Origin of the sequence: Sporosarcina sp. BI001-red, from assembly GCF_003384035.1 — a bacterium.
Lineage (GTDB): Bacteria > Bacillota > Bacilli > Bacillales_A > Planococcaceae > Sporosarcina.
The window spans coordinates 517,306-574,976 of record NZ_QQAK01000009.1; the positions used below are offsets into that span (position 1 = coordinate 517,306).

Annotated in this window: 54 protein-coding genes and 1 pseudogene (2 of these 55 only partly in view); 46 read left to right on the forward strand and 9 right to left on the reverse strand. The window is 40.5% G+C overall.

Annotation, left to right across the window (positions count from 1 at the left end; genetic code table 11):
- The 8 genes from dxs to DVB69_RS04500 all read left to right on the forward strand — a co-directional run.
- Positions 1–230, forward strand: partial view of a 1-deoxy-D-xylulose-5-phosphate synthase gene (dxs, locus tag DVB69_RS04465; RefSeq protein WP_116016947.1) — the final stretch only. 1,669 nt of this gene lie to the left of the window's left edge; 230 of the gene's 1,899 nt are visible here — the last part of the coding sequence; its start codon lies beyond the left edge, outside the window; its stop codon occupies positions 228–230.
- A complete protein-coding gene (locus DVB69_RS04470; protein WP_116016949.1) occupies positions 227–1,048 on the forward strand; it encodes a TlyA family RNA methyltransferase in 822 nt (273 codons plus the stop codon). Before dxs ends, DVB69_RS04470 begins: the two co-directional genes overlap by 4 nt.
- A gap of 79 nt (positions 1,049–1,127) precedes the next feature.
- The gene (gene ahrC, locus DVB69_RS04475) at positions 1,128–1,577 is read left to right on the forward strand and encodes a transcriptional regulator AhrC/ArgR (RefSeq protein ID WP_116016951.1); all 450 of its coding nucleotides are present in this window, start codon (positions 1,128–1,130) and stop codon (positions 1,575–1,577) included.
- A gap of 17 nt (positions 1,578–1,594) precedes the next feature.
- A complete protein-coding gene (gene recN / locus DVB69_RS04480) occupies positions 1,595–3,289 on the forward strand; it encodes a DNA repair protein RecN (RefSeq protein ID WP_116016953.1) in 1,695 nt (564 codons plus the stop codon).
- Between the two features lie 132 nt (positions 3,290–3,421).
- Positions 3,422–4,396, forward strand: a complete 975-nt coding sequence (locus DVB69_RS04485) for a SpoIVB peptidase S55 domain-containing protein (RefSeq protein ID WP_116016955.1) — start codon at positions 3,422–3,424, stop codon at positions 4,394–4,396.
- A 225-nt stretch (positions 4,397–4,621) separates the two neighbouring features.
- Positions 4,622–5,416: a sporulation transcription factor Spo0A gene (gene spo0A, locus DVB69_RS04490; protein WP_116016957.1), complete on the forward strand. Its 795-nt coding sequence runs from the start codon at positions 4,622–4,624 to the stop codon at positions 5,414–5,416.
- Between the two features lie 331 nt (positions 5,417–5,747).
- The gene (locus tag DVB69_RS04495; RefSeq protein WP_116016959.1) at positions 5,748–7,310 is read left to right on the forward strand and encodes a flagellar assembly protein A; all 1,563 of its coding nucleotides are present in this window, start codon (positions 5,748–5,750) and stop codon (positions 7,308–7,310) included.
- A gap of 29 nt (positions 7,311–7,339) precedes the next feature.
- Positions 7,340–8,068, forward strand: coding sequence for a glycerophosphodiester phosphodiesterase (locus DVB69_RS04500; RefSeq protein ID WP_116016961.1), 729 nt, complete (start codon positions 7,340–7,342; stop codon positions 8,066–8,068).
- A gap of 155 nt (positions 8,069–8,223) precedes the next feature.
- On the opposite strand, the gene DVB69_RS04505 is transcribed toward DVB69_RS04500, so the two are convergent.
- Positions 8,224–8,454 carry a DUF2627 domain-containing protein gene (locus DVB69_RS04505; RefSeq protein WP_116016963.1) on the reverse strand — a complete coding sequence of 77 codons (231 nt, stop codon included), beginning with the start codon at positions 8,452–8,454 and terminating at the stop codon, positions 8,224–8,226.
- Positions 8,455–8,579: 125 nt separating this feature from the next.
- Here DVB69_RS04505 and DVB69_RS04510 point away from each other — a divergent pair, with 125 nt between their 5' ends.
- From DVB69_RS04510 to DVB69_RS04565, 12 genes are all read left to right on the forward strand, one after another.
- Positions 8,580–10,568, forward strand: coding sequence for a sigma-54 interaction domain-containing protein (locus DVB69_RS04510; RefSeq protein WP_116016965.1), 1,989 nt, complete (start codon positions 8,580–8,582; stop codon positions 10,566–10,568).
- Positions 10,569–10,585: 17 nt separating this feature from the next.
- A complete protein-coding gene (locus DVB69_RS04515; RefSeq protein ID WP_116016967.1) occupies positions 10,586–11,497 on the forward strand; it encodes a bifunctional enoyl-CoA hydratase/phosphate acetyltransferase in 912 nt (303 codons plus the stop codon).
- A gap of 23 nt (positions 11,498–11,520) precedes the next feature.
- Positions 11,521–12,618: a Leu/Phe/Val dehydrogenase gene (locus DVB69_RS04520; RefSeq protein WP_116016969.1), complete on the forward strand. Its 1,098-nt coding sequence runs from the start codon at positions 11,521–11,523 to the stop codon at positions 12,616–12,618.
- A 38-nt stretch (positions 12,619–12,656) separates the two neighbouring features.
- Positions 12,657–13,787: a butyrate kinase gene (gene buk, locus DVB69_RS04525; protein ID WP_116016971.1), complete on the forward strand. Its 1,131-nt coding sequence runs from the start codon at positions 12,657–12,659 to the stop codon at positions 13,785–13,787.
- On the forward strand, positions 13,771–15,198 hold the full coding sequence (lpdA, locus tag DVB69_RS04530; protein ID WP_116016973.1) for a dihydrolipoyl dehydrogenase: 1,428 nt from the start codon (positions 13,771–13,773) through the stop codon (positions 15,196–15,198). The genes buk and lpdA overlap by 17 nt, the downstream gene beginning before the upstream one ends.
- A 16-nt stretch (positions 15,199–15,214) precedes the next feature.
- Positions 15,215–16,222, forward strand: coding sequence for a thiamine pyrophosphate-dependent dehydrogenase E1 component subunit alpha (locus DVB69_RS04535; RefSeq protein ID WP_116016975.1), 1,008 nt, complete (start codon positions 15,215–15,217; stop codon positions 16,220–16,222).
- Positions 16,222–17,205: an alpha-ketoacid dehydrogenase subunit beta gene (locus DVB69_RS04540; RefSeq protein ID WP_116016977.1), complete on the forward strand. Its 984-nt coding sequence runs from the start codon at positions 16,222–16,224 to the stop codon at positions 17,203–17,205. The genes DVB69_RS04535 and DVB69_RS04540 overlap by 1 nt, the downstream gene beginning before the upstream one ends.
- 21 nt (positions 17,206–17,226) lie before the next feature.
- Positions 17,227–18,540, forward strand: a complete 1,314-nt coding sequence (locus DVB69_RS04545) for a dihydrolipoamide acetyltransferase family protein (protein WP_116016979.1) — start codon at positions 17,227–17,229, stop codon at positions 18,538–18,540.
- A gap of 124 nt (positions 18,541–18,664) precedes the next feature.
- Positions 18,665–20,335 (forward strand): methylmalonyl-CoA mutase family protein, encoded by a 1,671-nt coding sequence (locus DVB69_RS04550; protein WP_116016981.1) that lies wholly within the window; start codon positions 18,665–18,667, stop codon positions 20,333–20,335.
- Positions 20,332–22,491, forward strand: a complete 2,160-nt coding sequence (gene scpA / locus DVB69_RS04555; RefSeq protein WP_116016983.1) for a methylmalonyl-CoA mutase — start codon at positions 20,332–20,334, stop codon at positions 22,489–22,491. Before DVB69_RS04550 ends, scpA begins: the two co-directional genes overlap by 4 nt.
- A gap of 44 nt (positions 22,492–22,535) precedes the next feature.
- On the forward strand, positions 22,536–23,573 hold the full coding sequence (gene meaB, locus DVB69_RS04560; RefSeq protein WP_116017200.1) for a methylmalonyl Co-A mutase-associated GTPase MeaB: 1,038 nt from the start codon (positions 22,536–22,538) through the stop codon (positions 23,571–23,573).
- Between the two features lie 118 nt (positions 23,574–23,691).
- Entirely contained in the window at positions 23,692–24,132 is a 441-nt protein-coding gene (locus DVB69_RS04565; RefSeq protein ID WP_116016985.1) for a BrxA/BrxB family bacilliredoxin, read from the forward strand.
- A gap of 54 nt (positions 24,133–24,186) precedes the next feature.
- On the opposite strand, the gene prli42 is transcribed toward DVB69_RS04565, so the two are convergent.
- Entirely contained in the window at positions 24,187–24,282 is a 96-nt protein-coding gene (gene prli42 / locus DVB69_RS17500; protein ID WP_158541020.1) for a stressosome-associated protein Prli42, read from the reverse strand.
- Positions 24,283–24,393: 111 nt separating this feature from the next.
- On the opposite strand from prli42, the gene mce reads away from it, so the two are divergent.
- The 7 genes from mce to DVB69_RS04600 all read left to right on the forward strand — a co-directional run bounded on the left by mce (position 24,394) and on the right by DVB69_RS04600 (position 30,603).
- On the forward strand, positions 24,394–24,807 hold the full coding sequence (mce, locus tag DVB69_RS04570; RefSeq protein WP_116016987.1) for a methylmalonyl-CoA epimerase: 414 nt from the start codon (positions 24,394–24,396) through the stop codon (positions 24,805–24,807).
- A 1-nt stretch (position 24,808) separates the two neighbouring features.
- A complete protein-coding gene (locus DVB69_RS04575; protein ID WP_116016989.1) occupies positions 24,809–26,356 on the forward strand; it encodes an acyl-CoA carboxylase subunit beta in 1,548 nt (515 codons plus the stop codon).
- Between the two features lie 13 nt (positions 26,357–26,369).
- A complete protein-coding gene (locus tag DVB69_RS04580; RefSeq protein WP_116016991.1) occupies positions 26,370–27,506 on the forward strand; it encodes a M20/M25/M40 family metallo-hydrolase in 1,137 nt (378 codons plus the stop codon).
- Between the two features lies 1 nt (position 27,507).
- On the forward strand, positions 27,508–27,984 hold the full coding sequence (locus DVB69_RS04585; protein ID WP_116016993.1) for a chemotaxis protein CheW: 477 nt from the start codon (positions 27,508–27,510) through the stop codon (positions 27,982–27,984).
- A gap of 57 nt (positions 27,985–28,041) precedes the next feature.
- Positions 28,042–29,226 (forward strand): DNA polymerase IV, encoded by a 1,185-nt coding sequence (locus DVB69_RS04590; RefSeq protein ID WP_116016995.1) that lies wholly within the window; start codon positions 28,042–28,044, stop codon positions 29,224–29,226.
- Positions 29,227–29,242: 16 nt separating this feature from the next.
- Positions 29,243–30,193 carry a ribonuclease Z gene (rnz, locus tag DVB69_RS04595; RefSeq protein ID WP_116016997.1) on the forward strand — a complete coding sequence of 317 codons (951 nt, stop codon included), beginning with the start codon at positions 29,243–29,245 and terminating at the stop codon, positions 30,191–30,193.
- Positions 30,194–30,378: 185 nt separating this feature from the next.
- Positions 30,379–30,603, forward strand: a complete 225-nt coding sequence (locus DVB69_RS04600) for a hypothetical protein (RefSeq protein WP_116016999.1) — start codon at positions 30,379–30,381, stop codon at positions 30,601–30,603.
- Between the two features lie 311 nt (positions 30,604–30,914).
- Here the strand turns inward: DVB69_RS04600 and DVB69_RS17505 are convergent, their stop codons facing one another.
- Entirely contained in the window at positions 30,915–31,076 is a 162-nt protein-coding gene (locus DVB69_RS17505) for a hypothetical protein (protein ID WP_158541021.1), read from the reverse strand.
- Between the two features lie 20 nt (positions 31,077–31,096).
- On the opposite strand from DVB69_RS17505, the pseudogene DVB69_RS04610 reads away from it, so the two are divergent.
- From DVB69_RS04610 to DVB69_RS04630, 5 genes and pseudogenes are all read left to right on the forward strand, one after another.
- Positions 31,097–32,552 (forward strand): annotated as a pseudogene (locus DVB69_RS04610) (IS1182 family transposase).
- A 244-nt stretch (positions 32,553–32,796) separates the two neighbouring features.
- Positions 32,797–33,072: a hypothetical protein gene (locus tag DVB69_RS04615; RefSeq protein WP_116017003.1), complete on the forward strand. Its 276-nt coding sequence runs from the start codon at positions 32,797–32,799 to the stop codon at positions 33,070–33,072.
- A gap of 117 nt (positions 33,073–33,189) precedes the next feature.
- Positions 33,190–33,516 carry a hypothetical protein gene (locus DVB69_RS04620; protein ID WP_116017005.1) on the forward strand — a complete coding sequence of 109 codons (327 nt, stop codon included), beginning with the start codon at positions 33,190–33,192 and terminating at the stop codon, positions 33,514–33,516.
- Between the two features lie 117 nt (positions 33,517–33,633).
- The gene (locus tag DVB69_RS04625; RefSeq protein WP_116017007.1) at positions 33,634–33,861 is read left to right on the forward strand and encodes a hypothetical protein; all 228 of its coding nucleotides are present in this window, start codon (positions 33,634–33,636) and stop codon (positions 33,859–33,861) included.
- 718 nt (positions 33,862–34,579) lie between these two features.
- Positions 34,580–34,849, forward strand: a complete 270-nt coding sequence (locus DVB69_RS04630; protein ID WP_116017009.1) for a hypothetical protein — start codon at positions 34,580–34,582, stop codon at positions 34,847–34,849.
- 358 nt (positions 34,850–35,207) lie between these two features.
- Here the strand turns inward: DVB69_RS04630 and DVB69_RS04640 are convergent, their stop codons facing one another.
- From DVB69_RS04640 to DVB69_RS04655, 4 genes are read right to left on the reverse strand one after another with little or no spacing between them, the layout of a single operon-like run.
- A complete protein-coding gene (locus DVB69_RS04640) occupies positions 35,208–36,245 on the reverse strand; it encodes an aldose epimerase family protein (protein WP_116017013.1) in 1,038 nt (345 codons plus the stop codon).
- Entirely contained in the window at positions 36,246–37,736 is a 1,491-nt protein-coding gene (galT, locus tag DVB69_RS04645) for a UDP-glucose--hexose-1-phosphate uridylyltransferase (protein WP_116017015.1), read from the reverse strand.
- Positions 37,733–38,737, reverse strand: a complete 1,005-nt coding sequence (gene galE, locus DVB69_RS04650; RefSeq protein WP_116017017.1) for a UDP-glucose 4-epimerase GalE — start codon at positions 38,735–38,737, stop codon at positions 37,733–37,735. Before galE ends, galT begins: the two co-directional genes overlap by 4 nt.
- Complete coding sequence (locus tag DVB69_RS04655) at positions 38,738–39,916, reverse strand: galactokinase (RefSeq protein ID WP_116017019.1); 1,179 nt, start codon at positions 39,914–39,916, stop codon at positions 38,738–38,740.
- A gap of 445 nt (positions 39,917–40,361) precedes the next feature.
- Between DVB69_RS04655 and DVB69_RS04660 the strand changes: the two genes are divergently transcribed.
- The 14 genes from DVB69_RS04660 (at position 40,362) to DVB69_RS04725 (ending at position 56,248) form a co-directional block, all read left to right on the forward strand.
- Positions 40,362–41,729, forward strand: coding sequence for a carbohydrate ABC transporter substrate-binding protein (locus DVB69_RS04660; RefSeq protein WP_233505315.1), 1,368 nt, complete (start codon positions 40,362–40,364; stop codon positions 41,727–41,729).
- Between the two features lie 109 nt (positions 41,730–41,838).
- The gene (locus tag DVB69_RS04665; protein ID WP_199562799.1) at positions 41,839–42,720 is read left to right on the forward strand and encodes a carbohydrate ABC transporter permease; all 882 of its coding nucleotides are present in this window, start codon (positions 41,839–41,841) and stop codon (positions 42,718–42,720) included.
- A gap of 15 nt (positions 42,721–42,735) precedes the next feature.
- Positions 42,736–43,584: a carbohydrate ABC transporter permease gene (locus tag DVB69_RS04670; protein ID WP_116017023.1), complete on the forward strand. Its 849-nt coding sequence runs from the start codon at positions 42,736–42,738 to the stop codon at positions 43,582–43,584.
- Between the two features lie 23 nt (positions 43,585–43,607).
- Positions 43,608–45,350 carry a glycoside hydrolase family 35 protein gene (locus DVB69_RS04675; protein ID WP_116017025.1) on the forward strand — a complete coding sequence of 581 codons (1,743 nt, stop codon included), beginning with the start codon at positions 43,608–43,610 and terminating at the stop codon, positions 45,348–45,350.
- 90 nt (positions 45,351–45,440) lie between these two features.
- Positions 45,441–46,433, forward strand: a complete 993-nt coding sequence (locus DVB69_RS04680) for a LacI family DNA-binding transcriptional regulator (protein ID WP_116017027.1) — start codon at positions 45,441–45,443, stop codon at positions 46,431–46,433.
- The gene (locus DVB69_RS04685; protein WP_158541022.1) at positions 46,376–47,338 is read left to right on the forward strand and encodes an ROK family protein; all 963 of its coding nucleotides are present in this window, start codon (positions 46,376–46,378) and stop codon (positions 47,336–47,338) included. Before DVB69_RS04680 ends, DVB69_RS04685 begins: the two co-directional genes overlap by 58 nt.
- Before the next feature lie 103 nt (positions 47,339–47,441).
- Entirely contained in the window at positions 47,442–48,158 is a 717-nt protein-coding gene (locus DVB69_RS04690; protein WP_233505316.1) for a GntR family transcriptional regulator, read from the forward strand.
- A gap of 93 nt (positions 48,159–48,251) precedes the next feature.
- Positions 48,252–49,421: an SIS domain-containing protein gene (locus DVB69_RS04695; protein ID WP_116017031.1), complete on the forward strand. Its 1,170-nt coding sequence runs from the start codon at positions 48,252–48,254 to the stop codon at positions 49,419–49,421.
- An 80-nt stretch (positions 49,422–49,501) separates the two neighbouring features.
- Positions 49,502–50,359: a tagatose-bisphosphate aldolase subunit GatY gene (gene gatY, locus DVB69_RS04700; protein ID WP_116017033.1), complete on the forward strand. Its 858-nt coding sequence runs from the start codon at positions 49,502–49,504 to the stop codon at positions 50,357–50,359.
- A 65-nt stretch (positions 50,360–50,424) separates the two neighbouring features.
- Positions 50,425–51,357: a hexose kinase gene (locus DVB69_RS04705; RefSeq protein WP_116017035.1), complete on the forward strand. Its 933-nt coding sequence runs from the start codon at positions 50,425–50,427 to the stop codon at positions 51,355–51,357.
- A gap of 12 nt (positions 51,358–51,369) precedes the next feature.
- Complete coding sequence (gene nagA / locus DVB69_RS04710) at positions 51,370–52,554, forward strand: N-acetylglucosamine-6-phosphate deacetylase (protein WP_116017037.1); 1,185 nt, start codon at positions 51,370–51,372, stop codon at positions 52,552–52,554.
- A gap of 196 nt (positions 52,555–52,750) precedes the next feature.
- Positions 52,751–53,926, forward strand: a complete 1,176-nt coding sequence (locus tag DVB69_RS04715) for an ROK family transcriptional regulator (RefSeq protein WP_116017039.1) — start codon at positions 52,751–52,753, stop codon at positions 53,924–53,926.
- 197 nt (positions 53,927–54,123) lie between these two features.
- Entirely contained in the window at positions 54,124–55,014 is an 891-nt protein-coding gene (locus tag DVB69_RS04720) for a PucR family transcriptional regulator (protein ID WP_116017041.1), read from the forward strand.
- Between the two features lie 136 nt (positions 55,015–55,150).
- The gene (locus DVB69_RS04725) at positions 55,151–56,248 is read left to right on the forward strand and encodes an ABC transporter ATP-binding protein (RefSeq protein ID WP_116017043.1); all 1,098 of its coding nucleotides are present in this window, start codon (positions 55,151–55,153) and stop codon (positions 56,246–56,248) included.
- 262 nt (positions 56,249–56,510) lie between these two features.
- On the opposite strand, the gene namA is transcribed toward DVB69_RS04725, so the two are convergent.
- Both namA and proC read right to left on the reverse strand, forming a co-directional pair.
- Positions 56,511–57,530, reverse strand: a complete 1,020-nt coding sequence (gene namA / locus DVB69_RS04730; protein WP_116017045.1) for an NADPH dehydrogenase NamA — start codon at positions 57,528–57,530, stop codon at positions 56,511–56,513.
- Positions 57,531–57,588: 58 nt separating this feature from the next.
- Positions 57,589–57,671, reverse strand: the final stretch of a protein-coding gene (gene proC / locus DVB69_RS04735) for a pyrroline-5-carboxylate reductase (RefSeq protein ID WP_116017047.1). Its footprint extends 751 nt past the window's final position; only the last 83 of its 834 coding nucleotides appear in the window; its start codon lies off the right edge, out of view — the gene reads right to left on this strand; it ends in the stop codon at positions 57,589–57,591.

Below are 57,671 nucleotides of genomic sequence, written 5' to 3' on the forward strand. Positions count from 1 at the left end.
TTACTGTCGAAGAAGCGATTCTCGCGGGAGGTTTCGGTAGCGCAGTTCTGGAATACGCTCACGACTCTGGTGTCAGTGCACCGATTTACAGAATGGGTATTCCTGACCAATTCATAGAGCATGGAGATGTCGATGCATTGCTTGCAGAAATTGGGATGACGCCTGGTGCACTTGCGGATTTGACGGCGGATGCAATTTCCTCACGGGAACGTAAGAAGGAAATACAATGACGAATTCCGATCCTAAAGAGCGAGTTGACGTCTTGCTAGTTCAACGTGGGCTACTTGAAACGAGAGAACAGGCAAAACGCTCAATTATGGCAGGTATCGTGTATTCAAACGAGACACGAATGGATAAGCCAGGAGAGAAAATTAAAACCTCCTTGCCGTTACAAGTAAAGGGCTCTTCGTTGAAATACGTGAGCCGTGGTGGATTGAAATTAGAAAAAGCGTTAGAGGAATTCGATGTAGCGGTGGATGAAAGAATTATGCTGGACATCGGTTCTTCAACAGGTGGTTTTACAGACTGTGCTCTTCAGAATGGTGCAAAACATTGCTATGCGTTAGATGTGGGTACTAACCAGCTTGCGTGGAAGATCCGTTCAGACGAGCGGGTTACCGTAATGGAGAAATGCAACTTCCGTTATGCAACCCCAGACATGTTTACTGAAGGGTTACCTAACTTCGCGACGATTGACGTATCCTTCATTTCTCTAGGACTGATCTTACCTCCCTTAAAACAAATACTGATCCCTGGTGGAGATGTGTTGGCATTAGTTAAACCGCAGTTTGAAGCAGGTAAAGAGAATGTAGGTAAAAAAGGTATTGTACGCGATGTTGCAGTGCATAAAGAAGTGTTGCGGAAAGTAGCGGAGTTTGCTTCTCGCGAAGGATTTAGTTTGAGGGATATGACGTACTCGCCAGTCACAGGTGGAGAAGGGAATATTGAATTTCTTTTCCATTTGATTGCTGAAGATCAACCTACAACGGAGTTTACCGATAAAGATTTCTCGGAATTGGTAAAGCGAGCTCATTCAGAATTAACGTAACAGGAAAAGGGATTCATCTGTATAACACGATGGGATCCCTTTCTGTTTTCATACAAATGATGTGCAGGGAGTGATTGATTTGAACAAAGGGCAGCGCCACCTTCGCATCCGTGAGATTGTTACATCTCAAGCGATTGAAACGCAAGATCAGCTCGTAGACACATTGAAAAACTCAGGTGTGGATGTGACGCAAGCAACCGTTTCTCGGGATATTAAAGAATTACACTTATTCAAAACGCCTATGCCTGATGGACGTTACAAATATAGTTTGCCTGCAAATCCACAATTCAATATTGAGGATAAATTGCACCGGATGTTGACAGATGCTTTTGTAAGTATCGATGGTGCAAGTCATTTTCTCATATTGAAAACGCTACCGGGTAACGCACATGCAGTCGGATCACTTATCGATCATCTGGAATGGATTGAAATGCTAGGCACCATTTGTGGAGATGATACGTGTATGATTATTTGTCGTGATGAAGTGGGTGCAGGTTCTGTAAGAGATCGATTGCTTACAATGCTGTAAGGAAGGGGGAGAATCCCTTGTTAAGTGAACTATCCATTAAGAATTTCGCAATTATAGAAGACCTTGATGTTTCGTTTGAAGAGGGCCTAACCGTTCTGACAGGTGAAACCGGAGCAGGAAAGTCCATCATTATTGATGCCGTGCAGCTCGTAGCTGGCGGGAGAGGTTCTATTGAGTTCATCCGACATGGAACCAAAAAGGCTGAGCTTGAAGCCATGTTTACAGTTGGCGTCCACAACCATCCTGTTTTTCAAAAACTGGAAGAGTTCGGTATAGAAGCAGAAGATGGCACCATTATATTGCGCAGAGAGTTAAACCAAAGTGGTAAAACGACTTGCCGCGTTAATGGGAAATTGGTTACGATAGCAATTCTACGTGAATTGGGAAGTCAATTGATCGATATCCATGGTCAGCATGAGAATCAGGAATTGATGCACCAAAAGCGGCACATCCATTTGTTGGATTCGTTTGCTGGACCTCCATTTAAAATTGCGATGAAGAGTTATACTGACTTGTATGAGGACTACGTAAAGTTGCATAAAAAATTAAGTCTGGCTTCAGAAAATGAGCAGCAAATCGCTCAACGTATTGACTTGTATACGTTTCAGTTAACCGAAATCGATGAAGCGGCTCTCCAAGTCGGGGAAGAAGAAACGCTGGAATCTGAACGAGTGAAGCTTCAGCATTTTCATCGTCTTTTTGACCGTTTAAATAGTGCCTATGAAGCCATTCAAGGTGATTCCCATGCATTGGATTTTCTCGGAACAGCGATGAGCGACCTTGAAGATGCTGCCTCAGTGGATGGCGACTTGAAAACACTTGCTGAAACAACTGGAGAAAGCTTTTATTCACTGCAGGATGTCGCGCATGACATCAAAGGCATGCTTGATGAAATGGAATACGATCCTAATCGTTTGGAAGTTGTGGAAGATCGATTAGCTTTGTTTACAACTCTTAAGCGGAAGTATGGTACTTCCATTGAAGATATATTACTGTACCGAGAAAAAATTGCTGATCGGTTAGATGAGTTAATTAATCGGGATGATCGTCTTGAAAAAGAGCAAGAGAAATTACAGCATTTACGGGCAGACTTGGAAATCGAAGCAGGGGAACTTTCCGCCATTCGAAAAAAGTCTTCAACGATGTTGGAAGAAGCGATCATGGAGCAACTACGTCAATTACATATGGGAAAAGCCGAATTCCAAGTGAAAATAGAGCGGAAAGAAGCAGGTTCTTTTGACTATAATGGATTCGATGATGTCGCATTTTACATATCGACCAATGTCGGTGAACCGATGAAACCGCTTGTCAAAGTTGCTTCTGGTGGTGAGCTATCACGTGTCATGCTCGCGTTAAAAACAATCTTTTCTAAACATCAGGGAATCACATCGATTATTTTTGATGAAGTCGATACAGGCGTCAGTGGACGTGTCGCACAAGCGATTGCAGAAAAAATTGCAATGGTAGCAATGAATTCCCAAGTATTATGTATTTCCCACCTGCCTCAAGTCGCGGCAATGGCAGATCATCACTACCTCATTCGTAAAGAGGTGATGGATGATCGTACACGAACGTCGATTCAAGATGTGTTAGATGAAGACCGCACAAGAGAATTGTCAAGAATGTTATCGGGTGCTGAAGTGACACCGCTAACATTGCGTCATGCTGATGAACTACTTCAGCTTGCTGAAGCGCGTAAAACTACATTATAAAAAGAAAAGAATGTCGGTGTTCCATGCCGACATTCTTTTCTTTTTCAATTCCACCTTTGCATGTTTTACCCTTTCATAACAACCTCCAGAACGCACACTCTATAGGTAATCTAAAATTGAAGGAGGTGACTTATGGAATGGAGTAGACAGCTGAAATTTTTCATGGCGTCTGTTGTGATGATTGTAGTCATGTCCTGTAGTTCCATTGCTGCGCTCGCTACAAGTGGTTCCTTGATTCCTATGGGGAATTCAATTGGCATCCAACTGGAGCTTGCGGGTGTTTTCGTCTCAAGCGATGTACCGCTCAGTAAGAAAAAAAGTTCACTCAAAGCGGGCGATCGCTTAGTGAGCATTGATGGGACGTCCGTGGATACGCTGCAAATTCTCCATGATAAAGTGGCAACGATGGGTGATGAAGCGTCGGTCAAACTAATTCTCCACCGTGAAGAAAGTGACGTTGCGGTGGAAGCGGATGGATTGTCGTTTAAACGAGCGTTACCTTTCTTAAAAGACACGACAGAAGGAACCGGGACGCTAACGTACGTCGATTTGAATGATGGAACGTACGGAGCACTCGGGCACCAAATCATCGATAGTTCACTGAAGAGCGCACCTGATTTCGATAGTGGCTCCATTTACTTGTCGGAAATCGAACAGATTAAGAAAAGTTCTCCAGGAAACCCCGGTTATAAGATTTCTTCAATCATCGATCAGGAAGAAACACTCGGTTCAATTTTAACCAATAGTGTTTATGGAATCTTTGGCGATTGGAATACTTCTTATAAGCAAGTCTTGACGGAACCATTGGAAGTTATGCAACCAACAGAGTTATCTGTTGGAAAAGCAGAAATTTTAACGACGATTCAAGGAACAAAAGTAGAATCGTTTGAGATTGAAATCTCAAAGATGTCCAACGATTCTTTTCAATTTAAGCTGACAGATCAACGTCTCCTGGAAAAAACAGGAGGGATTTTGCAAGGGATGAGTGGCAGTCCTGTCATCCAAAAAGGAAAGTTTGTCGGTGCAGTCACCCATATGTTTGTGGACGAGCCTGAAAAAGGAGCCGGTCTATTCCTTGGGAAAATGACAGAAGTAGGCGCCAAGTAAAAAAAGCAGCCAATTCCATTCCTGGAGTTGGCTGCTTTTTTGTTTACTGAAAGTGTTTAAAATTAAAGAATTCTGTCGAAATAAAGAGAAACCGTACGCCATTGGATTCATTTTAACTTTCAATAAAGGAAATTCAGAACCTTTGTCGAAAATTTTACCAAGCAAGGAATCGACAGGGAGTTGCAGCAACAGACTTGCTGCGTGTCAATCGAGGGGGAATTGAGAATGGGTAAAATTAAAATTGCAATTGCGGATGATAACAAAGAGCTTGTGAAAACGATGACTGCTTATTTTGAGAAGCATCCAGAAATAGATGTATTATGGACGGCTCAAAATGGAAAGCAATGTTTACAAAACTTAGAGCAATCAGTTCCTGACGTATTATTATTGGACATCATTATGCCGTATCTGGATGGCATTGCTGTGCTAGAAAATATTCGTCAGAAAGACGTCACTTCAGATTTAAAAGTTATCATGCTGACAGCCTTTGGACAAGAAGACGTAATGACGCAAGCCGCTGGATTAGGTGCATCATACTTTATGTTGAAACCTTTTGAATTTGAACAGCTCGTCAACCAAGTTTTCCAAGCTGCGAGTGTACAGAAACCATCTTCCATGCAACAACCTGCACAACAAAGTGTTAAAGCTGAAGAAGGCGTTTCGCAAAAAGTTCTGGACACGGCCATTACAACGACAATTAAAGAAATTGGTGTTCCTGCTCATATTAAAGGCTACTCATACCTTAGAGAAGCGATACAAATGGTGTATAACGACAATGACCTACTCGGTGCTGTAACAAAAATTCTGTACCCAGACATCGCAGAAAAGTACAAAACGACTCCTTCACGTGTAGAACGTGCTATCCGACATGCAATTGAGGTGGCATGGAATCGTGGTAATTACGAAGTCATTTCAAAAACATTTGGCTATACGGTGCATCATTTAAAGAGCAAACCTACCAACAGTGAATTCATCGCTATGATCGCTGATAAGATCCGTTTGGAGCATATGGCCAGCTGAAATTAGCACTTTTAAATTTAGTATTTAAAAAACAAGATAGAAAAACCTAATGGAAAATCGAAGGCAGGAGAACGTGTACCTGCCTTTTAGTGTGCCTATGCTTTCTAGGTTATTTAGAGAACCAATTAAAAGTAAAAAGGACCTATTCTCTAAACCAAAGCCTTTAAGCATCCCAACTTACTTATTTTTCAAAAAGACAAGTCGACGGAGACTGAGCGAAAAGGTGCAATAAGAAAAGATCTTTAGATTCAGAATATAGCAAGTATAGACGAAACACCTATTTCTTATCATGATTAAAGTTCTATAATGAAAGTAAGGAGAGGTGAGATACGTGATATTTGAGAACGATTACATCACACTTACACGGAACGAGAATATAATCTTAATGCATACTAAAAAGAGTGGCTTCCCAATAAAATCTTTTGAAAAAATCACTCAAGAATTACCTCGGTTGAAAATTACATCTTTTCCGGAGCTTCGCCGGGTCCTTTCAACAGAAGGGAACGAGGGTGAAATCGCTAATTATGCTCCTGCTATTGAAATTATCGTCTCTTCCGACAAAATGAGAGCGGAAGCAGAGATTTACTTAACCGCAGAAGAAATTGATAAGAAAAAGCATGAGCTCCCATCGCTTGTGGCTGATGCATTAAAAACTAAAGGAATCCAGTCAGGTCAAACTAATATAAATTGGAATGCAATTAAGACACGGCAATCCATCATCGTAGCTGAAGGTGAAGCTCCTATAAAAGGGGAGGATGCAGCTATTACATACATAGAAGTTCCTGATAGACGTCCAGTTATACGGGAAGATGGATCTGCAGACTATTATGAGATGAATTTTGTCACTCCTATTAAAAAAGGGGATTGGCTGGGGGAGAAAGTTCATGCTCAAGAAGGCACGAATGGTAGGGATATTTTCGGAACTGAAATACTGAGCAAAAAAGGGTTGGACAACAAGCTCTACTATGATCGAAAGTCTGTTGAAGAAGTGGAGGAAGACGGAAAAACGGTGCTTCGTGCAATCCGCGGTGGGGTACTGGAATTTGAAAATGGAGTCGTTGGCATTGGTCAACAACTTATCATTAACGGCGATGTGGGGCCAGAAACTGGATCTATTACCTTTGATGGAACCGTTATCATCTCAGGCACAATACATGCAGGGTATAGTGTCAATGCCACAGGTGATATTTCCGTGGGTGCAAAAGAAGGGGTAACTCACGCTAAAGAGGTAAGATCAGAAAAGGCTGATGTCTACATTAAAGGTGGAGTTTTTGGCGGTGGAAGTACTGTTATTGAAGCAAAGGGAAGTATCTTCATTAAACACGCGAATGAGTGTAATCTGTATGCCCATACTGTTCAGATCGGATTGTATTTGCTAGGCTCACAAGTAATTGCAGATTATGTCTATGTGGATCGCTATAAAGGACGAATTATTGGCGGGAGTATTGAAGCGAAATATCGAATAGAATGCGCATTTGCAGGAAATCGTCACGAGCGTGAAACAGTGCTGTATGCTAAAGGTGTCGATAAAGAAGCACTTCATATTGACGTTCAGAGAATGGCCCAATCGATAAAAAATTTACAAAAGCAGATTGTCCAATTGGAGACGCATATAGAGCCATTAGAAAAAGTTGTCACTGCACTAGTGGGTCCGCAGCGTGAAGCATACGATAAGATACGGGATACACTTACAACAAGTCGCGAAGAAGTTTTTGTATTCGACCAAGCTATACAAACCAACTTGCACATTATGAAAACAGCAGTTGCCCCACAAATTGAAATTACACAAGAAGCGAACGCGGGAGTGACTATTCAAATTGGTTCTAGATCCTCTACTATTGAATCCCCTACAAAAGGTGTTTTCGAAATGATTGATGGGGTATTGAATATCTAAGGCAAATCGTTTACCCGGGAGGTTGCTATATGTCTGAAGAGAACAAGGTAGACCCACGACTTGAAGTTTATGCACATCGAGGTGCTTCAGGAAAGTACTTTGAAAATACGATGAAAGCTTTTTACGGGGCTGTGGAGGAAGGAGCAGATGGCATTGAATTAGATGTCCAATTATCTAAAGACGGTGTCTTTTTCGTTATACACGATGCTGATCTTTTTCGCCTATCTGGTGTCCGCAAAACAATTTCGGAAATGGATGCAGCAGAAATCCAACAACTTCGTATTGGAAAACGATTTTTAAGGGGAGTAAACGGGAGCTCGATTCCAACACTAACCTCAGTTGTTTCATTTGCAGCGATGGAATCCATCGGCCTCAACATCGAGCTAAAAGAAACGGTATCGAATAATCCGGAATCGTTATCCGTTTTACTGGACCAAATCTCCGTACTTGACGAAGTTTATGTATCTTCTTTCGACTATCGGTTAATTGAGAAAGTAAAACAGTTAGAACCTTCAATGGAAGCTGGATTACTCTTGAAGAAATCTATGCTGACAGATCATCAGCTTTCTGACTATCCAGCTGCGGATGCATTTCACTTTCACAAACGAATGATGAAGGAACCATTCCTAAGTCAATGGCAGCAAACCGACAAAACAATCCGGGTTTACGGAGTAGAAGGAGACGAAACGTTTGTTAAAGATCCACCTAAATTCATATATGGTTGGATTACCGACTACCCAGGTCGTTTTAACAATTGAAACTCTTTTGGACTTATACAATGTTAATAAGTATAACTGATGACGATTTGAAATTCCGATTGTTAAAAAAATGACCATATCTAGTGGTTATAAGCACAGTCTATAAATTTATATAATAAGCAGAAGACTTGGCAGACTTGCCAAGTCTTCTGCTTTTATTTCTTCTTTTTTTGTATTCTACCTGTACGCTGATCTCTTCGAAACAAAAATCCAGCGAAAAATCCGATGCTTACCGCAAGTAAAAGTAACCCTGCAATAAATTGCATCCATATGTATGGGAATGGGCTGAACAGGATACCGAACAATGCATCACGCATCAACTTTATGCCTAGAGCTGCGGCAATACCTGGTATTACGAGCACTATGAACGCTGCTAAACGAGCCACATGAACTCCTCCAATCCTTTTTAATTTTACCTGCTGTCGAAAGATTGTCAAGACGGGAAGGATGTTGTATGATTAAATTAGAAATGCAAAAGATTGCACAAAGGTGAGAGGGGGATTGAACATCTTTGCAAAACGTATTAATTGTTGATGCTGACCATCAAAGCCTCTGTGTTTTACAACACCTTGAGCAAATCGAAACCTATCAAATTATTGGTATTGTAGATCGTATCGAAAAAGGTGAAGGTACTAAGTTTGCGAGTCAGAACGGAATCCCTCATGGACCTGAACCGGAAAGTTTTCTTTCGGGAAATGTGCAGTTAGTTCTAGACTTTTCTGGGGATTCCCCTTTAACTTACAATCCAAAAGATCCACAAATAACAGTGTTACCGAGACCCATTAGTCAACTTATAGTTAAGCTTTTAGCTTTTCAATGTGCAGAATTGCATTCTTTGCATTCAGACATCTCGATTTACAAATCGATTTTCAACTCAGTCGGTGAAGGTATGATCGGGATTGACGAAAAAGGAAACATTAATCTATTTAATGATAGCGCTTCCAAAATGCTTGACTTTTCAATTGATGAAGTAATCGGAAAGCCTGTTTTATCCATAATACCCGCATCAGGTTTGCCAAACGTTCTCCAAAGTGGTCAGTTTGAGGCTGATGTAGAACTTCAACTTACGAACGGATTGGATATTTTGAGTTCCAGGTATCCTCTCGTTATGCCAGGAGGAACTATAACTGGAGCATTTGCCGTTTTTCAAGATGTGACGGGTGTTATCCGCACAGCAGAGGAAATTACTGACTTAAAACGTGTTAAAACAATGCTTGAAGCCATTATCCATTCGAGCGATGATGCAATTTCTGTTGTCGATTCTGAAGGCTTGGGAATTCTGGTCAATCCAGCGTACACTCGGTTAACCGGGTTAACCGAGCGAGAAGTGATTGGTCAGCCGGCAACAGTAGATATTAGTTCAGGAGAAAGTATTCACATGCGGGTCCTTGAGACGAAACGACCTGTGCGTGGTGTCAATATGCAACTTGGTCAAAACAATCGCGATGTGATTGTGAATGTTGCACCAATAATTGTCGACCAGGAAGTAAAAGGTAGCGTTGGTGTTATTCACGATATAACAGAAATGCGAAGTCTTATGAAACAGCTCGACCATGCAAAAGCGATGATTCGTGAACTTGAATCCACGTATACGTTTGATGATATTATTGGAACCAATGAAGACCTTCTTGTAGCAGTCAGTCAAGCAAAAATTGCAGCAGGATCTGATATTCCCGTTATGCTTCGAGGAGAGCCTGGAAGTGGAAAAGAACTTTTTGCGCATGCGATTCATACAGGAAGCCGGAGAAGTGAAGGGAACTTCATACGCATTCCATGTGCGTCATTGGATGTAGAGGCAATCGAAGCGGCGTTAATGCACACAGAAATCCACCACGAAAAAAATTCAGCAACGCTATTTTTGGACGAAATCACTGAGTTGAAACCAGATGTACAGAAAAAACTTCTAGAATACATAGGTTTTGGAAGAATAACAGCAGCGGGGCAACCCATTCAACTGTCAGTGCGAATTATTACGTCTTCAGCAGCCAACCTAGAACGCGCTGTTCATAAGGGAGTTCTTTGCGAGGACTTGTACTATCAGCTCACTCGTATGTCTATACGGATTCCTCCGCTTCGCACAAGGCCAGATGATATCGAGTTGTTGACAGATGATCTCCTTACAATGCTTAATCAGGAATTTGGAATGACCATTCAGCATGTAACGCTTAAGGCGATGCAAAGGCTTCAATCCTATGAGTGGCCAGGAAATGTCCGCGAATTGGAAAACGTGTTAAGTCGAGCGATGATTTTAACCGAAGCCGGTTCTACAAAGCTCGATGAAGAGGATATTATACGAGCCCTGTCTTCACGCAGTGAACAGCAAACAGATTCTGCACTTCCTGAAAAGCGATCACTCGCTTCGCTAATGGAAGATCATGAAAAGCTATTGCTTGCAGCCTCATTGAAGGAAAATAATGGGCAAAAGGTCTTGACAGCTGATCGACTGGGTATTTCACTTCGATCCTTGTACTACAAATTAGAGAAATACAAATTGATATAACGAAGTGAGGTGACGGGATGGATACACTTTCAGAACTTGTCCAACAAGCAGCTGCATTGTCAGACAGGCCTTGCACCGCTGTTGCCTGTGCAGCAGATGCGGATGTATTGGAGTCTGTTGAACTTGCAGTTTCGCGAGGTCTAGCAACTTTCAAGCTATATGATGATAAAAAGCAATTACTTGAAACCATCCAATCAATGTATCCTCAGCTCGTCAATCATCCGGACATCGAATTGATTGATAGTAAAGGAACACAACAGGCAGCTCAATTAGCAGTCGATGCAGTATCTTCAGGGGAAGCTCAGGTACTTATGAAAGGAAATCTTCCTACTGCGACATTGATGAAAGTTGCGCTACGAAAAGAATTTGGTTTGCGAACTGGGAATGTGCTTTCTCACGTAGCTGCATTTGAAATCCCAGGATTTAACAAGTTGTACTTTGTTACCGATTCAGCGATGAGCATTTTACCGGATCTCCAGGTGAAAGCACAAATCATCCAAAATGCAGTAACCGTTGCTCGGGCTTGCGGTGTAGATATTCCAGTTGTTGTGCCACTCGCTGCGGTAGAGACCGTTAACCCAGCGATGCAAGCAACATTGGATGCAGCCTCCTTGACGATGATGAATCAGCGAGGACAGTTGAAAAATTGTATTGTGGAAGGCCCAATGGCATTAGACAATGCCATTTCACCTGAAGCCGCGCAACATAAAGGGCTTTCAGGTTCTGCAGCAGGAAAAGCGGATATATTAGTTGCACCCAACTTGGAAGCGGGTAACATTCTCTACAAATCATTAACTTACTTCGCTCATGCGAAAGTAGGCGGGATTATCCAAGGGGCTTCCGCACCAATCGTTGTCACGTCACGCGCGGACAATGCTGAGACGAAACTTCATTCACTAGCACTTGCATTATTAGTAAGTAAAAACTGATTGAATAATTGGAGGAATTACAAATGGAAATTATCAAATACATGGAAACATACGACTACGAGCAATTGGTGATCTGCCAAGACAAAACAACAGGCCTAAAAGCATTCATAGCAATTCACGATACAACACTTGGACCAGCACTTGGTGGAACTCGCATGTGGACATACAACAGTGAAGAAGAAGCAATTGAAGACGCACTTCGCCTTGCACGTGGAATGACTTACAAAAATGCAGCTGCTGGCCTTAACCTAGGTGGCGGTAAAGCAGTTATTATGGGGAACCCTAAAACAGACAAGAATGACGAATTGTTCCGCGCATTCGGTCGCTTCATCGAAGGACTGAACGGTCGTTATATCACAGCAGAAGACGTAGGTACAACTGAAGAAGATATGGACTTGATTCACCTTGAAACTGATTATGTAACTGGTGTTTCAGCTGAGTTCGGTTCTTCAGGCAACCCTTCACCTGTAACCGCACTTGGGGTTTATGTAGGTATGAAAGCAGCAGCTAAAGAAGCATTTGGTGATGATTCCCTTAAAGGTAAGACAATCGCGGTACAAGGTGTTGGAAACGTTGCCTATACAATGTGCGAATACCTTCATGAAGAAGGTGCAAAACTGATTGTTACGGATATCAATGAAGAAGCGGTTCAACGTGCAGTAGATAACTTTGGAGCAACGGCTGTTGGCATTAACGAAATTTATGGCGTAGATGCAGACATCTTCTCACCTTGTGCACTTGGAGCTGTCATTAATGATGATACAATTCCACAATTGAAGGCTAAAGTCATTGCAGGATCTGCAAACAACCAGTTGAAGAATCCTGAACATGGTGACAAGATTCACGAAATGGGACTTGTCTATGCACCAGACTACGTCATCAATTCAGGTGGAGTTATTAACGTAGCAGATGAGTTGGATGGCTATAATCGTGAACGCGCACTACGAAAAGTCAACACAATCTACGAAACAATCGAAAAGATCTTTGCGATTTCTAAGCGTGATAACATTCCTTCATACGTTGCTGCAGACCGTTTGGCTGAAGAACGTATCGAACGTGTGTCAAAAGCACGTAACACGTTTTTACAACGTGAGAAAAGCGTACTTTCCAATCGTCGATAAGCAACTTTTGAGCTGTGTTTTGAAAGGAGAGGAAGTTTGTGCACCCTTCTGTTACTAGAATTTTAACGATTAACCCTGGCTCTACCTCTACAAAAATTGGCGTGTTCGATAACGATCAACTCGTCATGGAGCAGACATTACGTCATTCCACAGAACAACTAGCACAGTTTTCTTCTATCACTGCGCAGTATGAGTTTCGAAAGTCGATGATTATTGAAGAATTAAAGAAACATGAGATTGAACTCTCTTCATTATCAGCAGTGTGTGGACGCGGTGGTTTACTGCGTCCTATCGCTGGTGGCACTTATACAGTAAATGATGCAATGCTCAATGATCTCCGAAAAGGATTCTCAGGGCAGCATGCTTCGAATTTAGGCGGAATCCTGGCCAGTGAAATAGCTGCTCATACAAAGATCCCAGCTTTTATAGTCGATCCTGTTGTTGTAGATGAACTTCAACCTGTCGCTCGGATTTCTGGCTTTAACTTATTGGAGCGTCATTCGATTTTTCACGCACTGAACCAAAAAGCGGTAGCACGGAGATATGCTTCACATATTGGTAAAAGGTATGAAGAGTTAAATCTAGTTGTGACGCATATGGGCGGCGGAATTACTGTTGGCGTCCATCATCATGGGAACGTTATTGATGTTAATAATGGTCTGCACGGGGACGGTCCTTTTAGTCCTGAAAGAGCAGGGACGGTACCTGCAGGAGATTTAGTGGAAATTTGTTTTTCTGGCAAATACTATCGTCAAGAAATCATGGAGATGCTTGTCGGCAAAGGTGGTATGACAGGTTATCTCGGAACAAATGATGCGGTCCAAGTTGAACAGCGAATCCAATCAGGTGATGAGCGTGCAAAAGAAATCTATAGCGCCATGGCGTATCAGGTTGCCAAAGAAATTGGTAGTGCTGCAGCAGTACTCCAAGGTAAAGTGGATGCAATCATCTTAACGGGTGGACTTGCATATGGAAAAGGATTTACACAAGAAATTCAATCGTATGTAGACTGGATAGCTGATGTTGTAGTATATCCGGGGGAAGACGAATTGCAGGCACTTGCGGAAGGGGCAATCCGTGTTCTTACCGGTGAAGAAGAAGCAAAAGTATATCCTTTGCGACAGACAAACATAGAAATGGAGGCTGAACTTAATGGCACAAGAGTATGATGTTGTAATTCTTGGTGGTGGAACGGGTGGATATGTAGCTGCCATACGTTCTGCTCAGCTCGGTTTGAAAACAGCACTCGTTGAAAAAGGGAAGTTAGGTGGTACGTGCTTACACAAAGGATGTATTCCTAGCAAAGCACTATTGAAAAGTGCTGAAGTTTATCAGCTTACGAAAGAGAAAGCGCAGAGTTTTGGTGTAGAAACTGAAGGGGTTACACTCAATTTCTCAGCTGTTCAAGCGCGTAAACAGTCGATTGTGGATCAGCTCTATAAAGGTGTCCAAGGACTGATGAAAAAAGGGAAGATCGATGTCTATGAAGGAACTGGCAGAATGCTTGGACCTTCTATCTTCTCTCCAATGCCTGGAACGATATCAGTTGAGATGAACAACGGTGAAGAGAATGAGATGCTCATCTTAAAAAACCTTGTCCTTGCAACGGGTTCACGTCCTAGAACATTGCCAGGTCTAGAGTTGGATGAACAGCAAATTCTTTCTTCAGACGGCGCACTTGCTCTTGAATCATTGCCATCTTCTATGTTAATCATCGGCGGCGGTGTCATTGGAATCGAATGGGCATCCATGCTCAACGATTTCGGTGTTGATATTACTGTCGTTGAGTACGCAGATCGAATTCTTCCAACTGAAGACGAAGACATTTCAAAAGAAATGAAAAAGCTTCTTGAGAAGAAAGGCATCAATTTCGTTACAGGTGCAAAAGTGCTTCCTGAAACAGTTAAAAAAACAACGGATAATGTTACTATTTCAACAGAAATTGGTGAAGCTACTCAAAGGTTCACTGCAGAAAAAGTTCTAGTTTCAGTTGGCCGTCAAGCGAATACTGAAGGTATCGGCATCGATAATACGGAAATTGAAATCGAAAAGGGTTACATCAAAACACGTCCTACTCTCCAGACGAAAGAGAGTCATATCTATGCAATTGGTGATTGTATCGGTGGACTTCAATTAGCACACGTCGCTTCACATGAAGGAATTGCTGCAATTGAACATATCGCGAACAATACTCCAGAGCCTATGGATTACGAAAAAATTTCACGTTGTATCTATTCAAGCCCTGAAGCTGCAAGCGTAGGAATTACCGAAAAACAGGCGAAAGAACGCGGATTCGCTGTGAAAATCGGTAAATTTCCATTCCAAGCAGTTGGTAAAGCACTTGTGAATGGAAAATCGGATGGTTTTGTGAAAATTATTGCGGATGAAACAACAGATGATATTCTCGGTGTGCACATGATTGGTGCTGGCGTTACAGATATGATCTCGGAAGCCGGACTTGCTATGGTATTAGACGCAACGCCTTGGGAAATTGCAGATACAATTCATCCACATCCATCACTTTCTGAAGTAATTGGTGAAGCAGCATTAGCTGTAGACGGTAAAGCAATTCACATGTAAAAAGGGGGAAACACTGATGGCAACAAATCGCCACGATGAGCTCGGGCTCACGAATGATGATGTACTACAAATCTATGAAACAATGTTAATGGCACGAAAAATAGATGAGCGTATGTGGTTACTTAACCGCGCTGGTAAAATTCCATTTGTTATTTCTTGTCAAGGTCAAGAAGCAGCTCAAGTTGGAGCAGCTTATGCACTCGATAAAGAAAAAGACTGGACTGCACCTTATTATCGTGACATGGGCGTTGTTTTACATTTCGGCATGACACCAAAAGATTTGATGCTTTCAGCATTTGCGAAAGCAGAAGATCCAAACTCAGGTGGACGTCAGATGCCAGGTCACTTCGGACAGCGCAAGAATCGTATTTTAACAGGATCTTCACCGGTTACGACACAACTTCCCCATGCAGTAGGAGTTGCTCTTGCAGCGAAAATAAAAGGTGAAGATTTCATTACATTCACAACACTTGGTGAAGGGTCTTCTAACCAAGGAGATTTCCACGAAGGTATGAACTTTGCAGGCGTACACAAATTACCGACAGTTGTTATGGTAGAAAACAACAAGTATGCAATTTCAGTTCCTGTAGAAAAACAGCTTGCATGTGAAAATGTTGCGGATCGTGCAATTGGGTACGGTATGCCTGGTACTACAGTTGATGGTACAGACCCACTAGCAGTTTATAAAGTCGTAAAAGAAGCTGCAGATCGCGCACGACGAGGAGATGGACCAAGTCTTGTCGAAGCAGTTTGTTATCGATTAACGGCTCACTCTTCTGACGACGACCAAAGACTGTACCGCGATGCTGAAGAATTAGAAGCTGAGCGTAAACTTGATCCGATCCCTCAGTTTGCTAATTATTTGAAAGAACTTGATGTGCTTACAGACGAGTTGAATACAGAAATTGAAGAGCGAATCATGAAGCAAGTGAACGAAGCAACAGATTATGCAGAGGCAGCTCCATACGCAGATGCAGAGTATGCACTTCGTCACGTATATGCGGAACAAGGAGGGAACGACTGATGGCGGTCATTTCATATATCGATGCAATTACAAGTGCTATGGCAGAAGAAATGGAACGTGACGAAAACGTTTTCGTATTAGGAGAAGACGTTGGACGTAAAGGCGGAGTCTTCAAAGCGACAACAGGTCTCTATGACAAATATGGAGAATACCGTGCGCTTGATACTCCTCTAGCAGAGTCAGCGATTGCGGGTGTTGCTATTGGTGCAGCAATGTACGGGATGCGCCCAATCGCAGAAATGCAGTTTGCAGACTTCATTATGCCAGCTGTTAACCAGATTGTTTCGGAAGCTGCAAAAATTCGTTACCGCTCTAATAACGACTGGTCTTGTCCGCTCGTTGTACGTGCCCCATTCGGCGGTGGCGTTCACGGTGCTCTCTATCATTCACAATCCGTCGAATCGATGTTTGCAAGCACTCCAGGTCTTAAAATAGTAATTCCATCGACTCCCTACGATGCCAAAGGGTTGTTGAAGGCAGCGATCCGTGATGATGATCCGGTTTTGTTCTTTGAACATAAGCGTGCGTATCGATTAATCAAAGGTGAAGTTCCTGAAGAGGAATATGTCATTGAAATCGGAAAAGCAGACGTCAAACGTGAAGGTGAAGACATTACGATCATCACTTATGGTCTTTGTGTGCACTTCGCTTTACAAGCTGCAGAACGTCTTGCTGAAGACGGGATTTCAACACATATCCTCGATTTGAGAACCATCTACCCATTGGATAAGGAAGCTATCATTGAAGCGGCTAAGAAGACAGGTAAAGTTCTCCTTGTAACAGAAGACAATAAAGAAGGTAGCATCATCAGTGAAGTGGCGGCGATCATTTCTGAAAACTGTCTATTTGATCTAGATGCACCGATTCAACGTCTAGCTGGACCTGATATTCCAGCAATGCCGTATGCACCAACAATGGAGAAATTCTTTATGGTGAATCCGGATAAAGTGGAAAAAGCGGCACGTGACTTAGCTGAATTTTAATCATGAACGGAGGGAAAACTTATGGCAATGGAATCGATTAAAATGCCTCAACTCGGTGAGAGTGTAACTGAAGGTACGATTGAAAAGTGGCTTGTTAAGCCGGGAGATCATGTAGAAAAGTATGATTCACTTGCAGAAGTGAACACAGATAAAGTAACAGCTGAGGTACCTTCATCGTTCACAGGTACGATTAAAGAAATCCTTGTACAAGAAGGTCAAACAGTCGCAGTTGGTGAAGTGGTATGTACGATGGAAACTGAAGGTGGAAGTAGTGAGCCTGCTGAAGCAGCACCTGCTAAGGGCGAGCCGGCTAAAGAAACCCCAACTGAAGGTTCTGAGAAACCTAAAAGTCCTGTAAAGAAAGAAAAAGGTGCAGCAGCCGGACGTTACTCACCAGCAGTCCTTCGTCTATCTCAAGACCACGACATCAATCTATCAGATGTAGACGGCTCAGGTCGGGACGGACGTATTACTCGTAAAGATATCCAAGCGATTATCGATAGTGGTGTAAAACCTCAAGCAAAATCAGCAGCAACTGAATCACCAGCTCAAACAGCTGTTCAGCAATCTGCTCCTGTAGCGCCTGCAGCAAGTGCTCCTGCACAAGGGGCAACAAATGTACCTGTCGCAGCTGGAGATATTGAAATTCCAATTACAGGTGTCCGACGCGCAATTGCAAACAACATGCTGAAGTCGAAACACGAAGCACCTCATGCGTGGACGATGATTGAAGTCGATGTAACTGAAATGGTGAAATACCGCGATTCATTGAAGGCTGAATTCAAACAAAAAGAAGGATTCAACTTGACGTATTTCGCATTTTTCGTCAAAGCAGTTTCTCAAGCATTGAAAGAATTCCCTATGATGAATTCAATGTGGGCAGGCGACAAAATCGTTCAGAAAAAGGACATCAATATTTCGATTGCTGTAGCAACTGACGAGGCATTGTATGTCCCAGTTATTCAACAAGCAGACGAGAAAACGATCAAAGGCATTGGCCGTGAGATTACAGAACTTGCTGGAAAAGTTCGTTCAGGTAAACTGAAGTCACAGGAAATGCAAGGTGGTACATTTACTGTCAACAACACAGGATCATTCGGTTCTGTACAATCAATGGGAATCATCAACCATCCACAAGCGGCAATTCTACAAGTGGAATCGATCGTGAAACGTCCGGTTGTCATGGACAACGGAATGATTGGTGTTCGGGATATGGTGAACCTTTGTCTGTCATTAGACCACCGTGTATTAGACGGACTCGTAGCAGGTCATTTCCTAGCGCGTGTAAAAGAAATACTCGAAAACGTATCATCTGAAACAACATCCATCTACTAAGTTAGGAACAGCAACCCCCTCGTTCATAGGAAGAATGGACGTGGGGGTTGTCTTTTCAAGTGGGAACCATTTCGGGTACACTAGTAGGTAGACAGATATACAGATATACAGGGAGGGATTTTAAATGACCAATTCTGATATACATAACATGATGCAACAACGCTTTAAACTTCCGGAATGGAGCGAATGGGAAGAAGTTGCAAGGCAATCACTGAAAGGGAAAAAAATCGATTCACTGAGAACGAAAACGGCAGAAGGAATCACACTCGATCCGCTTTATTCTACTTCGCATGGGAAAACGAGCAATGCCCGTCCTGGTACTGAAAAATGGATAAGTGCACAACCGACAATTGGGAAAACAGGACCCGAATGGATTACCTCGATGGCAGAAAGTCTTGAAAAAGGAAACGAAGCCATCTATATAGATGGCAGCATTTCGATTAAATGGGACGATAATTCTCTAAACCAACTTGCCGAGTTAATGAAAAAGCATCCGATAGCTTTCATGAACATTACTTCACAAGATCGATTGTTAAGTGTATTTGATGTGATCCCTTCAGGTGAACGTGAAGATGTTACAGGTTTACTGCTTTCTCATGATTCTAACTTACCGTCTGGATATGTAAATGTAAGAACACGTGGAATCGATTTGGAACCGATTCATATGAATGGCGCGGATAGTGTCACTGAACTTGCATTTGCCTTATCGGAAGCTTCGGAACTCGCAATGGAATCGGCTTCGATTAATCATTTTAGTAAGGATGTTTTTTTTAGATTTCCAGCAGACACTCATTTCTTTATGGAAATCGCAAAATTTAGAGCGTTCCGTACTTTGTGGCAACTGTTCTGCAGTGCCTATGATGTAAAGGCTTTAATCCCTGTACCTCTGGTAGGAGTTACGTCTCTACGATCCTTTTCTAAAATCGATCCATACGTAAACTTGTTGAGAGCGGGCAATAGTGCATTTTCAGCGGTCTTAGGAGGAGCGGACTGGTTAACTGTATACCCTTATAACGAGTTGACTGGAGAAACAGCACAGTCGCTCCGTTATGCCTGCAACGTGCAACTTATTATCCGAGAGGAAACGCATGCAGACAAAGTCATTGACCCTGGTGGTGGGTCGTACTTCATCGAACAACTCACGGATGAATTAGTTCATAAGGCGTGGCAGCGGTTCCTTGAGATTGAGGAAAGTGGCGGAAGAAATGCTTTTCTACAATCAGGTCAACTACAACAGCTTGCGGACGAACGGCAAAAGCATGCGGCGACGGGATTCACTTCATTGATTGGAACCAGTGTCTATGCAGATCCTGAGAACCATAATTTAGCAGAGAATCCTTCCAGAATCGAGGTGGCTCGTCCAGCCTATCCATTTGAGGAGTTACGTAAAAAAACTGCTGAACAGCCGATTGATATTCGATTACTCGTATTCGGTAGCTTGAAAACCTACAAACCCCGTGCGGATTTTGCGACTGGATTTTTAGCAACTGGCGGGTTAACTGCTAAACCTAGTCCAGCGTTCGGTGATGCCTCTTCAGCACTTGAATGGTTAAATACAGAGAAACCAGCCTATGTGATTCTGTGCGCTGCACCAGAGATGACAGAACAGATTGTTCCAGAACTCATTGCCAAAAAACCACCGGGTCTACTATTGGATGTCGCGGGACGCGTGAGCGAAGAGCTGACGAATGATTGGCTGTCAAATGGACTGGATGGATTTGTGTACACCGGACAAAATCGAATAGAAAAGCTTACGCAAATTCTCAATTGTTGTAAGGGAGGCGAAGATTCATGAAAAAGCCTGATTTTAGCAAAGTAGAAATTGACCGAGTGATTCAGAATGTGGAATCTTTTCGAAATGAAACCAAAGAATCGTTTCTGACGAATGAAGGGATTCCAGTTAAACGACTCTATACTCCTGAAGATAGCGAAGGACTCCCTCACTTAGGAGACTTTCCTGGCATCGCACCAAATACACGGGGTCCGTATCCTACGATGTATGTCGCTCGTCCATGGACCGTTCGTCAATACGCAGGGTTTTCGACAGCTGAAGAAAGTAACGCATTCTACCGAAGGAATCTTGCAATGGGACAAAAAGGTTTATCTGTCGCATTTGACTTGGCCACTCATCGTGGCTACGATTCCGATCATCCCCGTGTAACCGGTGACGTAGGTAAAGCTGGTGTCGCAATTGACTCAGTTGAAGATATGAAAATCTTGTTTGACGGGATCCCTCTCGATCAGATGTCCGTATCGATGACGATGAATGGCGCGGTCTTACCAATTATGGCGTTCTATATTGTCGCTGCTGAAGAACAAGGTGTTACACCTGAAAAACTGGCAGGGACGATTCAAAATGACATTTTAAAAGAATACATGGTAAGAAATACGTACATTTTCCCACCAGAGATGTCGATGCGGATCATCGCGGATATCTTTGACTATACTTCAAAATATATGCTGAAATTCAACTCCATTTCAATTTCGGGCTATCATATGCAAGAAGCTGGAGCGACAGCGGATATTGAATTGGCATATACACTTGCTGACGGTCTGGAGTACGTACGTACGGGACTGAAAGCAGGAATTGACATCGATTCATTCGCTCCAAGATTGTCGTTCTTCTGGGCAATCGGCATGAACTATTTTATGGAAATTGCAAAAATGCGTGCAGCACGGATCATCTGGGCGAAAATGATGAAAACGTTTGAACCAAAGAATTTAAAGTCATTGGCACTTAGAACTCACTCACAAACATCAGGCTGGAGTTTAACAGAACAAGATCCATTCAACAATGTGACGCGGACATTAATCGAAGCGAACGCTGCTGCAATGGGACATACACAATCCTTGCACACAAACGCTCTAGATGAAGCGATTGCGCTACCTACAGATTTCTCAGCACGTATAGCGAGGAATACTCAGTTGTTCCTGCAAGAAGAAACGCTGATGACAAAAACGATCGACCCATGGGGCGGCTCATATTATGTAGAGTCACTTACGAATGAGCTCGTAGAAAAGGCTTGGGAATTGATCGAAGAAATTGAAGAATTGGGTGGGATGGCAAAAGCGATTGAAACAGGTCTTCCGAAGATGAAAATCGAAGAGGCCGCTGCCAAACGCCAAGCGAAAATCGATTCGAAAAGTGAAACGATTGTCGGCGTGAACAAATACCGTTTGGATCAGGAAGAACCGATTGATATTTTAGATATCGATAATACGTTAGTTCGTCAAAAGCAAATTGACCGTATTCATCGAATGAAAGAAGAACGTGATGATAAATTGGTCGAAAAAGCCCTTACTGAACTTACCCAAAGTGCAAAGGAAGGAACCGGTAACTTGCTTGCTCTCGCAGTGGAAGCAGCGAGGGTGCGTGCGACAATCGGAGAGATCTCTGATGCGATAGAAGAGGTGTCTGGCAGACATAAAGCGGTCATTCGATCAGTGAGTGGTGTGTATAGTCAAAACTTCTCAAACACAGAAGAAATTGATGAAGTGAAATCAATGACAGATGAGTTCCTTGAAAACGAAGGTCGTCGTCCTCGGATTCTGGTTGCTAAAATGGGGCAAGATGGGCATGACCGCGGTGCGAAAGTGATCGCTTCTTCTTTCGCGGATCTGGGATTCGATGTAGACATCGGACCACTATTTCAAACTCCTGAAGAAACAGCGTTGCAAGCGGCTGAAAACGACGTTCATGTCATCGGTGTAAGTTCGTTAGCTGCTGGGCACAAAACCCTTGTTCCAGCGTTGCGTGCAGAACTAGCGAAAATAGGTAGACCAGATATCCTGGTCATTGTCGGTGGTGTCATTCCTGCACAAGACTATGAATTCCTTCGGGAGAATGGAGCAGCAGCTATTTTCGGTCCGGGGACCGTCATTCCAGTAGCCGCTCAAAAAGTAATTGAGGAGATCTATCGCCAACTAGGTTATGAGGAAGTGATGGAGTGAACCGAGGTGATGAGGACGTGCGGGAGAAAACCGCGCTCAACGTTATGGAAGGTCTACATTCATCGCATGATGGTATGAAGTCTGTAAAGAGAAAAAAGTTCAAACGAAACAAGGCTCCCATTGAAATCACAGATCTCGCACGAGAAATTGCGGAAGGCTCACGTCTCAGTCTCGCAAAAGGGATCACTCTTCTTGAAAGTATCGCCACTCATGATAAACCGGCTGGTCAAGAATTGCTTCGTACGTTGTTGCCCAAAACGGGAAACAGCATCCGAATTGGAATAACTGGAGTCCCAGGGGCGGGAAAGAGTACCTTTATCGAGGCATTCGGCCTTATGCTGACGAAAGCGGGTCATAAAGTAGCAGTCCTTGCGGTTGATCCTAGTTCTTCCATTACGGGTGGAAGTATTCTAGGTGACAAGACACGGATGGAACTGCTGGCACGGGATCCTTTAGCATTCATCCGTCCATCACCTACTGCTGGAACGCTTGGTGGGGTCCATCGGAAAACGAGGGAAACGATGCTATTATGTGAAGCGGCAGGTTATGACGTCATTCTTGTTGAAACGGTTGGCGTCGGTCAGTCTGAAACTGCCGTGCGTGAAATGACAGACTTTTTCCTGCTGCTTGCATTAACAGGAGCTGGAGACGAACTTCAAGGGATGAAAAAAGGAATTATGGAGCTTGCGGATGGTATCATCGTCCATAAAGCGGATGGAGAAAATGTGAGACTTGCAAAGAAAACTGTGCGAGAGTATCGCCAACTTGCTCATTTCCTGCAACCCGCTTCTCCCGGTTGGACAACTCGCGCATTACCGGTATCTTCCATAAAGGAAACTGGATTGTCGGAAACATGGGAAATGATTCAAGAGTTTAGAGTTGTGATGGAGTTGTCGAATTATTGGACAGAAAGACGGCAATACCAAACGCGAAGCTGGTTTTACTCGATGATCAATGATCACTTAATTGATTCGTTCTACGGTGAACCAGGTCGCAAGCAGCAAGTTTTAGAGTTGGAAGGAGAACTTTTGAACGATCAAATAACCGTTGCTGGAGCAGTTAAGCAACTATTTGATAACTAAGGGTTCTGAATTTAAAGCGCTACTGTGTTTGCAAAAGTTAGCGTAATTGCTGAACAGTTTTCAACGCACTCGTAAACTGGTATGATGTGTATAAGAAGCATTAAAGGGGGACAATTAGATGACAATGGATTTTAATTTTTATATGGACGATATAACTGGTCAGGCTCGCGGAGAAATGGAAGCGGGGGGTTATGAGCAATTGAAAACAGTGGATGACGTAGAAAATGCGTTCAAACGTGAAGGGACAACTCTTGTTATGGTGAATTCTGTATGTGGATGTGCAGGCGGTATTGCCCGCCCTGCAGCACTTCATGCAATCCATTACGATAAGGCTCCTGATCATTTGGTAACGGTGTTTGCTGGACAAGACAAAGAAGCAACTGCACAAGCACGTATGCACTTTGGAGATTACCATTTGCCATCTTCACCTTCATTCGTTTTGATGAAAAATGGCGAAATGGTTGCTGAAGTTGGACGTCATGAAATTGAAGGCCATGATCCAATGTCTGTTGTGACAAACTTGCAAGATCAGTTTGAACAGTATTGTAAAGAACTATAAAAAACAGGCCGGCATCAGTATGACTGATGCCGGCCTGCATTTTCGTATCTTCTATTAAAATAGTGTGCTGAGACCGAACAAGACACTGGAAGCAACCATAGCAGCGATCATGATAATTACAATTGTTTTTTGAACTTTTTTGTTGCTCATGTGCAAAAACCCCTTAATTGGTTTGATACTTTTAGTTTAACAGAATCTGCAGAATTCTCAACTGGTGGCACATTATTTTAGGAGCAGGTACAATAGAATAGGGGTGGAATCGTGGAAAAGGTTGACCATATCGGAATAGCGGTAAAAAGTCTTGACGATTCAATGGATTATTATATACATACACTTGGTTTGAAACTGTTGGGGGTGGAAAAAGTCCCTCAACAACATGTGACGGTAGCATTTTTAGATGCTGGTAATATCAAGCTTGAATTGCTTGAGCCGATTGGGACTGAAGGAGCTATTGCGAGTTTCCTGGAAAAACGCGGTGAAGGTGTTCATCATATTGCTTTCGGTGTGAGTAACATTCGCCAGCGGATGGAAGAACTCCGGACAAAGGGTGTCCGATTACTGCAAGAAGAACCAAAAATAGGTGCAGGTGGAGCGGAAGTTGCATTCATGCACCCAAAATCTTCGTTTGGAGTTCTTTATGAACTATGTGCCAAACGCTCATTGGGGGATGAGTAAGGTGGATATTTACGATAAAATTAACGAACTTTACGATAAAAAACGTAAGATTGAACTAGGTGGAGGCGATGAACGCATTGCTCGCCAACATGAAAAGGGAAAGCTAACTGCGCGTGAACGGATCGATTTACTTGTAGACGAAGGTACCTTCGTAGAATTAAGTCCTTTTGTTGCTCACCGTACTCGTGATTTCGGAATGGACAAGATGGAAGGTCCTAGTGATGGTGTTGTTACGGGGTATGGGAAAGTGAACGGTCGGCCAATTTACTTATTCTCTCAAGACTTTACGGTTTTCGGGGGAGCCCTTGGTGAAATGCACGCTATGAAAATTGCGAACGTCATGGATCTAGCGGCAAAAAACGGAGCTCCATTTGTTGGACTCAATGATTCAGGGGGAGCCCGTATTCAAGAGGGGGTTGTCTCTCTGGATGGATATGGCGAAATCTTCTATCGCAACTCGATTTACTCAGGAGTCATCCCGCAGATTTCGGTCATTTTAGGTCCATGTGCAGGTGGAGCTGTCTATTCACCAGCAATTACAGATTTCGTATTTATGACGGATGAGACGAGCCAAATGTTCATCACAGGACCGAAAGTCATTGAAACCGTCACGGGAGAAAAGATTTCATCCGAAGACTTGGGTGGCTCGAAAGTGCATAACACAATTAGCGGAAATGCACACTTCCGAGGACCTGATGAGCAGACAGTGCTTCAAGAAGTCCGCCAGTTACTGACGTACTTACCACAAAATAATGAAGAAAAAACACCGATTCAACCGATAACTGAGCAAGAAGATTACCGTCCGGACTTGGCAGATGTCGTGCCATTTGAAACAATCAGACCCTATGATGTTCGAAGAGTTGTCGAGCAAATTGCTGATGCAGATTCGTTCATGGAAGTTCAAAAAGAATTTGCGCGTAATGCAGTCGTCGGATTCGCTAGGATAAAAGGAGAAGCAGTTGGATTCGTTTGCAATCAGCCAAAAGTAATGGCAGGCGGGCTAGATATCGATTCGTCCGATAAAATCTCAAGGTTCATTCGGACTTGTGATTCCTTTAACATCCCACTGATTACATTTGAAGATGTAACTGGATTCTTCCCAGGAGTTAAACAGGAGCATGGCGGGATAATTCGTCATGGTGCAAAAATATTGTATTCGTATTCGGAAGCGACAGTACCAAAAATTACAGTGATCTTGCGGAAAGCGTTTGGCGGAGCGTACGTAGCACTTAATTCAAAAGCCATAGGTGCAGATCTGGTATTCGCTTGGCCAAACGCAGAAATTGCAGTGATGGGCGCAGAAGGCGCTGCCAACATCATATTTGCTCGTGACATTGCAGCAAGTGAAGATCCTGAAGCAACTCGAGCTGCAAAAATTGCAGAATATCGGGATAAGTTCTCGAATCCATACACGGCTGCAGCAAACGGAATGGTCGATGACGTCATTGATCCACGCGAAACGCGTATTAAACTCGTGCAAGCGCTTGACATGATGAGAAACAAAAAAGAACAACGTCCGAAAAAGAAGCACGGCAATATGCCGTTATAAAAGGAGAGATTCCATGAATTACGAACGCATGTTAGAAGAATTTTTTGAACTAGTGAAGATTGACTCTGAAACACTACATGAAGAACAGATTGTTGGCGTTTTAAAAGAAAAAATGGAGAAAATGGGTTTCGATGTTTTTGAAGATGATTCAAAAGAACGTACGGGTCACGGTGCAGGGAACTTAATCGCAACGATGAAGGGTTCAGTTCCTGAAGCAGATCCAATTTACTTTACATGTCACATGGATACCGTCACGCCTGGTGTTGGGATCGAACCTGTTTTAAAAGAAGATGGATATGTCTATTCAGCTGGTGAAACGATTCTCGGTTCAGACGACAAAGCAGGACTAGCTGCGTTGTTCGAGATGATGCGAACACTTAAAGAGAGTGGAGAAGCGCATGGTGACCTTCAATTCATCATTACTGCAGGGGAAGAAAGCGGTCTAGTGGGAGCACGTGAAATTGATAGAACTCTTATGAAGGCCAAATACGGCTACGCAGTTGACAGCGATGGGAAAGTGGGCGGAATCGTTACAGCTGCACCATATAATGCGAAACTGAAGACCGTCATCCATGGCCGTACAGCACATGCAGGAGTTGAACCGGAAAAAGGCGTTTCCGCGATTACAATTGCTGCAAAATCAGTTGCAGCTATGAAACTTGGCAGGATTGACTCAGAAACAACTGCTAACATCGGAATGTTTTCTGGTGGACAAGCAACGAATATTGTTTGTGATGAAGTTAACATTGTATCAGAAGCGCGTTCGATCAATTATGAAAAATTGCAAGCACAAACAGAGCATATGGTAAAAGCCTTTGCCGAGACTGCTGAAAAAATGGGTGGCTCCGCTGAAACCGATGTTCAGCTCATGTCTCCTGGATTCTATTTTGACAAAAATGATGAAGTGGTTCAAGTAGCTTCCGAAGCCATCCGTGCTATTGGACGTACACCCGAATTGAAGACGAGTGGTGGAGGCAGTGACGGGAACATCTTTAACGGGCATGGATTCCCGACAGTGACCTTATCTGTAGGTTATGAAGAAATCCATACGAAAAATGAACGGATGCCTGTAGAAGAGCTCAATAAACTAGCAGATTTACTGCTTGAAATTGTGCGTACAGTGACGAACCGAAGAAAGCAGGTTCAGTAATATGGAAAACACTAAAGCGATTGTCGTTCGATGTGGCAATGAAGAATATGCCATTCCAGTTGAACAAACGGTGTCCATTGAAGAGTTGGAAAAAGTGAATCCGATTCCGCATTTACCTGAATACCTTCTCGGATTAATGAAAATTCGCGGAGAGCTTGTACCTATTTTGGATTTTCAACAAATTCTGTACGGAAACTCTGCAAAAAATGACCCGAATGCTAAGGTTGTCGTTGTCCAAACGGAAGGTGTTTACTTTGGATTACTGGTGTTAGAAGCAAAAGAAATTCTTGATATTGCAGCGGATACATTAACTTCAAAAGGATTAATGGCCTATTCTAAGACCCCTTATTTCTCTTCTGTCGCTAATTTGGAAAATCGGGTCATTACGATGATTGATCCGACAATTCTTTCAGATACGCTTACAGGAATGGATGACATAACTGACTATGTGGATCAACAAGTATCCGAGAATGTATGACTGTTAAAACCGGGGAGTACGCTGCCCGGTTTTTCTTGCAGCTAGAGAGGTGAGTACATGGATCGCAAAGAACCCATCAAACGTCGAGTCATTCTTCATTTGGATATGAATTGTTTCTTTGCATCTGTTGAACAAGCTCATAATCCAGATTTGAAAGGACTCGCACTGGCTGTTGCCGGCGACCCTAAAGCACGACGTGGAATCCTGGTCACGTGCTCATACGAAGCACGTGCATTTGGGGTTTATACGACAATGACTGTGGGGGAAGCGAAAAGAGTGTGCCCTCAGCTTGTCCTAGTACCACCAGACTTTGAAAAGTACCGACAAGCTTCACAGGCCGTGTTTGATATATTGAGGACGTATACAGAGTTAGTGGAACCGGTCTCAATTGACGAAGCTTATATCGACATTACAGCTATTGGCGGATTAGAGGACGCACTGGGGATTGCCAAGGATATGCAAGAACGGATATTACGTGAACTGGATTTACCTTGTTCAATTGGAATTGCTCCGAATAAATTTTTAGCTAAAACTGCTTCCGATATGAAAAAACCAATGGGGATCACCATTCTAAGAAAACGTGAAGTTGAGAAAATCTTGTGGCCGCTTTCTGTAATTGAGATGCATGGTATTGGTAAGAGCAGTGCAGAAAAGCTTGCTCAAGCAAAAATTCAAACTATCGGCGATCTAGCAACGGCCGATGATTTGAAAATGAAATTGACGCTTGGCAAGAGAGGACTTAAATTAAAAGAGCGTGCCAATGGTGAAGATCATCGAATTGTGGATCCTGAAGCATCCGCAGAACGTAAAAGTGTTGGAAGTTCCACAACGTTAGCGATTGATGAAACTGAATTGGAACCCTGTCTAGCTGTCTTTCAAAAACTCGCTGAAAAAGTGGCTAGTCGGTTGGAAGCTAAACAGCTTGCTGGCACAGTCCTTTCTATTCAAATCCGAACTGCAGCTTGGCGGAACCAATCTAGAAGTAAAACGGTCTTGAATCCGCTGTATCGTGGGCAAGAGATTTATACAGAAGCCGCGCAATTGTTTCGTCTTCATTGGGACGGAGAGCCAATTCGACTCTTGGGGATTACAGTGTCTAATGTCATTCCATTTGAAGAATTGCACGAACAGCTATCTTTCGATAATTACGAGCGTCATGATAAAGAAGTGTCCATGCAAAAACTAGTTTCTCGAATGAATGATCGATTTGGTCCAGGTACGATTCATAAAGGAAAACAATAGGAAGGAGGAATTTATTATGGATTTGCAGTTTTTGGGTACCGGGGCAGGAATGCCTTCAAAATTGCGTAATACGACTTCAATTATTTTGAATTTGTCTTCCGAAGAGCGCGGTTACTGGATGTTTGACTGCGGAGAAGCGACCCAACATCAAATGCTTCACACAACGTTAAAACCGCGAAAAGTGAGCAAGATGTTTATCACCCATTTACACGGAGATCACTTATTTGGTATCCCAGGATTTATCGGCTCCCGCTCATTTCTAGGGGGAGATAGTCCCTTAGATATTTATGGTCCTGTAGGAATTGAAGAGTGGATCTCCACGACATTACGTTTGACGAAAACGCATCTTACATACCCTTTAAGGATTCACGAGATTAAAGAAGGTGTTGTATTTGAAGATGATGATTATATTATAACTGCGCGTGAGCTATCCCATGTCGTCCTATGCTATGGATTTAGGATTGTACAAAAGCCGTTACAAGGGAAGCTATTGATCGACAAAGCGACGGAAGCCGGTGTGCCGAAAGGTCCGCTTCTTCAGCTACTCAAAAACGGGAGCGATGTTATATTAGAAGATGGGAAAATTGTTACAAGCGCCTCTGTCATTGGCGAGCCTAAGCCAGGATTTGTTGTCACGATTCTAGGGGACACCAGTGTTTGCGAGGCGTCAGTGGAACTCTCAAATGCCGCCGATCTTGTCGTGCATGAAGCGACATTCAACGAAGAAACGGGCCAACTAGCAAAAGACTTTGGGCATTCAACTATTCAACAGGCTGCAGAAATTGTGAAAACAGCTGGAGCTAAAGCGCTCGTCGCGACACATATTAGTTCCCGCTTTCTTCCTGGGGACATCGATGCGTTTAAGAAAGAAGGACAAGAAATATTCCCGAACGTCTTTGTAGCAAGTGACTTTGCTCAGTATTCTCTTCACAATGGGGAAGTCATTGAAAGTAATTTCAAGAAATAATTAATAGGTTTAAGTAATTTTAACACCATCATTTTAACCACTAAGTTCCTGCTGAAGAAACACTTTCTTTGATAACGAAATGGTGACCATGCCATGTAGAAGGTACACTAGGTTCAAGTCTTCCAGCAGAGAAACAAACACTAAAAGCCTCCATTAATAATAAGATGTTATAGGAGGCGATGACTATGCAATGGTTTTATAAAATAGGATCTTTAATCCATCAACCTGTTGGAATTTCATTGACGAATGGGCAAGGCACATCAGGGGTTTTATGCGAGGTCACTAATGGGCAACTTCATGTAATTGAATACTTATATCAATCGCAATTTGCTTTAAAAAAGTACGATTTCAATATAATTCAGGATATAAATGGGTTCCCTCCTTGTCAGGGACAAAATCGACTCTATTAGAAGCAGTCAAGAGACTATGAAAATAAAGGGTTGGATAAAACCAGAACCTCGTGACCTAGTGACATAAATTCAACTGTATTCGTAAGACCTTTAATTCCTTTAAGAATAAACGATTCAGCTGAAAGGTGAAAAAATGAAATTAGCAATGAATTAACATCAATTTAAAACATTGTTCAGCATCGCATTGGAGGCCACTGAAAAAGTCCATTAATAGTTGGTTAAGCGTGGGAGACTGTTGATTTGCGCTCCAGGCGGACGCTTTCCGAGGGGCTCGATTTCAGCCTCCTCGTCGCTTCGCTTCTGCGGGGTCTTCAATCTTCGCTGATCCCTCCGGAGTCGCCGCCTTCTGCTCCAATCAACGGGGGTTCGTCATTCATCATTAGACAGTCAAAACCTTCTAATTGAAAAATAAAGAGCTCATCATCCGTGAAACGGGTAATGAGCTCTTTACGTTTGTTGTATAATAAATGCATTACATTCAGGTGGTGTCCCAATGATCTCTAACCAAGAAACCTTACAACTCAGTCCTTATATGGCTATCTACGATCTTGCTGTCCCTGCGGACAATATGCTTCGTCAAATTAATGAACTGGTTGATTTCACATTCATTCTAGAGGAATTAAAAAGTAAGTATTGCCTGGTGAACGGACGCAATGCCGTGCCACCGATTCGCATGTTCAAATACCTCCTGCTAAAATCAATCTTCGATTTATCGGATGTAGATATAGTAGACCGTTCAAGGTATGATATGTCCTTTAAATATTTTTTGGACATGGCACCGGAAGAAGGTATGATCGACCCTAGTTCATTAACAAAATTCCGTAGACTCCGTCTTCAAGATGAGGTTGGACATGCTCATTTGTAAGACGATCGAGATTGCACTGGAAAAGAGCCTGATTAAAAGTAAAAACATGATTGTGGATGCCACCCATACGAAATCACGTTATAACCAAAAATCACCGAAGGAATTTCTAACGGAGAAATCGAAAAATGTACGAAAAGCAGTCTATCAAATTGATGATTCGATGAGAGAAAAGTTTCCTGAGAAGACTAACTCTGACGAAGTGGAAGATGAACTAGATTATTGCCGAGAAGTTATCTCAGTCATTGAAAAGGAAGAACAGATTGCGCGAATTCCTGCTGTTCAGGAAAAATTGAATGTGTTGAAGGAAGTTGTCGAGGATTATGAAGAAGGGCTTACGTTCTCAGCCGATCGAGATGCCCGAGTCGGACATAAAACAGCGGACACCTCTTTCTTTGGTTATAAAACCCATATTGCAATGAACGACGAACGCCTGATTACGGCTGCGATTGTCACAACTGGCGAGAAAAGTGATGGTAAATATCTACAGGAATTAATCGTGAAGAGTCAGAACAAAGGAATGGAAATCGATACGGTCATTGGAGATGCCGCGTATTCAGGAAAAAATAATATTCAGTATGCAAAAGAAAATGAGCTTCAATTGGTTTCTAAATTACATCCTTTTATCACGCAGGGCACCCGAACAAAAGAAGAGGAATTTGAATTTAATAAAGATGCCGGCATGTACGTCTGTAAAGCGGGGCATATGGCCATTCGCAAAGCACGGACCGGAACGAAAAAACTCAGGACCAATAAGCTGCAAACGTATTATTTTGACGTAGAAAAGTGTAAGGTTTGTCCACTCCGCGAAGGCTGTTATAAAGAAGGAGCGAAAAGCAAGACCTATTCTGTCTCCATTAAGTCAACAGAACACGAGGAACAAGAAGCATTTCAAAATAGTGAGGAATTTAAGGAGAAAGCGAAATCTCGCTACAAAATCGAAGCGAAAAATAGTGAATTGAAAAATCGACACGGGTATGATGTTGCCACATACCAGGGTCTATTTGAAATGCAGATGCAAGGAGCCATATCGATTTTCGCAGTCAATCTGAAACGGATTATCACCTTAATGAAGGAAGCGAAGTAATAAAAACTAAAGGAAGAGGCACCATTTTGTTCAAAATTGAACGAAATGGTGCCTCTTTTTTGTTCTTACAACTTGCTAGCTTAAAAAACGTAAGTTTTTCAGTGGCCACATCGCATTGGGCGGTGCTTTTTTTATTTTTCAGAAAGGTTTTATGGATATCTCTGGTATAATGATGTGGTAGTTTATAAAGGATTCTTGAGATACATTAAACGGGCCGTATTGCTAACTAAGGAGGATTTGAGAATTGGAAAAGAAGTATAGTAGGTACTCTATCATTCTAATCGCAGTTGGAATTTTTATTGCTTATATGATTTTCCCTCCTTTTAATATCACATTTGGAACGTGGTCTATGTTAGCTATACCCATTGGTTTTGTTACTTATTTAACAGGAGTTTCACTCGGCATTATCGCTTTTCTAAAGAAGGAAAAAGGGTTTATGAAATATATTGCATTAATTTTTATGGCATTAGGTGTTTTATATGTTGTATTCCATTTTGCAGTATTCAGTGGAGAAATATAGGAAAGTAAAAAGTAGCTATACTACATTCGGGGCAGTTGTTGGAAAGCAGCTACCCTTCAAACGGTCTAGGTTATTTGATAAACCAGGTTAAATGTAAAAAAAGGAGTGGGTGAAAAAATGAACGTGGGAATTGGTTTTACTGTAGTTGCATTACTGGTTATTGGATTTTCATATGGTTTAGTTAAACAAATTCAACATACATTAAGTATTCGTAAGGCTAACAAAACAGCTAACTACAAACGAACATTATTTGGTAATTATTTAACGTGTATTTCATTTGCAGGGTTTTTGGTTTCATATGTATTAAATGTATCAGCTGCTAAATCAAGCATGATCACAAGTAATGGTACTAGTGCTAGTTGCTTTATATTTCTTATGGTTATCTTAATAGCCAAATTTGGAATCACTCCCAAAGCTCCTAAATATACAGGAATATCAAATTGATTTTCAGGTTTATTTTATAGAAATGCGTTTTTCAATAGTCCGGAAACAGGGGCTTTAATGGTACAACAGTTAGTTTATTGAATATGAATCGTGTTGCTTGTACAGGAGGGGTTTTGGGTGAGAATTATGAAAGGCGTTCTTTTTGTTTTTGTGGTTTTAGTTGCAATTTGGGCCCTTATTACTGGTATAAATAGTTTTTCTCCTTACATGTTTTTAATTGTAGCGGCTATGATGTTATACTCTGGTTTATTTGCATTGAAGCTGAAGCGAAAGAAAAATGCTGCTATTTACTTTATTGCAACCGCTATTGCACTTTCTGCCTCGATTTACATTTTCTTCACCTAAAGGGGGCCTATTTCTCGTATAAGGTTTGTGCTTCAATCGGGCCAGCTAGTTGCATAGAATAATCTTATAAGAAAAGAGGTGGGAAGGTATGAGTGCTGTTGATTTTGGAGTAGATATCATAATCTTTATTATCATCATTTACTTAATCTCAAAAGTCGTCGATTTTATTAAACATACGAAAGCTAAATTAGACGAAATGGACAAAAAGATAGATGAGATTAGAAAGTACATAGACGACAAAGAATAGGTATCGTAAATAAACGGAAATCTTCTTTAATCGAGGGATATAAATAGTACAGTGTTGTACCAGAATAGGGCCAGGTAGTTGTATTATCAAAAGTTAATTAATGGTACTTTGACGAATTTAAATAAAACACAAATTAGAAGAGGGGGATGGCTTTACATGGAAACCTTTTTTACTCTTACACCGTTTTTTGTGTGGTTTGTGATTTTTGCTGTAATTATTTATGGGATATCTCGAATGGTTTTAAAGATAAAATAAAAATAATTCGCTCTTTATTAAAACCATCGGGGGCGATTCTTCAATAAGGATCGTGCCCGTTTTCATCAAATGGGCCAATTCATTGAATGAAACCTATAGGGCATTCATCCGTATACAAATTAAGGAAAAAAAGCAAAGTGATATAGTTGTTGGATGTAAAAGCAGAATAAGTAACTTTTATACAATCGGACAAATACTGATACAAGGAGTGACGGAATGAAGAAGGTATTTGAAGCTATATATGACGGTCATCGAATACAAGTTGAGAATAGATGGTTTACCGGCGAGAAGTTGTATGTAGATGGAGAATTGCAAGATGAAAATTTAGGCTTAGCATTTAGAGGGACTTTAAATGGGAGTATTAGGAATAAAGGAAATGAATCAAAGAGCATAAAAGTAACTCTAGGAGGTTTTTTTAGTATCCACTGTAAAGTCTTTGTTGATAATGTATTAGTTTCTTCGTATCAAATTAGAACAAGTGATTAAATACTTTCAAAATAATTGGGTATGAGTCAGGTTGAAATTTATAATACAATGACTCCGAGCAATAGGGGGGCGATTGTAGCACTAGAAATTCGAGAAGGACTTTTCAGATCCTTTTTTATGAAGATAGCAAAATATATTATTGAACTTTTAACATACAAATTGTCAGTAGCTTTAACACATTTTGTAACTATGTTGATGGGAATGCTAATCGCATATCTAAATCAGCTATGGTTTAATCTTAATGGTTGATAAGTAGAAAAGGAAGAGTCCTAATTCATATGTGAATTAAGACTTTTTTAGTGTTTAATTTATTTTGTACGATTGAATAATCGGGTTAGAAATACAATTACTGCCATAATTATTCAGCTACAAAAAATGTGAATACTGTTTGTTTTTCATATGGGACATGTGCATCCAATAAAATGGTTGGTAAGTTTTCATATTGTAATGAAGCAGGGGAGGCTTGTGTCTCGAAACACACACCACCGTATTTAATTGATGGACCACCTGTTAACTCTAGTCCTTCATCAAGACAGTTAGCTGTATACATTACAACACCGGGGTGAGTGGTGTTAATCGATAAAACTCTTCCACTTATATCATCTCTTACCTGTATAGAACCACGGTGTTCATCATTGAACAAGAAATAGTGATCATATCCATGACTTGCAATTATATTTTGCGGGAAAGTGGATTGAATGCCATCAGCAAGGAGACGACCTTTTCTAAAATCAAATGGAGTATTCGTTACGTCAAGCATCTTACCTGTTGCGATAAGATCTTTATCCAGCTCTATAATTGCATCACTATTAACGGTAACATGATGTTGATCTATAGCTGTTGCAGGGTTGCCCGACAAATTAAAATATGAATGATTTGTTAACGTCAAGGCAGTTTTTTTATCTGATGTAGCGTCATAATCAATCTGTAGTTCATTATTATTCGTTAAAGTATACGTAACCGTAACATCTACTGTCCCTGGATAACCACCTTCACCATCCGGGCTTGTATGCCTCAAAATAACGCCAACCGCTTCTTCCGTTTGAAAGGGAGTGGATGCCCAAATGAGTTGATGGAATCCATTCGAGCCCCCATGGATATGGTGAGTTCCTTCATTAACATCTAATTCATACGTAAGCCCTTGAATGGTTAGGCGAGCATCTTGTATTCTGCCTGCAACACGTCCAACTAAAGCCCCTAAAAAGTTTAGATTATGTTCATAATCAGCATAGTTTTTAAATCCAAGTACAACGTTTTTAAGATTGTTATGGCGATCTGGGACATTTATCTCAGTAATGATACCACCATAATCTAGTATGCTAACACTCATTTTATGCTCATTAGTAAGGGTGTATAATTGCCAGCCATTTACGACTTTTTGAGTAGTGATTTTCATTTAAGTTGCCGCCTTATGATTCAATGTATAGATAAAGCATTCATATGCTTGGAAATCTTTAAACACTCCGGCATCACTAAGTACTTTAGCGAACTTATCACCAAGTTCTTTTTCTAAAATCAATTCAAGTTGTATTGTATCTTGTATCAATCCATACTTCTCTTTTAGTTCATCTGCCCATGGTTGATGATAAGAAGGGACTGTGTTCGATTGGTTTTGCAAGAAATTCTTGATGTCAGCCAATTCATCCTTTAGTCGTGCAGGAAGTACTGCAAGACCCATCACTTCAATCAACCCGATATTTTCTTTTTTAATATGATGAACATCCGCGTGCGGATGGAAAATCCCAAGTGGATGTTCAGCAGTTGTGCGATTATTACGTAATACAAGATCGAGTTCAAATTGTCCATCACGCATACGGGCAATTGGTGTAATCGTATTATGAGGTGTATTACCTGTAAATGCTTTGATAGATACCTGTTCATCATCATAGTTCTTCCAGGTAGTTAGAATATGGTCAGCCGCTTGTATTAATTCTTCTGTGTCAATACTTTGCAAACGAATAGTTGAAAGAGGCCAATTCAATACAGCCGCAGATACACGAGTAAATTGTTCTAGTGTAAAAGACATTGCTGTTGCAGCATTCGTCATTGGGAATTCATATCTGCCTGCTTGATAATGGTCATGACTTAAAATGGAACCGCCGACGATAGGCAGATCTGCATTAGAGCCAATAAAATAATGCGGGAACTTTTCTATAAAGGTAAGTAATCGCACAAAGGTATCTCTAGTAACTTTCATATTCCGGTGCTGTTCAGCTAGTAAAATACTATGTTCGTTGTAATAAACATAAGGGGAATATTGTAAATACCAATTTTCTTTAGCAAGTGGTATTTTGATGACACGATGATTTGCACGGGCAGGATATCCTATACGACCCTCATAGCCGACATTTTCAATACATAGCAGGCATTTTGGATAGTCAATCTTATGCTGTAATTGGCTTTCCCTCTTTATTTGTTCAGGATCTTTTTCAGGTTTAGACATATTAATGGTAATATCCATTTCACCATATACCGTTTTTGTTTTAAATTGTATGTTTTTTTCGATTCTGTTCAATTGAATATAGTTGCTATTTTTACTTAATTCATAAAAGTAATCTGTTGCATGCTGAGGGGATTGACTGTACTTTTCTTGAAAGATTCTATTTATGACAGAAGGTCTTGCTACAAAACAATTCATGATGTTGGCAGCTAATATTTCTCGATCATCAAAAACATCTTCGATAACATGATGATCTACAGCATAAGCAATGACTTCTTCAAGTATGTTTGGAATCGTATCCACAATGGGCACTTGACTTTCTGCAGGCAAGGCTTCAAGATTCAGCAAGGAAAGTAAGCGGTTGGTCACATAGATCTCATCTGTCAAATCAATGAGCTTTACTTGAATTCCTTGTTGTACAAGACCTGAAATTAGTTGGAAAATCATTTAGGCGTCACATCCTTTAGATAGCCATTTGGATGATTCGCATGCCAATTCCATGCATCTTGTATAATAGTTTCAATGGATGTTCTTGTTGGTTTCCAGCCGAGAAGGGCAGTTGCTTTTTTAGAGCTTGCGATTAATATACTTGGGTCTCCCGCTCGTCGTTCACCCGTTTTCACAGATATTTCTTTACCTGTCACGGTATGGGCGGCTTCAATCATTTCTTTTACTGAAAATCCTTGGTTGCTTCCTAGATTGAAAGTTTCACTTCGTCCGCCTTTATTTAAATGATCAAGAGCTAAAATGTGTGCCTCAATCAAATCTTCTACATGAATATAATCCCGTATACAAGTACCATCTGCTGTATCGTAATTATCGCCGAAAATAGTGATGTGATCGCGTTGACCAAGAGCAGCTTGAAGAATGATTGGTACTAAGTGTGTTTCGGGCTGATGGTCTTCACCAATTATTCCACTTCTGCGGGCACCCGCTACGTTGAAATAACGCAAGGCGACATAACGGATTCCATAAGCAATATCGCACCATTTCATTATCTTTTCCATCATTAACTTTGTTTCTCCATATGGGCTTGAAGGATTTGTGGACATATCTTCAGTAATTGGAACATCTTCAGGCTCTCCATATGTCGCAGCCGAGGAGGAAAAAACAATCTTCTTCAAATCAAATTCTTTCATAACTTGCAGTAAAACTTGAGTACCGTAGACATTGTTGTCAAAGTACTCTAATGGTTTCTCTACGGATTCACCAACAAGGGAATTGGCAGCGAAATGAAAGACAGCATCAATCGATTCATTTCTAAATACGTGACGCATGAAGGTGATATCTTTAATATCGCCTTCATAGAAAACAGCTTGCGGATGAATCGCATCTTGATGTCCTGTTTGAAGATTATCAATAACAATCACTTTTGTTTGTTGGTCGATAAGTTGATGTACCGCATGTGAACCAATATAACCTGCTCCTCCTAAAACTAATACGCTCATTTATATCACTCCTTCAGTAATTTCTTTAGCACCGTCACCAATTGCAGCGATGTAAAATGAAGCTTCATTTCCTGTTTTTTTGTGGTATACCTCACGGATCTGTTGTTTAAATTGGGTAACTTGATTCTTTTCAACAAGTGCAATTGCACAACCCCCAAAACCAGCCCCAGTCATACGTGCACCCAGAACTCCGGGATGTCCCCATGCTGTGTGTACAATGGTATCTAACTCAAGTCCAGTCACTTCATAATCGGATTGAAGTGATTGGTGTGACTCATTCATTAAAAGTCCAAATGCATTTAAATTACCTTTCTCTAGCTGTTTAAAAGCTTCAAGTGTTCGGCTATTTTCAAAGACAACATGTTTCGCACGCTTTTCGTTTACTTTATTTTGGATCACATGTTTATGCTGTTCAAATTGTCCTATCGTTAGATTCCCCAGGCTTTCTAGTGAAAGTACAATTTGTAAGTCTGATAAAGCCTGTTCACATTGAGCACGGCGTTCATTATATTTTGAGGCTGCCAATATCCGTTGTATGTTAGTGTTGATAATAATAATTGAATAGTTATCCAGCTGAATTGGTGCATATTTATAGTCTAATGTTTGGCAATTTAATAAAATACCATGATCTTTTTTTCCTTTGCCGATTGCAAATTGATCCATAATACCGCTATTTACGCCGATATATTTATTTTCTACTTTTTGACCGAGCAAAATCAGGTCGTGCCGATCAATATGTAAATCGAATAATCCATCAACTAACACCCCTGTGACCATTTCAATGGAGGCAGAAGAGGAGAGACCCGCACCGTTTGGAATGTCTCCATAAAATAAAATATCCATTCCTGTTGGAAGTGGAATTGTACTTTCTTCAATATACGAGATCATACCTTTAGGGAAGTTTGCCCAGCCATGTTCTTGTTTATAGGATAAATCATTAAGATCACATTCAATTATTCCAGTCTCAGGAAAGTTTAATGAATAAAAACATAACTTTTTATCTTGGCGTTTTTGAGCAATCGCATATGTTCCAAAGGAGATGGCTGCGGGAAATACATGTCCCTGATTGTAATCTGTATGCTCGCCAATTAAGTTAATGCGGCCGGGTGCAAAAAAGATGCGCAGCTTATCAATAGCTGTAAATACGTTATCAAACTCCTTGAATAAATCTACTGTCAATGGAAATCCTCCTCGATAAAGTTAGTAAGTTAATTTAATTAACTGGAGTATACACCACCTTTCATGAATCTTCAAACTTGTTCAACCAATGATGCAAGACAATTACTAATTAAATAGAACGGGGAGTATGTTAGTAGAAAGTCAGAAAAGTTATAGTAAACGTTTAGCGATTAGTTTATTAACAGCGTACTTTAGAGATTTTCTATGAGTAACTGCTATTACTTAGTTTTCTGTATAGACAGAATAGTAGTTCATATGGTAATATTCAGCTACTGAGGTAAATGTTTTACTAATTAGTTTTACTAAGACATTTACTGTTTTTTGAGAAGAAAATGAAAGCGCATTCAAAATGATTAGAATTACTGATTATCTAGGGAGGTGAGATTACATACAGAAGAAATAAGAGGACAGTGAGATTTAACACATGAAAAAGGAGAGTGTTAATGTGAAATCAAATTTGTGGAAGTTCTTTTTGCTGATGGCAGTACTAGTGTTAGCTTTAGTAGGTTGCAGTGATGATGAGGAAGCTGGTAAAGATTCAGCGGATAGCGGTAAGGAGTCTGCTGGTAAAAATCAAGTGCTGGAAGTTGCTGTTTTCCAGGGTGGCTATGGAGATGCGTTTTGGAAGCAGCTCGCTGAAAATTTCGAGAAAGCAAATCCTGGTACAACGGTTAACGTAACTGCCAATCCTGACATTGGTGAATTGATTAGACCTAAAATTATTGCGGGTAATCCACCCGATGTTGTTTATTTAAATCAAACGGATCCTTCTGGTGTCACTCAGGGGTTAATTAAAGAACAAGGTTTCACGGATTTAACTGATCTATTCGACGGTAATGCTTATGATGAAGAAGTTCCTTTGAAAGATAAAATCTTACCAGGCGTTTTGGAATCAGTTTACATGGCGCCTTACGATGACGGTAAAATCTATATGGCTCCTTATAACTATAATGTAATGGGTCTGTGGTATAACAAAACATTATTTGATGACAAAGGGATTGAAACACCAAAAACATGGGATGAATTATTTGCTTTAAATTCTGTAGCGAAAGAAAATGATCGGGCATTATTCACATATCAGGGGACTGTGCCAGGTTATTTAGAAGAAATTCTTATCCCTGCTGTTTATTCACTTGGAGGTCAAGAGGCTCTCGATCAAATGTTGAACTATGATCCGGAATTCTGGAAAACAGAAACAGCTTTAGAGGCGTTGGGTATTTTTGAGAAGATTGCAAATGAAGATAATGCACTTATGAATGGAACAGTTGCACTCGATCATACACAATCACAGACATCATTTATGCAAGGTAAAGCTATGTTTATTCCGAATGGCAACTGGTTCGAAGGAGAAATGGCTGAAGCACCTCGTGAAGATGAATTTGAATTTGGTTTCCTTGGAGTTCCTAGTTTCACTGCGGATGAACCTATTTTGGCATTGAGTTCTATGGAGCAAATGTATATTCCTAAGGCTGCTGCAAATCCAGAACTTGCAAAGGAATTTTTACGCTTTATGTATTCAGAAGAAAGTGTGAAGTTGAATGGTGAACTGACAAAAGCAGCGATGGCGGTAGTAGGCGGTTCAGATATTGTCGCAGATTACTTGTCAGAATCAACTTATAATGTTTTTAAAGCAGTTGAATCAGGCATGTACTCAATGTCAGGTAACTTTGCCCCTGTACCATCGGGCGTTAACGTTGACCCGCGTGAAGTATTATTTGACCAAGCTGCAAGTGTTATGAACAAAGAAATGACGGTTCAAGAATGGGCAGATAAAATGTACGAAGTCTATCAAAAAGTAGAAGACAAAAAATAAAAGTATCCACTTCATGAACACTATTCCTCTAATCTAGCAAAAGATTAGAGGAATAGTTCTAAAATGAACATACATAAAAGTTATTAAGTTATGAAAGTAGGTGTCTATCTTGAAAAATAAAGATCGTACATTATTTATATTGTTTTGTATCCTGCCGACATTAGCGATATTTTCAATATTTATTCTTTATCCTGTAACACAAGTTTTTATCAAATCTTTGTATAGCAGCTCTGGTTTCGGTTCAAATGAAGAGTTTGTCGGACTGGCTAACTTTGTTGAATTATTTAAAGACGATATCTTCATTCAATCCATGAAAAATACAGGATTTCTTATGTTGGTTGTCCCAGCCATTACATTGTTTTTATCACTAATCTTTGCTTCCATTTTATCTTTTGGCGACCTTAGAGAAAAACATTTATATCGGACGATTTTCTTTTTCCCAAGTATTCTATCTTTTGTTGTTATCGGAATCCTTTGGGCATTTATTTATCATCCGAATATGGGGATTATTAATGAAGTGCTAAATTGGATGGGGTTAAATCAGTTTGCTTTAACGTGGTTAGGCAGCAAAGATACAGTTCTATGGGCAATTGCACTTGTTATGGTCTGGCAGGCTGTCGGTTATTACATGGTCATGTATCTCGCAGGGATGGATGGTGTTCCAAGAGAACTCTATGAAGCTGCTTCTTTGGACGGAGCGAATGCAGTCCAGCAATTTTTCAAGATCACAATACCAATGCTCTGGGAGATTATTCGAATCACCATTATTTTCAGTATTAATGGTGTCCTGAATATCAGTTTTGTTATCGTTATCGTCATGACAGCTGGCGGACCGAATAATGCATCGCAAGTCGCACTGACATATATGTACAAACAAGCCTTTGTTAATGCAAACTTCGGCTATGCGATGGCAATTGCGGTTATCGTCTTCTCCGTTTCGTTAGTACTGTCATTTATTAGTAACAAAATAACTGAACGGGAAGCGCACTAGTATGGAGGTGGCAAGATGAGCAAAAGTAAAGGGATAAAACAAAAAAGTTCAAGACTCATATTAAGGATTGTCTTATTAGCGGCAACATTTATATTTGTTTATCCGTTTGTATGGAACTTACTGGCATCATTCAAAACGAATAAAGAAATCATGACAAGCCCTTGGGGGATACCAGCCATCCCTCAGTTTGCAAATTTTACACGTGCATTTAAGGAGTCAAACATGGGCGGTTTTATCATAAACTCTTTCTTGGTTACAGGATTATCCATGTTGCTTTTGTTAATATTGGTTATCCCGACTGCTTACGCATTATCAAGATTTGACTTTAAAGGTCGTAAGGTTTTGCATAACTTTTATATGGCGGGGTTGTTTATTCAGCCTGTTTATATTATGATTCCATTATTTTTGATGATGAATAATCTGCATCTGCTAGATAATCGTTTTTGGTTAAGTCTGGTTTATGCTGCGGGAGCTTTACCATTCTCCATATACTTATTAACAGGATTTATGAGATCGATCCCTAAAGAATTTGAAGAGTCGGCATTTATTGATGGCAGTGGTTATTTTAGAACGCTTATCAGTATTATTGTGCCGCTTGCTAAACCAGGTATATTAACTGTTATCATTTTCAACTTTTTCACATTTTGGAATGAATACGCGCTGGCTCTCGTGTTAATTTCAAGTGATGCAAAGAAAACTATCCCAGTTGGATTGGCAAATTTAATGGAAGTTCAACGCTTCGCAACAGATTGGGCTGCATTATTTGCTGGATTGGTCCTTGTATTGCTGCCGACAATTACTTTGTACGCGTTAACTCAGAAAAAGTTAACTGAAGGTATGTCAATGGGGGGACTTAAAGGGTAAATTACAAATAAAGGAGTTTAGCAATGTCTATATTAAAAGTTGAAGGAAATGAGTTACTATTAAATGAAGAACCGATACAACTTATTTCAGGTTCAATTCATTACTTTAGAGTAGTACCCGAGTATTGGGAAGATCGTTTGTTGAAACTGAAGGCCTGTGGATTTAATTGTGTCGAAACGTATGTACCCTGGAACTTACATGAACCGAAAGAAGGCGTTTATAATTTCAATGGGATTGCCAATATTGAAGAATTTATAAGAATAGCTGAACGACTTGGGTTACATGTGATTGTTCGGCCAAGCCCCTATATATGCGCAGAATGGGAATTTGGCGGTTTACCGTCGTGGCTGCTTTCCGATGATAATATGAGGTTCAGATCTTATTATGAACCTTATTTAGATAAAGTGGATCGCTATTTTGACGTGTTATTAGCAAAATTAAAGCCGTTATTAAAAACAAACGGCGGCCCAATTATTGCTATGCAAATCGAAAATGAATATGGCAGTTTCGGTAATGATAAAAAATATCTGAATTACATTAAAGAAGCTATGATTAAAAGAGGTATGGATGTTCAACTCTTTACATCTGATGGCCCTGAAGACATAATGCTCCAAGGGGGAACGATTGAGGGAGTACTGGCCACAGTTAATTTCGGTTCGAAACCCAAGGAAGCTTTTGAAAAGTTACAGGAGTATTTCCCCAATACACCGAATATTGTTATGGAATTTTGGAATGGCTGGTTTGATCATTGGGGCGAAGAACACCATGAAAGGGATCCAGGCGAAACTGCTGATACATTTGTAGAAATGCTGAAACGTGGAGATTCCGTAAATTTCTATATGTTCCATGGCGGAACGAACTTTGGTTTCTATAATGGAGCTAACTATGATGAGAAATACCAGCCAACAGTTACAAGTTATGATTATGACTGTCCTGTAAGTGAAACTGGTGATATCACTCCCAAGTTTCATGAAGTACGAAAAGCAATTGCAAACCACAAAGACATTGGAGAATTGAAATTACCTGCTCCGATTCCTAAAATGAATTACGGAACAGTTACAATGAATGAATCCGTATCGTTATTTTCATCACTGGATTTACTTAGCCAACCAATCCAGAGGGCTAATCCGGAGAAAATGGAGAAGCTGGGACAGGATTATGGATTTACACTCTATCGAACGTATATTACAGGCCCAAGGGAATCAGCGGAATTGACGATTCAAGAAGTTCGTGACCGCGCTCTTGTATTTGCAGATAACGAGTATAGGGGTGTCATTGACCGATGGGAAAACAACTCAATCTCACTTGCAGTGCCTAAGGAAGGCATCAAGTTAGACATTGTAGTCGAAAACATGGGCCGTATCAATTATGGTCCGAAAATGATTGACCCTAAAGGGATAACGGAGGGTGTAAGATTTGAACGGCAATTTTTATTCGACTGGACAATGTACCCGTTACCTATGGATAATCTGCAAAATTTAACATTTGATGACCAGCGAAAGAGTAATGGTGGACCTGCTTTTTACAAAGGATCTTTCCATGTAAATGAAATAGGCGATACATTTGTTGAATTGCCAGGCTGGACAAAAGGGTTTGTCGTAGTAAATGGTTTCAACTTAGGTCGTTATTGGGAAATCGGACCTCAGGAAACGCTGTACTTGCCTGGACCGCTGCTGAAAAAAGGAGTTAACGAAATTGTTGTATTTGAATTACATGGAACAGAAAATTTGGAAGTTAACTTAATTGATACACATAAATTAGGTTGAATGATGGGGCTGTTATCCAATCATTCAATCAATCTATAATTATATAATTAATAAAAATGACTTTTGTATAATTAGAAAAGGTGATTGGGAATGGCAACTATTAAAGACATCGCAGAAAAAGCAGGGGTGTCCCCTGCAACAGTATCAAGAGTGTTGAATTACGATATGAGTTTGTCTGTCGCAGATGAAACTAAGAAACGTATATTTGAAGCTGCCGAAGAACTATCTTATCGCAAAAAATCGACAAAGAAATATGTTGAGCAAAATATAGCCGTAGTTCATTGGTATACACAAAAAGAAGAATTGAATGACATCTACTACCTCTCTGTCAGGTTTGGGATTGAACAAAGATGTAAAGAAATCGGCATTACACCGAAGGTATATTTTTACGACAATATTAAAGATATAAACCCAGCCGAAATAGAGGGGATAATCGCCGTAGGTAAATTTGCTGACTCACAGGTAAATGCGCTTACAGCAATTAATTCAAAGGTAGTTTTTGTAGATTATAGTCCAAACGAGGATCAATATGATTCCATAGTAATTGACTTTGAAAAGGCAACCAAGAAAGTCATTGATTATTTCCATTCTACTAACCATAGTGAAATTGGCTATATTGGCGGGAACGAACAGCTGAAAGGTCATGAAGATTCGATTGAAGACTTGCGAGAGAAAACATTTAAGTCCTATACACAAGATATGGGGATATATGATGATCGCTACGTATTTATCGGTTCCTATTCAGTTGAAGATGGCTATAACTTAATGAAAACGGCTATTGAAAATCTGGGAGATGATTTACCGACTGCTTTTTTCATAAGTAGTGATGTTTTGGCGATTGGTTGTTTAAAAGCCTTACATGAAGCGGGTATAGCAATTCCAGATCGTGTAAGCCTTATTGGCATAAATGATATTTCAGTGTCGAAATATATGTATCCTGCATTAAGCACGGTTAAAGTATACACAGAAGTTATGGGTGAAACGGCTGTCGATACATTAGTGGAAAGATTAGAAGGCAGGAAAATTTGCAAGAAAGTATTTATAGCAACAAAACTTGTTATTCGTCAAAGCGTAAGAAAGTAACTTTTAGTAAAGAGGGTGAAAAATTGCAATACATAGTAGCTGTGGATATTGGAGGAACCAAAATTTCTTCAGGAGTCATAAATAGTGAGGGAACATGGCTTTCTAATGTCAAAAATGAAAGTGACACGTCGGATGCAACAGCTATGTATCATTCTTTATTAAAATGTATCTATGAAGCAATTGAACAGGCGAAACTTACAAAAGAGCAAATTAGTCTACTTGGCGTAGCTATCCCAGGTCAATTAAATACAGAAACAGGTTTTGCTATATACCAAAATAATTTACCATGGACTAATTTCCCGCTTGGCAAATTGTTAGCCGAGGAATTTCCATTGTGTCAACTCGCTTTCGAACATGATGTTATCTCCGCGGCAATAGGGGAGTGGTCGGTCAGGAACATGACTGAAGAATTATTTGTTTACATCACGGTGAGCACAGGAATCTGTGCAAGTATCATTCACCGCGGGAAACCGCTAAAAGGACTTGGTCTTGCCGGTGAAATTGGATTTTTCCCAATTAATAAAGAGTATGTACTCGAAACGTATGCATCAGGTTCAGCGATGGAAAGGGAAATCGCTGAACTCTGCGAGGACCTTTCATTGGCAGATGCTTTTGCACGCTGGGAGCAAGGAGATGAGGAGTTAGATCGGTTTTTTGATGAACGAACCTATCAGCTGGCCATTGCCATTTTTAATCTAACCGCAACACTGGATCCTTCTGTAATCGTAGTAGGAGGAGGCGTAATTAATAATCAAGAAAAATTCTTTGAGCGAATAAAAGAACATTACGGAAAGTTATGTGAACATCCTCTTCAACAAAACTGGCTTGAAAGAATTGAGCCAAGTTCACTAAAAGCAACTTCAGGGCTATATGGTGTAGCTATGAAAGCGATGGGCACGGTCTGATTAATACGTTACATTCGACAAAGGTATCTTAAAGAAGTATCTGACGATAATAGCCCGCTGGCGTGCTTAAAATTATTAAAGTTCGTGAGGTGTATTTTAAGAGTTGAATAAAGTAAGTAAAATCCCTTTGTATTTACAATTGATGGATAAGTTAATCATGAAAATTGATCAGCAGGACTACACAGAACATGAAAAATTACCATCTGAACGTGAGTTATGTGAGATTTATAGTATGAGTCGTATTACTGTTAGACAGGCGCTGCAAGAACTGGCACTTGAAGGCTATATTTATAAACTTCATGGAAAAGGAACTTTTGTAGCACCCCATACAATTAATCAGCATTTAGTGAAACTTTATAGCTTTACAGAAGAAATGAAGAAGCTGGGCAAGGTTCCTGCTACGCATGTACTTGGGTTTAATGAGATTGCAGCGGATGAACGTTTAGCAGCCAATATGAATTTGGATCCTTTTGATAGGGTGTTCCAAGTAATTCGGTTACGTTTTGCGAATGATGAACCTCTTATATTTGAAACATCCTACTTACCGAAGAAAATATTCCCGGAATTAACCAAAAAAGATTTTATGGAAAGACCCATGTATGATGTTTTTTATCAGGACTACCAAGTATCTGTTTCGAAAGCAGTGGAAAACTTTTCAGCCATTTCAGTTCGTGAGACAGAAGCAAAATTTTTAAAAATGTCCACACATCAGCCATGTATGTTGATTAAGCGTAACGCGTTTCATAAAAGGGAATTAATTGAATATACGATAAGTGTTGTTCGCGGGGATAAATTTGACTATACAGTGGAATTGAGCTGACATCGGAAATGAGTATAAATATAGTTTCTGCAATTCAGCTGGTTATGACAACATTACCAGATGTGATGAAATTTAAAAAATGGAGGCGTAAATTTGTTTAATCTAACTGAGGAAGAAATAAGGGCAACGAATTCAAATCATACGACAAGAGAAATACATCACCAACCAGCTGTGTGGAGGGAACTGGCAGAAGAATTCTTTAATCAGCAAGATAGTTATAAGGAGTTTTTGACTGCTATCCACAACAAGCATAAACATGTGCGTGTCATTTTAACTGGGGCGGGAACATCTGCTTTTGTAGGGGATACGCTAGTACCAGAGCTAGCTAAACATAATCAACGCAACATTCAGTTTGAATCAATTGCTACTACAGATATTGTTTCAAATCCAACTGCGTATCTATTTAGAGATATACCTACTATCTTAGTATCCTTTGCCCGCTCGGGTAATAGCCCTGAAAGTGTGGCAACGGTGACACTTGCACAAAAAATCATCAAGGATCTCTATCAAGTGGTCATTACATGCAATAAAGAGGGCCAGTTAGCTGAAAATATTAAAGGTGATGCGAATAGTATAACGTTGCTGATGCCTGAAAAAGCGAATGACCAGTCATTAGCTATGACAAGCAGTTTCACCAGTATGCTCACGGCGGCCTATGCATTATTTACAGAAAATATTTTCACAGAAGAAATTGCTGCGCAAGTAATTGCAAGTGCTGAGTTATTTGCAGAACAGCTCGGGGATTCAGTCGATGACGTCCTCGGATTTGATTTTGAACGAATTGTTTATTTAGGGTCTGGTACGCTTGCCCAGTTAGCACATGAAGCTGCACTGAAAATGCTGGAACTATCAGGCGGTCAAGTTGTCGCAATTCATGAATCTTCACTTGGATTCCGTCATGGTCCCAAATCAATTTTGAATGATAAATCAGTTGTCGCATTATTTATGTCTCAAGATCCTTATACAAGAAAGTACGACATGGATATTTTACGTGAGTTAGCAGCAGCAAAATCTGATATGAAAATCGTTGTATTAACTGAATCTTATGATGAAGAAGTCGAGCAATTAGCGGATTGGACAATACCTGTAAACCCAGGGTCAAAGCCACTTGCAGACGACTTTAGCCTTGCTGTTTTGTATGTCATGTTTGCACAGACATTAGCTTTAAAAAAATCAATTCAATTAGGTATTACTCCAGATAACCCGAGTCCGGATGGTGCGATTAGCCGCGTGGTTAAAGGAGTAACCATCTACGACTATTAAAAATACCATTTAATTGTGAAATTATCGGTACATCTGAATGAATCGTGGAAACTGCTAGCGTGAAAAAAGGAGGAAATGTGATGGGATACGTTCAAAATACGAAAGAAATGTTAATTAAAGCAAGACGGGAAGGATATGCCGTGCCTGCATTTAATATACACAATCTGGAAACAATCCAAGTAGTCGTAAAGGCTGCGGCCGATTTAAAATCACCAGTAATTCTAGCTGCAACTCCCGGTACGATGGTATATGGCGGGCGTGAATATATTCAAGCAATTGCAGAAATAGCTGCAAAGACAAGCGGTGTACCCGTTGCGTTACATCTGGATCATCATGAAACCATTGCTTCCATAGTGGAATCACTAGAGTTAGGTGTAAAGTCTGTTATGGTAGATGGATCTCATGAAACGTTTGAAAATAATATTGCTATTTGTAAAGAAGTGGTTGAACAAGCACATCGCTTCGGTGCAACTGTTGAGGCAGAACTTGGTAAGTTAGTAGGGCAAGAAGATGATTTGATAGTCGAAGCAGCAGATGCGGCTTATACAGATCCTGATACTGTACAAGAGTTTGTGGAGCGAACTGGAATTGACTCACTTGCAGTAGCGATTGGCACAGGTCATGGGGTATACGAAACTGAGCCTAACCTTGATTTTGACCGCCTTGAAAAAATAAAAGATTTAGTGGAGATTCCACTGGTATTACATGGTGCTTCGGGTATTTCTAAAGAAGATGTGCGGAAATGCATCGCTTTGGGATGTGCGAAGGTTAATATATCTACGGAACTTAAGATTCCATTTTCTGATGCGTTACGTAGTTTTCTAGTAGCCAATCCAAATGAGACAGATACTAGAAAGTATATGAGCCCTGCCAAAGCAGCAATGGAAGCAGTAGTTAAAGAAAAAATTATAATGTGTATGAGTGACGGCAGAGCATAATAAGACTGAATGGGGTGGGACAGTGTTCTCACTCCATTTAACTATCTTGTAAAGGCGGGCTATGCATGATTTTAACAATTACATTAAACCCAGCTGTAGATATAAGTTATAAACTTGATAAATTTTCATTAGATACAGTTAATCGAGTAGCAGATGTCACAAAAACGGCAGGTGGCAAAGGAATTAATGTTGCTCGGGTGTTGCGGCAGCTGAGTGAAGAAGTTGGTGCAACTGGATTTCTAGGTGGAAGTTTAGGTGATTTTATCCGGACAGAATTAAGGCGTCTTGGTATTGTTGATTCTTTTATCGAAATAGCTAGTGAAATACGTAACTGTATTGCGGTAATTCACCAAGGACAGCAAACTGAAATATTGGAAGCCGGACCAGCCGTTACAGGTGAGGAAGCAGCAGTTTTCTTAGAAAAGTTTGAAACGACTGTTCAACAGGTTCATATGGTAACGATTTCAGGAAGTATTCCAAAGGGGCTTCCAGCAGGGTATTATACAAAAATGATAGATATTGCGAACCGTTATAATGTGAAAGTATTAGTTGATACAAATGGAACCTTGTTGACTGACATTTTAATGAATGAAGAAAAACCTTACTTAATCAAACCAAATAAAGAAGAACTTAGTGAGTTACTTGGTCTGGAATTAACTGATGAGGCACAAATTATAGACGCCGTACAATCTTCGTTATTTACGGATATCCCTTGGGTTGTCGTAACACTTGGGGCAGATGGGGCACTCATTAAACAAGGTACCGATATTTATCGAGTATTTGCACCAAAAGTAAACGCCGTAAACCCAGTAGGCTCTGGTGATTCTGTAATAGCAGGTTTTGCTGCTGGTATTCTGCGTGAGCTCACGGACGGTGAATTAATGAAATTCAGCCTGGCAATGGGTGTATTAAATGCAATGGAAGAAAAAACAGCTGCAATTGATGTAAGTAAAAAGGAACAAATAATAGAACGAATGAAAGTTAAAAAGATCAAATAGGGGGATTTGAGTGTGAAAAACATATTCTTACTTAACGCTCCGATAGTATTAGAGGATTCCTTCCTGCAAAATGGTTACATACAAATTACAGGGGAAAAGATTGAAGCATTCGGTGATATGCTGCACACCCCACTTATTACAAAGAATGATCAAGTAATTGATTGCCGGAATTGCCAGTATGTTATACCTGGGATGATTGATATTCATGTTCATGGGGCGGCCGGGTTTGACTTCATGGATGGAAGTCCTGAAGCTTACGAAAAAATTGCTTATGCTTTGGCGAAAGAAGGAACAACCGCTTTCCTTGCTACTACAATTACAAATCCGATTAAGCATACAGAAGATACAATTAGTAAACTTGAAAAATATCATCAGTTGAAAAACAAACCAGGAACAGCTGAAATGTTAGGGATTCACTTGGAAGGCCCGTTTATTAATGCAATTCAAAAAGGGGCCCAGCCTGAAAACGCAATAATTGTTCCGAATGTCGCTACTTTTAAAGAGTGGCAGGAATTGTCAGGGAATATGATAAAAATTATTACATTTGCGCCAGAACTTGATGAAGATTATAAATTACTTAAGGAATTGAAAAATACGAATGTCATACCTTCTATGGGACATACAAATGCATCATATGATGAATCCTTATCCGCTATTAACGAAGGCGTTCAACATGCAACTCATTTATTTAACGGTATGAAAGGGATGCACCATCGGGATCCGGGAGTTGTGGGAGCTGTTTTATTAAAAGATGAAATACATGTTGAAATTATTCCTGATGGTATTCATTTTCATAAGGATTTATTGAAAATGATTGTGAGGATGAAAGGTATCGAGAATGTTCTTGTAATTACCGATGGGATGCGGGCAAAGGGAATGCCTGATGGTGAATATGATTTAGGCGGCCAACAAGTTACTGTACGTGATGGGAAATGTGTATTGTCAAACAGTGGATCATTGGCAGGCAGTATTGTAACGATGAACGAAGCGAGATTGAATCTTGAAAAATGGCTGCAATTAACGATTCATGAGCAAATTCAAATGACCTCGATTAACCAAGCGAAGCGTTTAAACCTCTATCATCGAAAGGGATCAATCCAGATTGGAAAAGATGCGGATCTTGTTGTCATTGGACGAGATGGAGAAGTGGAGTTTACAATTTGCAGAGGTATAGTTGCTTACAATCGAAATTATTAAAGTGTGTCAGAGGACAGCTGATTATTCGTTTCTAGAATAATTGGCTGTTTTTATTATTTTCTATTGAGTAAGTAGAATTTAAGTTGAAAAACTATTGAAATCAAATGTGAATATGATAAGGTTTAATTAAGTTAATTAACTAAGTGCCTATCCTTATTTTCAGAAAAATAAAATAGATCTTTGAGGAGATTTTTCAATGCGGCAAGGTACATTCCAGTGGATGAAATCAGTAAATAAATCAATTATATTAAACAAAATAAGGACAGACTCACCAATTTCGAGAGCCCAAATTGCTAAAGATACAAATTTAACACCTCCTACAGTAAGCAGTAATGTTAAAGAATTAATCGATCAAGGGATTGTAGTCGAAAGTAAGCTGGGGGAGTCGCAAGGCGGTCGAAAACCAACACTTTTAAAAATTAACAAACAAGCTTTTTACGTGATTGGCGTGGATTCTGGCCCAGAGAAAGTAGAGTGTATTCTCGTTGATTTATCCGGCACAGTCATACAACGCTTTTCCAATAGGCTAACAACACCAACAACAAATGAACAATTACTTGCGATCTTGAAAAATTCTATACAAGCATGTATGGATGCAGCACCAAAATTAACAGGAAATATAATCGGTATTGGTGTTGCGATGCATGGCGTGGTTCAAGTTGAAACCGGTACATCCTTATATGCTCCTATTTTAGGATTACTAAATATCCCCATTAAAAAAGAGCTAGAGAAAGAGTTCATGATCAATGTAAAAGTAGAGAATGATGCAAGGGCGATGGCAATGGGAGAATCTTGGTTTGGTGAATCGCATTTAGCAAGCAGTATGCTAGCTGTAAATATAGGCAGAGGTGTTGGTGCAGGACTTGTCATAGATGGAAAGCTATATCACGGAGCAAAAGATATTGCGGGAGAAGTAGGGCACATGACGATTGATTTGCATGGTGAAATATGCGAATGCGGAAATAGAGGTTGCCTGCAAACATTCATAACAGGCCCAGCGATCGTCAGACGCGGTGAAAACTTTAAAATTGGTGACAGTATAGCTGGAAAAGCTATTTCAGGGGAAGATATGTATCACTTGGCAATAGCCGGCCATGAAGGTTTTGAGAAGCTTTTCAAGGAAACCGGCGAAATTATAGGAATAGGTTTAACCAATTTGATTCATATTATAAATCCTGAAAAGATTGTATTGGGGGGCGGCGTTACAAAATCATCAGATTTACTATTGCCGGAAATCTTGAAGACGATTGAGAATCGGGCTTTAACTCCGCAAGCAAAGAAAACGGAAATTGTTATGAGTAAATTAGGTGATGACGCAACATTATTAGGAGCAGTATCCATAGTGCTCGTCGATTTTTTTGAACAGGTGTAGTAACCTGTATTATCCACATGATTAGCGGTGACTTTTCAGATGAATACAAGCAGCAGAAGATAAACGATCAAATGAAGAGAAGATGGAAAATACACTTAACCTGTAATTAATATTGGTGAAAACACCATAAGGAACGACTTCTTTGGTGTTTTTTCAAATAGTTATTATATCTATTTTGGAAAGAAAGTGGGAATAAAATGATTAATCAACTCCGTAAAATATATCCCTCAATAATTCGTTACGAAGAGAAGAACAATCATTTAGACCATTCATACAAGTGGTTCATCTCGCATGACGATGAAATTATTGGGATTCGCGAGGATGAGCTGACCGTGAAAGAACAAAGTGTGCTGACTGCGTTTATGGTACCTTACAACGTAAACTTTCCCATTCCAACAGTTGAAGAAAAAAAATGGAGTTCCATTATTCATTCACGGGATTTAGCGGCCAAATCTAATTTTAAAATCACAATACCCTTCCGATTTGTTTATTTTTCAATTAAGAAAAATGAAATCGATCCAGTTGTATTTAAAAGTGCGATTCAAGAACTTTTTTCTAGAAACGTCCCTGTTTTATGGGTAAATGGATATGAAGGCATCATTATTGAAGAACTTTCCGAATTTGAAGAAGGAACCTCGTATGAACAAATCATTGATATATTAATGAGTGATTTATATGTTAAGATTAAGTTCTTTGTAGGTCCATATCGAAAAAATGAAGAAAGAATTATGGATCATTATCATGCAGTATTGACAGCAGCAAGAGAAGTGTTTTTCAATACAAATAGAGTTGTGATTACCTACATGGATGCCATACCTTATTTGCTTGTTCATCAAACGGACGATGCTTTTTGTTCTGAGATGAGTGATACAGTTTTACAAGAATATAAAAATGATGAAGAGACACTTAAAATGATAGAGGTATTTTTGAAAAGTAATTTAAATCTATCAGAAACATCAAAAATACTTCATATGCACCGCAATAGCTTACAATATCGACTCGATCGCTTCTTTGAGAATACAGGTATTGACATTCGACAATTTCATCAAGCAATGACAGTCTACCTTGCGCTTTTAGCAAGAAAATAGAAATAAAATGAAGTTTAGTAAATTCACACGAGAAAGGTGTGGTGAACTTTGTGCATATTCACCATAGCTTAATTAACCTGAATATTGTATTCTGTGAATAAGAAATGAAAGCCCTTACATAATTGGAGTGAATATAATGGCGGATTTGGAATTGAAGAATATCAAAAAAATGTACAATAAAAATGATGTTACTGTAAAGGATTTCAGTTTGGAAATTAGGGATAAAGAATTTCTAGTATTAGTAGGCCCGTCTGGTTGCGGTAAATCCACGACCTTGCGAATGATTGCCGGTTTAGAAGAAATAACAAGTGGAGATCTTTTCATCGGCGGCAAAAAAGTAAATGATGTACCGCCAAAAGATCGTGATATTGCGATGGTTTTCCAAAACTATGCGCTGTATCCCCATATGAATGTCTACGATAATATGGCCTTTGGTCTGAAACTTCGTAAATTGAAGAAAGATGAGATAAAAAAACGTGTAGATAATGCAGCGAAGATTTTGGGGTTAGAAGATATGTTAACACGTAAACCGAAAGCATTATCAGGAGGTCAGCGTCAGCGTGTTGCTTTAGGCCGTGCGATTGTTCGTGATGCTGAAGTATTCTTAATGGATGAGCCGTTATCCAACCTTGATGCTAAACTGCGTGTTCAAATGCGGTCGGAAATTCAGAAGTTACATAAACGCTTACAAACTACGACGGTTTACGTTACACATGACCAAACGGAAGCGATGACAATGGCAACAAGACTTGTTGTTATGAAGGATGGTATTATTCAGCAAGTTGGGGCACCTAAAGAAGTGTACGATGAGCCAAATAACGTATTTGTAGGAGGGTTTATCGGTTCACCAGCTATGAACTTCTTTAACGGAAAACTTGATAACGAACATTTTGTTATGGGAGATGTAAGAGTTCATATTCCAGAAGGGAAATTGAAAGTACTTCGCGATCAAGGGTATGATGGAAAAGAACTTATACTTGGTGTTCGTCCAGAAGATATTCAGGATGAGCCAATATTCCTTGAGGCTTCTCCTGAAACGAAAATAACTGTAAGTATCGAAGTTGCTGAACTAATGGGGGCAGAAATCATGTTATATTCTAACGTGGATAATCAAGACTTTGTAGCGCGCGTGGATTCACGTTTCAATGTTCATGCTGGTGAAACTGTAGATTTAGCATTCAATTTAGCCAACGCCCATTTCTTCGATACCGTAACAGAGTTACGAATTAAATAAGCAAGTAAACAAAACCGTTAAAGGATATAGAACCCTTTAACGGTTTATTTGATTGTTGGACTTCAACTGGGATCAAATAATAAAAACATTCCCCTAAATATGATGCTCCTCTGATTTTTAAAAGGTACTAAGGTTATGTCACGTGAAATACTAATAAAAGCCCCATTAACAATCCAGCCCGTTCAGGAAGTTAGATTCCCACTCATAGTTTCGCCTGCCCCTGACCGGTCCAGAATGGAAATGGAATTAAAGGAGATTTACATTAAAACGTCCATCCTCTGCTGTATTGAGCAGGGGCCTCAATTTCTGTATGAAGGTCACGAGCGGCTCGATATGGCCAATACGCGTCTCGCAACAGTTCTCTGCCGATTAAAATGAGGTCAGCACGGTCATTCCTCAAGATTTCTTCAGCTTGAAGCCCTGAAGTGATTAATCCCACTGCGCCAGTTGCGATATCAGCACCTGTTCGGATGGTCTCGGAGTAGGGCACTTGGTAACCAGGAAATGGATCGATTTTTGCAGGGACAACGGCTCCAGAGCTCACGTCAATTAAGTCTACGCCTTGATCCTTCATCCACTTTGCCATTTCAATATAGTGTTCAGAAGTCATGCCGCCATCTGTGTAATCTTCTGCGGATATTCTAACAAATAATGGTCCTTCCCACGATGTTCTGACAGCATCAATGATTTCACGGAGGAAACGATAGCGATTTTCCGCGCTTCCACCATATTCATCAGTCCGATGATTGGATAGAGGGGAAAGGAATTCATTAATAAGATAGCCATGTGCTCCGTGAAGCTCCAGTAAGTCGAATCCAGCATCTGCAGCACGTTTTGCAGCAAGTGCAAATGACTGAACTGTTTCTGTAATAGCTTCTTTAGTCATTTCAACAGGTGTTTTGTAGTCATCACTAAACGCAATGGCACTCGGTGCTTGGATATCGCCGTCTACAGTTGCTTTTCTACCAGCGTGTGCAAGCTGGATTCCTGCAACTGTTCCGTGTTGTTTAATAAGGCGTGTCAGTTCGGCCAAGCCTTCAATATGGGCGTCATCCCAAATTCCGAGATCTTGTGCGCTGATTCGTCCTTGAGGCTGAACAGCTGTCGCTTCCAGGATGATTAGTCCTAATTGACCGACCGCTCTTGAGCCATAATGGACACGATGCCAATCTTCGACTTTACCATCTTCGTTGTGAGAAGAATACATGCACATCGGCGCCATAGCAATTCTATTTTTTAATGTGAGATTTCGAATCGTGTACGGTTCAAATAATTTAGCCATTCCGGAGTCACTCCTTTTCTGAATGCCTCTACTATAGCAAAAAAGCCAAGGAAATCCTTTATGAAGAACTCGTACTCTTTTTAACTGTGTTGGAACCGAGTTCTCGCGAGCGTTTTTCTGCCTGGTCGATGCAACTAAAAA

Coding starts and splice junctions, on each gene's coding strand:
- DVB69_RS04470 (WP_116016949.1), top strand. CDS start 227: ATGACGAATTCCGATCCTAAAGAGCGAGTTGACGTCTTGCTAGTTCAA.
- DVB69_RS04485 (WP_116016955.1), top strand. CDS start 3,422: ATGGAATGGAGTAGACAGCTGAAATTTTTCATGGCGTCTGTTGTGATG.
- spo0A (WP_116016957.1), top strand. CDS start 4,622: ATGGGTAAAATTAAAATTGCAATTGCGGATGATAACAAAGAGCTTGTG.
- DVB69_RS04500 (WP_116016961.1), top strand. CDS start 7,340: ATGTCTGAAGAGAACAAGGTAGACCCACGACTTGAAGTTTATGCACAT.
- DVB69_RS04515 (WP_116016967.1), top strand. CDS start 10,586: ATGGATACACTTTCAGAACTTGTCCAACAAGCAGCTGCATTGTCAGAC.
- DVB69_RS04520 (WP_116016969.1), top strand. CDS start 11,521: ATGGAAATTATCAAATACATGGAAACATACGACTACGAGCAATTGGTG.
- lpdA (WP_116016973.1), top strand. CDS start 13,771: ATGGCACAAGAGTATGATGTTGTAATTCTTGGTGGTGGAACGGGTGGA.
- DVB69_RS04535 (WP_116016975.1), top strand. CDS start 15,215: ATGGCAACAAATCGCCACGATGAGCTCGGGCTCACGAATGATGATGTA.
- DVB69_RS04540 (WP_116016977.1), top strand. CDS start 16,222: ATGGCGGTCATTTCATATATCGATGCAATTACAAGTGCTATGGCAGAA.
- DVB69_RS04545 (WP_116016979.1), top strand. CDS start 17,227: ATGGCAATGGAATCGATTAAAATGCCTCAACTCGGTGAGAGTGTAACT.
- DVB69_RS04550 (WP_116016981.1), top strand. CDS start 18,665: ATGACCAATTCTGATATACATAACATGATGCAACAACGCTTTAAACTT.
- scpA (WP_116016983.1), top strand. CDS start 20,332: ATGAAAAAGCCTGATTTTAGCAAAGTAGAAATTGACCGAGTGATTCAG.
- meaB (WP_116017200.1), top strand. CDS start 22,536: ATGGAAGGTCTACATTCATCGCATGATGGTATGAAGTCTGTAAAGAGA.
- DVB69_RS04565 (WP_116016985.1), top strand. CDS start 23,692: ATGACAATGGATTTTAATTTTTATATGGACGATATAACTGGTCAGGCT.
- prli42 (WP_158541020.1), bottom strand. CDS start 24,282: ATGAGCAACAAAAAAGTTCAAAAAACAATTGTAATTATCATGATCGCT.
- DVB69_RS04580 (WP_116016991.1), top strand. CDS start 26,370: ATGAATTACGAACGCATGTTAGAAGAATTTTTTGAACTAGTGAAGATT.
- DVB69_RS04585 (WP_116016993.1), top strand. CDS start 27,508: ATGGAAAACACTAAAGCGATTGTCGTTCGATGTGGCAATGAAGAATAT.
- DVB69_RS04590 (WP_116016995.1), top strand. CDS start 28,042: ATGGATCGCAAAGAACCCATCAAACGTCGAGTCATTCTTCATTTGGAT.
- rnz (WP_116016997.1), top strand. CDS start 29,243: ATGGATTTGCAGTTTTTGGGTACCGGGGCAGGAATGCCTTCAAAATTG.
- DVB69_RS04600 (WP_116016999.1), top strand. CDS start 30,379: ATGCAATGGTTTTATAAAATAGGATCTTTAATCCATCAACCTGTTGGA.
- DVB69_RS17505 (WP_158541021.1), bottom strand. CDS start 31,076: ATGCATTTATTATACAACAAACGTAAAGAGCTCATTACCCGTTTCACG.
- DVB69_RS04620 (WP_116017005.1), top strand. CDS start 33,190: ATGAACGTGGGAATTGGTTTTACTGTAGTTGCATTACTGGTTATTGGA.
- DVB69_RS04630 (WP_116017009.1), top strand. CDS start 34,580: ATGAAGAAGGTATTTGAAGCTATATATGACGGTCATCGAATACAAGTT.
- DVB69_RS04640 (WP_116017013.1), bottom strand. CDS start 36,245: ATGAAAATCACTACTCAAAAAGTCGTAAATGGCTGGCAATTATACACC.
- galT (WP_116017015.1), bottom strand. CDS start 37,736: ATGATTTTCCAACTAATTTCAGGTCTTGTACAACAAGGAATTCAAGTA.
- galE (WP_116017017.1), bottom strand. CDS start 38,737: ATGAGCGTATTAGTTTTAGGAGGAGCAGGTTATATTGGTTCACATGCG.
- DVB69_RS04670 (WP_116017023.1), top strand. CDS start 42,736: ATGAGCAAAAGTAAAGGGATAAAACAAAAAAGTTCAAGACTCATATTA.
- DVB69_RS04675 (WP_116017025.1), top strand. CDS start 43,608: ATGTCTATATTAAAAGTTGAAGGAAATGAGTTACTATTAAATGAAGAA.
- DVB69_RS04680 (WP_116017027.1), top strand. CDS start 45,441: ATGGCAACTATTAAAGACATCGCAGAAAAAGCAGGGGTGTCCCCTGCA.
- gatY (WP_116017033.1), top strand. CDS start 49,502: ATGGGATACGTTCAAAATACGAAAGAAATGTTAATTAAAGCAAGACGG.
- DVB69_RS04705 (WP_116017035.1), top strand. CDS start 50,425: ATGATTTTAACAATTACATTAAACCCAGCTGTAGATATAAGTTATAAA.
- DVB69_RS04715 (WP_116017039.1), top strand. CDS start 52,751: ATGCGGCAAGGTACATTCCAGTGGATGAAATCAGTAAATAAATCAATT.
- DVB69_RS04720 (WP_116017041.1), top strand. CDS start 54,124: ATGATTAATCAACTCCGTAAAATATATCCCTCAATAATTCGTTACGAA.
- DVB69_RS04725 (WP_116017043.1), top strand. CDS start 55,151: ATGGCGGATTTGGAATTGAAGAATATCAAAAAAATGTACAATAAAAAT.
- namA (WP_116017045.1), bottom strand. CDS start 57,530: ATGGCTAAATTATTTGAACCGTACACGATTCGAAATCTCACATTAAAA.